Consider the following 57671-nt stretch of genomic DNA (forward strand, 5'->3'; position numbering starts at 1 on the left):
TACATCATTGCCAATCATAACCGAAAAACACACAGCAAGGAGTTTACAGCCATAATGTGTGTGTCATCGGTTAAGACGCTTATTGATTATTACAGCATCTTTTACCAAAAGAAACAGGATGGTGAGCATAACCTGAAACTGGCAACAATCTTTTCGTACCAAGCCAATGAAGATGATAAAGATGCCACTGGGTTTATGGATGATGATGAATTTTTGGGTGGTGATGAATATAGCCAAAACTTGGCAGCAGAAGGTAAAGGAAATTATTCTACAGCAAACAATAATCAGCACTCACGTGATGTACTGGAAGAATTTATAGGGCACTACAACAAGGAGTTCAATATGAACTTTACGACCAAGGACAGCAAGTCGTTTCACAACTATTACAAAGACATTTCCAAGCGTGTAAAACACAAGCAAATTGATGTTCTATTGGTGGTGAACATGTTTCTAACTGGATTCGATAGTAAGGCACTTAACACCCTGTACGTGGATAAAAACCTGAAATATCATGGTTTAATTCAAGCATACTCACGCACAAATCGAATTTTAAATGAATTAAAATCACAGGGCAATATTGTTTGTTTCAGAAACCTGAAAGATGCAACAGACCAAGCAATAACTTTATTTTCCAATAAGGAAGCGATTGAAGAAATAATCATGAAACCTTATGAGGAATATGTTGCTAAATTTAATTTAGCCTTCATTGAACTTTTAAAAATAGCACCCACCGTTAATAGCGTAAACGATTTGAAAACCGAAGATGATGAAGCAGAATTCATTAAGGCTTTTCGGGAACTTATGCGAATTAGCAACGTGCTAAAAACCTTCACTGAATTTAAGTATGATGACCTTTCAATGACAGAACAGTCGTTTGAAGACTATAAAAGCAAATATCTCGACCTATACGATAAAACAAAAGGGGCAGGTGCAAAAGAAAAGGTATCAATACTGAATGATATTGACTTTGAACTGGAACTGATTCATCGTGACGAAATAAATGTAGCTTATATTTTAAAGCTGCTTGCCAAGTTGAAGGATGCCACACCTGAAGAACACGACAAACGTAAAAAAGCATTGATTGAACTGGTTTCTGGTAACACTCAATTACGAAGCAAACGTGAACTGATTGAGAAGTTCATACACGAAAACCTACCTGAAATTGAGGATTCGGATGATATACCAGAAGAATTCAACAAGTTCTGGGACGAAGAACGGATAAATGCGATTAAAGCACTTAGTACAGAAGAAAATCTGGATTTAGAAAAGGTTGAAAAAGTAATTGGTGATTACCTATTTACTGAAAAACTACCGCTACGTGATGAAATTATTGGTACGATGAAGACCAGACCCAGATTGAATGAACGTGGCAAAAGTGCTGAACGGGTAACCGATAAAATCCTGAATTTCGTTGAAACATTTATTAGTGGGATTACTGGAAAGTATGTTGAGGTGGAATGAAAATCCATATACGATAATTAAATGATGAAAGTTAATGATAGAAGGTAGTCAAATGAAAACTGATAATAATGTTGTGATAAATAGAGAAACTTATTGGAAAGAGGCTTTGTTTACCAGAGGGAAATTCGGTTATAATAAAAATTGGACGTTCAATATCAATCAAACATCAACTATCTCTGATAAATTTACTTCTAAAACATCAGCAATCTTCTTTAATGTTAGAATGGTAGGGTTGGTTCTTCCACTTTCAATTCTGCGTAGTGACGAGTCATCAATGTCAAGTTCAATAGCAAGGTCTATCTGTCTAAGTCCTTTTTTCTCTCTTAATCGTACAATATTTTTACCTATTTTTTTTAAAAAGTCTTCTTTTTCCATTCGGATTGTATTGTAAATACACAAAATCCGAAATCCTGCTAAATTCTTCAGAGCATATATGTCCTGTCACGATTTGTTTATGTATCTTTATCACTCTTTAGTATTGATGAAGGATATGATAAATAAATTCATTCTATTTATATGAACGAAATAGACCAAATAAAAAAACTTAAAGCACTCTTGGACGAAGGTGCAATCAATGAAGATGAATTTAATGCACTAAAAAAGAAATTGTTACCAGACGAAGCAGATTCTATAGACGCCACAGATACTGTGAATCATACCGTTAAATTGGAATCTAAAGATAAGGTAGAAAATAGTGAAAATACATCTTCAAGTTCAACTGAAACATTAAAAAAAGAAAGTGCATCAACAGAATTAAAATCGGGAAAAAAAAAGAAAATATATTTTAAAGCGTTTAAGGATTATAACAAAATTTTAATTGCTCCACCTGAAATAAATTCAATAGACATTAACAATATTCCCGATGATGAAATAGATTCAATCAAATCTTTTATCCGTTTAAAACAAATTTGCGCTCCTGAAGAATTTACTAAAGATGAAATTAAAATTGGGAACAAACTCTTTTCAATAAAGGAAATAAATAAAATAAATTCCGAAAGAAGAGGGATGAACCACTTAAAAGAGTTATTACTTGCCATGTTTATGGCATGTACTTCTATTGGTTTTTTGTACATCAGTCCATGTTTCATATTTTTTGCAGCAGGATTAGCTTTTTTAATTTCTCTTGTGACTGCAATTAAAATTTTATTTAAAGACGATGCTACTAAATTGGATAAAATATTTTGTTTTATTGTTCTGGGTTTATGTTTAACTGCCATGATGGTCTATTTTACAGGAATAGATAGAACAATGGGATAAAAATTACATATTTTCTTTTTGCAATACCCATTTGTAAGTAAGTTAATTCCAAATCATGGAATATAAATATAAAACATCGAAAATTAAATAATGTGACGATTAACAGTATAGAGGGGAAAAGTGTAGAGTTAATAAATATGTACAATACAATTAATAAAATTTTATTGTTATGGTTACTACTTGTATTAGTCTATCCAATTTATGCCGTTCAATCGAAAACAGTATATAAGTGCAAATATTATGAGATGTATGGGAAAGAATGTATTTCGTGTGGGTTGACAAGGGGATTTAGTGCCTGTTTTAAAGGAAACTTTAGTAAAGCACAGTCCTTGAATTCTTTAACTACTTTTCTTTTTTTTACGGTAATTGGTCAAATCATTTTTCGATTCATTATTGCATTCAAGAAAACAAATAAGGCATTGATATATATTGATATTGCAATAACCTTAACTGTTGTTTTTACGACTATTATTTTGATTACTTGAAAATCATAAAATGGTTAGCCTTTGAATTATAATATTAAAATGAAAATTATGAGAAGAAATTATACAAAAGTTATTTCAACTGTATTAGTTACTGTCATCTTTTTGGTGATTGGGGGTAGTGTTATTTCCTGTTCCAATAGTAAAATTACACCTGAAAGTTTAGCACAGGAATGTTGTGATTGTTATCAAGAAATGAAATCAATCCAGAATGAAACAAAAAGGTATCGAAAACTTGATGAATATTCAACTCTTGTAAAAACTAATTTAATGAAACTCCAAGAACTTGGCGTTAAAAATGATTGGAATAAAGAACAGGTGGAGGATGCAAGAAAGCGTTTTGACGATATATTAAAAAAGTGTTCAAATTAATTTTTGAAAAATGCAGGATACTAATTACCCTGCACTTTTTTATTTGCCCTAAACTATATCATGTTTATAATTCTTACTGATTCTGAAGATTGTGAAATAGAATATTCATTTGCCATGTTGTCGTTTCATCATAAATTAAATCAATCACTGGACTTTTTTGGCTTATGCTATAACAAACGGTTTTTGATTTTCCTTTGCGTTGGATATTATAACCTTTCTCGGACATTAGTTTTCCAATGCTGACTGTGTTAATTCTCCTGCTGAAATTTTGATATTTATTGATAAGGGTATTAACTAAATCCAAACTTGTAATGTGATACACATCATCCTTATTATTAGGCAATTCAACCATTTCAGACAATATCAAATCAATATCTGAATGCTGGATGTAGTCTTCGTAAATAAGTCTGAACTCTGCTTTATTATGCATCTGGAACGAATATTCAAAACCATTTATTAATAAGTGATATGCTTCTATAAACATATCAATCAAGTCAACCTGAGCCAGCTTATCATGATGGATTTTTTCGAGTTCAACTGGTATTATTCTACGGTTTTGTTCCTCTCTAACTACAAACAAATTGTTGCCTGAACCTGCAAAAGAACATCTTCTGTGTACGGTTGATATACGTCTATCGTATTTTCTTCGCATGGTCATGTTGCTATCACTCATCATTGATTTAAATGATTTGTCAGATTCATACGTCCTACCATCCATTTCGTCATCGATAATTAAAAGAGATTGTGACATCAGTACCTTGAAATCATCATCATAACTAAGTGCATGTTCTTTTCGATAAGAATGTAACTCTTTGGGTAAAGTATAATTGCGAAGCAATGTAGTCTTACCAATACCTTGCTCTGTTGAAATAAACATTAAAAAGTATTCATTAGAAAATTCATAACCAAGTGCCTGAGCAATAATGCCCACATACCATTTTTTGATGTACTTCAATAATATGGTTTTATCAATATTTTTATTTTTTAGCACCATTGAATCCATCCACTTTTCAAATGTACCTTCAGGTTTTCTGTTTTTATATTTTTCAATAAAATCAACCAGAGGATTGGTAATTTGGATGTACTTTGATTTGATAACTTCTTCGAACCTTGTTCGTGGTATTTCCTTGTCGAAATGCTTTTTCAAGTCGATAAAAAGGGTGTTGTATTCCAATTCTTCAATGATATTTCCATTAAGTGTTAAGTCTTGAATTAATATATCATTTCGAACACCCTGAGCATTCAAATAGTTAGCAATATCATCAGCACTAATCTTATTGCTTTTTTGTTTATCAGCAACAGTATAACCATACTCAGGCAATAACCTCAATGAAGTTCTATAATCGTTTTTGCCTTCCAGCAATTGCAAAACCTGAAAGTTATTGTAAGGTTTTTCTGGTTTGAATGAAGTTGAGGTTGAAAAGCAAAAAAAGACTTTACTTTCTTTAAAATAATATCCTGAATGCTCTGCCAGTGAACCTTTACGCAGTAAATATATTTTTTCATCATCTTCTTTAACCACTTCCCATTCATGTTTTTCTAATACAGGAATGATATTAAACTCTTTATTAAAATCGTTGATTGCTGGTTCACTGTAACTGAACTGTTTTTCAGTTTTTGCAGTATTTATGGGAAAGTATCTGGTGAGGCTACGTGCAGATTCCAATAAAAAAACACGTTCATCTTTTGTTATAATTGGAATTTCGCCTTCAAGGTTAATAAGGTCAAGGTGACCATTGGCAATCTTGTTATTTTTCAGGCTGGTGCAGAAATATCCACCTTCACCTCTGGTTTCAATTATTACTTCACCTGTAACATCTAATGCTAACTTTTGATTTGCCTCGATTACCGCATCGGGGCATCTATATATCAGATGAAATCCGTTATTTGGTGTGGTTTGAATCAATAGTCTTTTTAATAATTCATCTGGAATAAGGTCAGAGTATTCAGTCATTATAGTTCTTTTTGAATCATTCTTTATATCCACATCAATGATTTCCAGATTTCCACTTATTTTACCTGTGATAATTCCTATCGTACCTTCATTCTTGAAATGTGAATACCAATAATCTATTGGTGTTATTTCCTTTTGAAATTGTATCCAAGGTTTAAATGGTATCTTTTGCGAACTAACTGGTATGATTGAAAGGTTTAATTGTTTTGCATCAAGATTTTTGTTTGCTCTCTCATTCGTTTTCATTTTGGGTTAAACTTTTTAAATCGCTGTTATTTTTATCGAGAAGATTTTGCTTCAATAGCCTTCTTATATAGGTTGCTACCTTCAAGAATTCATCTTCTGCTTTTTGTTGAATGAGGTCATAGAAATCCTTTTTCAACGTCAGTGTAAGTTTTACAACTTCTTGTTCTTTAGATTTTTTCATGCTTTTAAATTTTATAATCTTTATTATTTTTTTTGCACCATTGAGGTACAGTCAATAATAAATACGTGAGAAAAAAGCAAAAGCAAGGCAAAAGCCATTTTTACACGAAAAAAACTTTCAATACACTAATCTTTTTATCCTTTTTTTGGTAGTAGGGTGGACAAGGTACAAGATGAAATACCCTTTTTGATAGAAATTAGAGACAGTGACAGTAGGATTTTAGTACACTGAATTTTCACTGTCACTGTTTCGTATATGTTTCAAAATATACCTTTTAACTTGTACCCTGTCCACCTTAAAAAAAAGATAAAGATTATTGAAAAGTAGAAAGGTTTGTAAAGGGACTAATCCATACCGTCAAAAAACTGTGACAAGGTTAATCCAGTAGCATCAATACAATTTAATAGCGTTATTAGATTTGGAGTATTTGAATAATTTTGATTTTCAAGATTATAAATACTATTCACATGTACATTGGCTAATTCACTGAATTCTTTTTGTGTTAATGCTTCGTTTAATCGCCAGTTCTTTATAAAAAGAGTTATTTCTGCAATTCTTGAAAGTTGGTGCTCTGGAATATTTTTCTTGGACATTACTTATTTGTGTTTTTTATAAATACGTAAATCACAAAAATATGTGGTTATTGATGTATCAAAACTTGTTTTAAGAGTACTTTATGTAGGTTTTATTATACTTTTATTGTACCGATTTTTATGGAATTCAATCGAAAAAGTGGTGGTGTAAACGCTGATTTATGCATTTTTTGGGAGTATAAGGTCTAAATAGTCCCTGCACGCATATCATCGACTCTAAATTAATAAATTTTATAGGAAATATAAATTAGTGAAGTTAGATAATTACTTAATCCCTGTAAAGAATTCTTCAGGTGTAATGCCAAGTGCATTTAAGACTTCAAGAAATGAACTCATTTTAAAATCTTCACCATTTTCAATACGAGCAAGAGTATAGTAATTGATATGATGCACTTTCGCAAAGTTTATATAGTTTTTCCCATCAACAGCCATTGAACGTTTTTCTTTAACCTTTTCGCCAATCTCCTTCAACTTTGAATCTACGACCTCTTTGGGTAATTTTGGAATTCTTTTCTTTTCGAACATCTCAATAAAATTTTAACAAATATAAAAAACATAATGAAATATGTATTACATAACGCATTATGTACTATCTTTGAATTATGACTGTGCAGGAAAAACGCATTATTATGAATATTCACTTTTAACCAATAGTGAATATTATTCATCAAAAGTCAACAATGATAAGGGTTGTAGGAGATTTACAAAACAAGAGATAAAAATAAACATTCACTTTTAGTTGAAAACAAATAAAACTGAAACAAAATGAGCAAAAAATTTAGTACAACCACAGCAGACCACCTTGAGTGGAATCAATCGATGAACCTGATAAGAAATTTATACGATGATGGTAATTATAAAATATCGTTATTAATTGCTATCGGTTCATTTTGGGGTTTAAGAATTTCAGACATACTAAAATTAAGATGGGAACAAGTTTACAATCTGGATGAAATAATCATAGTTGAACAAAAAACAGGAAAAACCAGAGAGATTAAAATAAACCAGCAATTAAAACAACACATCACCAATTGTTATGAGAAAATTAAACCCAGAACCAATGATGAATTTATTTTCACCAGTCAGAAAGGTTCGGTTTATAGCATTCAGCGAATTAATGTAATCCTAAAAGAAATTAAGGCAAAGTATAATCTTAAAATTAAAAACTTTTCCAGTCATAGTTTGCGAAAGTGTTTTGGTAGGGAAATTTTCAATCGTTCTGGCTCTAATGCAGAATTGGCTTTAGTTAAACTATCCCATTTGTTCAACCATTCCAATCCATCAATAACACGAAGGTATCTTGGTATCGCCAAAGAAGAACTGATGCAGACTTATGATGTTTTAAGTTTTTAGAGTAACTTTCAATAAAAAAGATATGAAAATTTACAATCTTGCTTGCGATAATTTCAAGATGTACAATCCAACAACAGGTGAAGTGATAGTCGATGAAGAATGTAATGATAATGCCAAGTCATTAATCGCCTATTGGTTGGATGATTTTGCCCACTTCAATAACGAAACGTTGATGAAAGCATGGGAAGCCTACGAAGAAAAAACCAATAAAGGCAAAATCGATAATTATTTCAACTGGAAACGCTTAATTAAATTTATAGAACAATACGATTCACCTGACTGGATTTCGTATCATATTAATGTTGGTGGATACGATAGTTATACCATTTTATTTGTAGTCCATAAGGAAGTTGAGGTTGAAGAAACTGTTGAAAATAAAATGGACAATGCAGATTAATACCACGGTTAATCTTAGCCTTTGAATTATTACCTATCAGCATTATTTCCCATTACCACCCATGCAATAATCATATACTTCCATTTGGTCAGCCACTTTATCCATAACCATTTTCATACTTGATTCATCCAGCAAAATCCATGGACATTCGTTTTTGGTGTCATTAAAATCTATCTGGATTTTCAAAGATTGTTTTGAATGAATATCTACGAGAAAAATATTTAAAAAAACGTTATCGTGATAGCAGTCAATAAACTTAACCACCAAATAGGACATTCCATCAGGGTTGAATCCAGATATAAGTAGGTAGGTTTTATCTGGAATTAACGTCTGGTCACGTATAAGAATACATGGATGATTCACGTAAAATGTTCCATCATCGCTTGCGATATATTGATTGTTTAAGCCTAATATTGCTGAATCATAATTGTATTTATCTTGTAGTTTCATTGTTTAAATGTTTTATACATAAATACTATTGTCCATTGAAACAGACCCCCAGTATCCGACCCTCCCCCATAACACCCACACCGTCAGATATATACAGGAGCGGTGCACCAAGAGAAGGAAATATAAACTTTAAAAAAATGAGGTTTTACGAATTATAAAAAACTATAAATTTTTATAATCTCAGGGTTATTAGTATTCAACCAATTCTCGGAACACGTAAAAATGATATAAAAAATCTGAGGCTATATAGAAAAGTGTTTTTATTCAGATGGCTAAAAAAATCCAAAAATAAAAATGCGTTTTCGGGAAAGTTAGTCTTAAAAATTTTGGGTAGAAAAAATTAGGAAATAATTTTTTGTAATCATTAACTTGAAAAGAAAGGTCATCAGAAGTAAGGTTCAAAATGTATTTATCATACCTGTCTAATCGGCATTCCATATTTTTTAAATAGTCCCCAAATAGCCTGATTACGTTGATATTATATTTATATTTATAGTCAATAAATAATACCATTGACCATCTTTAAATATCAACTCCACATTATGACTGTATAATAAGATATGTTTAGGGAATAATTTACTTGCAAAGTGTGATGGTTAATCGCTACATTTAATTTGTGACCAAACAAGAAGTATGAGTACGAAAAAGATACATAGCGAAGATGGAAAAAGTGCCTACAGAATATTTTCTGATGACAAGGTTGAGAAAGTAAATCCAATTGAATATTACAAATCCTACGAAATAAAGAAAAGAGCGACTGTTTTCAGGGATTTGCTAAAATCAACCCACCCATCTCTTGCCTCTACTTTAAATAATTCCTTTTTCGAAAAGCGAGCAGAAGATAGTTTGATTGGCTTTTTCGAACAGAAGGAGCAGACAGATATCCACAATAACTTTTTAACCCTGTTACAAACATCTCGAAAGAAAGAACAAGAAAAATTATTAAAAGGAATGTCTTTAAATCCCGACCAATTGTATTCGTTAATCATAAAATCGCATAAAGACCATAATTATTTGTATAGCAGGTATCTGTTTGAAAATTTGCCCAAAGGAACTAAAGAAGAAGACCTTCCAGAAGTCATTTTAATAGAATATGATAATACAGTCAAAAAGATTGGCTCTACAGGTTTATCGGATGGAGAACTAAAAAATCTTATTGAACACAGAAAAGTAATCGTATCTCATTTTTTTGAAAAAGATGATGTTTGGCATTGTTTCTTCTTGACATATAATAGCATCGCTGGAAAAGAAAATCATAATCAAGGTCAACCACATTTCCACTATATTTCAAGTGCTTTTGGAATTCAGAAAGATGATTTTATTGAAAGTATGCGTACAGGGAAATATAAATCAACATCAATTCATATAGATTTATTGGATTATGGAAACCAACCTAAAGAAAAAACAGAGTAAAAAATGCCAAATTATTTACTACAATATAAATTTGATTCAAAGAGTTTTGACAGGTCAATAATTGCGAAATTTAAGAGTTACAATGAGACAATAAAATATTGAACATTGATGCCATGATTAGATTTAAAAAAGAAAACGCCAAACTCATTTTAATATACGAGAGAGAACCTTATACAGAGATTGATTGGCTTATTGAGAAATTTGATGACAATGAATCTCATACTTTCCGAAACACTTTTACTTTTAGCAAATCACATTTATTAAGCAAAATAAAGGGAAAAAAAACTTTAGAAAGCATTTTTGACTTAGATAATGCTGTCGAATTTTTATTAGCCAAATTAGTTGATAATTATTACAAATTAGACTCCAACGTATTTGGAATAAAAAACAATATTTATCTGCACAAGGATATTAAAATAAAAACAGACTTATTTATTGCTGTAACCAATATTTCCATTCTTAGCAGAATCGATACATTAATAAATGAAGATTTATGGATTGGTGGTGACTATGAACATTCAATGCCAGAATCTGAATATCGAAAACTACTACAGGCATTTCCAAACTCGTATGAAATAAAGAAATATTCAGAAGCAAGGTTAGCGACAGTCCTTCGGAACTATTTCGACTCAACAATTGATGCTGAATCAAAGTATAATAAATATATGGCTAAAAAAGTCAGTGCTAAAGGCGCTGATTTATCGGCTATCTTTAAAGAAAATGAACTTAACAAGTTTATCGCAATTCAACAAAAGTTGCAGGAAATGCTTGACGATGAAATCACATATTCAGAACCCCAATGGCAAAAAGAAATCCTTGATATGATTTTGTTGATATTTCCAAAATATATTCATGTTTTTGAGGAAGTGAAGATTCGAGATTCTTACAACGATACATACCGAAAATTGGATTATCTTTTATTGGATTCATCTGGCAATGTAGATATAGTTGAAATAAAAAAGCCATTTGATAATTGCATAGTAACAAAATCAAAATACCGAGATAATTATATTCCTTTGAGAGAACTGTCTGGCACAGTAATGCAAATTGAGAAATATATCTATTATTTAAATAAATGGGGAATTGGTGGAGAGAAAAAACTGACAGAGAAATACAAAAATAAATTACCTACAGATTTCAAGATACAAATCACCAATCCAAACGGAATTATCATCATGGGTAGAGAGAAAGGACTGTCCAAGCCTCAAAGATTAGATTTTGAGGTCATTAAACGTAAATATAAGAATGTTGTTGATATAATTACTTATGACGATTTATTGAAAAGACTATCCTTTACAATTCAGCAATTAAAGATTGAAATTGCAGCTACTCCTAATTAACTTTACAAATACGAAAATCCTTGTTCTTCAAAAAATTTGGGTAGAAAAATCTAAGAATCTAATTTTGAAATCACCAACTTAAATTGAAAAACACGGTCTTCAGTAGCAATGTGTAAAAAGTATAAGCCAGACCTTATGCCAATCGTTGATAATTTGTAATTACCAGTAATATTAAAACTAATTATCTTTTCACCGCTTAAATTATATACTGTTCCCTTGGCTGGGTTATTATTAAACAATTCAATATTCAAATAATCTTTGGCTGGATTTGGATAAATCTTAATTTGTGGTTCGTTAATTACATGCGTTGAGGTTACAGTCCAAATTTCATTCACATATTCAGGATGGTCTATGAATGGATTCCTGTTCCCTTGAAAGGAATAAACAACATTATTCCTATGAATTTCAAAACTATCCACTGGGTCTTCAATATTCCACGCCAATAATGTTGAAAGTTTTCCCATATAACCTTTTCCATCTTCATTTAAATCAAATGTGTTTACTTGGTCAACCAGTTCAAGGTCTGGTTCACCATTCTCTCCTTCATACCTAATAGCCATATAAAACAGCATTCTTGCTACATCTCCTTTGACTGCATCTCTGGGTTGCCAACTATCTGCATCTGAATAACATTCTGTTGCACCATCTCCATCAATATAGAGTGAACCACCATTATCGAAGTCCTTATTATTTCTCGCACTATTAACAGTAATATCAGCAGGTCTGAGATGATGTGCATCTGTTCCTGCACCCATTGTTGTACCAAAATCACCATGAGATTTTGCCCATACATGCTCTCTTGACCAACCATTACCATTATTATATTCTTGTGCTGCGTTAATTGACCAACCAGTATAAAAAAGAATTACATTCTCTGGGTTAGCTGTATCTCTGTCTGTTTCTTTTAATATATCCCATACGTCTGTTGATGAAGATGTGTATGGGTATTCTGTGTGGTTTTTGATAATATCATATAATGCTGTTTTCAATTGTTCGCCAGATAGTCCGTTTGCTGAATCGTAATACCCAGATGGAATCTGTGCTGAAACCAGTTTTGTAATAAAAAATAAGAAAAGGAATGACAGATATTTAAATTGCATATTTTTACTTATAATTCAAGTGATTCATACTACTTAATATATAAATCCAACTTTTTTTCATCTTTCATCGGCTCAATCTTTTCAACAATAATACTGTCTCGAAAGTACCAAAGTTCGAAAAACACATCTTCCAGTATATATAGCTTGATATTATAGTTGTCAAACTCCATATATGGATTTAACAAGCTTTGCAGCCTGACTTTTTTTACTTAAAAACTTGCTTTTGCCTTAGAATAGTGTTAAAAATGACTTTATTTAAAATTCAATTCCAAATAAAGTCCCAGAAACATCATTATCATGCAATTTCAATACAATTTCACTATCACTGAACTCTTGAATTTGATTTGAAATATCTAATGGTAAATCTGATTTTATTGCCGAAAGAATATATTGAATTTTATATTTCTTAGTAATATCATGAATGAGTTCTAATAGTCTGGTTTTTATGCCATTATCTTGCTGAGATAAAACGTCATCATGATATACAAATCTGAAATATGATTCTTTATTGTATGCACACAAAATAGCTAAATCAAAGGTAACACATAATAGTTTCATATAGGTATTACCTTCGTCTTTTGCAGTGTCTATATTCTTATTATTTTTTGATTTTACTTTTGGAGGTATAAAATCTACGTTATTCTTTGAATTAATATTCCATGAAAGAACAGCATTTTCATTCATAACATGTTTGTAAAACTTGGAGAACAATGCTCTTATTTCATTGTATTTTTGATTTTTATCAGTTGTTTGATGAATTTTTTTAAGTTCACTAATTGTTGATTTAATATCGTTTTGAAGTTTCTCTATTTCATTTTCTTTTTTGATTATCAAATCAATTACATTAATTTTTTCTTGGAATTTTAAAAGTTGACCTTCCACCTTAACCAAATCCTTTTGGCATTTTTTAAATTTTGTGAAAGTATCACTATCTGTGAGATGATTTAAAAGTCCAACTCGTTCAAGATGTAAGTCTTCTAAATTCGAATTTATTTCTTGGAGTTCATTTTCTTTTTCCTTTATTGTTGATTTTAAGAGTTTATTTCTTTCTGTAGTTAACTTCTTATTAAAAGAAATTAAATCTTCATAGTCAGAGGTTAATTGTTCTGAAAAATAAATTGATGTTTCATTAAATACTTTCTTAACCTTATTGATATCGAAAGAAAAATTGTTTTTTATCGAAGATTTAAGTTTTTCAAGTTCGTAATTTAATCTGTAAGATTCAGAATTTAGGTTTGAGATTTTATTTTCTATTTCATCTACACCTTTTTTGATTAAAGATTTATCTTGTCCATAAAAATTAAATCTATCGATTTGTTCTTCAACCTCTTTAAATTCATTCTCTACGATAGCTCGTTCTGCTATTATTTCATCCCTATCTTCAACTTTAACCGAATAATCATTTTTATAGGAGCTAATCAATGAACTTATTTCTTCAATTTTAGAATCATTTTCATATTTTAATCGAAGCAATTCACCTTTAAATCCAAGCAAATCAAACATAAATGGTTTCCAATCAATATCTTTCCCTGCTGAAAACTTATTAAGTCTATAAACATCTTTAAAATCATCCTGTGTGCGAAGTGAATAGTTGATTGATTTTCGATAATTGTATGTTTTGTTGTGGAAGAAATCGAATGCAAGATAATCTGAGAGTATATCACGAGCCTTATCAATCGAGACATTTTCGTAGTCCCATTTTAAAGGAGGACGGTAATCTGTAGTTGTTTGATTTTGCAATGCAAATGAGATTTTTGTATTGGTTTCAATATTTCTCCTTATTGTCAAAAATTCATTCGAGTTTAAATATAATTCTAAATAGAATACATAATTAATGAAGATGGATTTATCATTTTCTTTAATCTTTAGAAAAAAATGATTTTTGTTTATCTTCTTTAAAAGCATAAAATCTATAACCTCTGTAAGTTTCGTTTTTCCTAAATCATGAGAATTTTTCTTTTCTTCTAAGTTAGATTTAACATCAGCGTATATCACATTTAACTCATTTGTTTTAAATGTGATATCTTTAAAGTTCGTATTATTACAATATAACTTACTTAGTTGCATGGTATTTAAAAGAATCTGTTAATTCTTCATATTTAAGTTTACCTAATAGATAAAGAAAATTCAAAGCATACGGATAATTCTCTTTAGCTTCAACTCCCAATTCATCTACTACTTTTTTCAGTAATTCATCATAGTCAATATCATAGAAAGCATTTAATTGTTTTAAAATAAATGCACTAATATTTATGACTGATATGTCAGGATTGATATGTCTATCTGGTTTTATCATTTTTTGCCAATCAAGCATTCATAATACATATAGTGCAAAAACGTTGTTACGTGCCTTTTACTTCCTTTTAGAGTAGTTGAACCATCACAAATCAATTTATAAATAAATAGGAATATTTCTTCAAACAAATCAAAATTATCCCTTTTTAAAAAAATAATTTGATTTAGTTCATGTGCTGTGTCAAAATAATAATCTTTCAAATCTTCATTAACTGGATTACTAAGAAATTGCCCTATTTTATCGAAATCCATTAAAGATTCACCAACAATGTGTTCATGAAAGTATTCTTCACTAAGTCTATTTTTACTGTTTTTTTCCTTTTTATCAATAAAAGTAAAATCTTGTTTTAGCTTATTAACTTCATTTTTGATATCGTCTTTGATTTCGGGTAGTTGCTCCCTAAAAGCTAAAATAATCTCTTTGATTTCTTCATCAGAAAAATCAAATGAAATGTGATTTAAATCCAGCCTGTATAGTTTAACGATATCTTTATTTGAATTTAAAAATTGATTGTTGATTACTTCTTTTCCGATAATTACGCAATTTTTGATTCCAGTCTCGGTAATAATTTTATTAAGTAATCTTTCACCTTTAATACCACTATATTTTCGATTTGTAAACAATAAATAGTTATCAATCTCACCATTTGCTTTTAATTTTTTGATTTTGAGGATTTCATCTTCAACGATTTTTTCAAACTCATTATCAGAACAAGAAGCAACTGGATTCTCGGTATGTTTGGCTTGAATTATAAATTTTCCCGACCAGCTATCTTTTGTAGAAGGATAATTTTGGGCAGTCCCAACAAATTTTCCATCCCGACCTCCATCTTTACCTTTTGAAAATTCAATAACACCTGTTCCCAGAACATTCTGACAGATAGTGTTTACCATCTTCTCAAATTCGTTGTCATTGATATTTTCTAATCTATAATCCATAAGACAAAACTAATATTTTAAGTCTTTATTTCTCAATATTCTATTAGATACTTCGGTCTCACTGTCTAAAAGATTTTTATTGCTTAACAACTTCAATCATTTCTGTTTTTACCAAACGATTATTCGAAACTTCATAACTATAAATGGGAAATCCTCTAACCGTGTAAAAGTTATATGTATTAAAAAGTGTTGTGATAGTTACTTTTATTAGTCTCTTATAATGTTTTAAAGGGATGATAGTTTTTAAAGGTGCAAAATCATCTATATTAATATTCTTGACAAGAATAGATTTAATCAATGACTTGGTATAATAACTATACAGTTCTTTGTCAACGAGTAAATGGCTATCAGTCGCTTCTATATTAAATTTTTTAAGATTGTCCTTCAGTGTTTTATAAATTTCTTCATCCTTGGATTTTGATGTTATTTCGGTTTCTTGGATAAGTAATTTATTTAGCTGTATTTGACATTTATCAATTGCTGTTTCTATAATTTGTTTCCTTTGTTTATATTCATCAATTGGTAAGTCGAGTTCAATTGCTTTTGTATTAAGGTTATAAAGTCTTTTATTTAATGCTTTAATCTCATTTCGTTCAATTGAAATACTTTGACGTAATTCAGTAACTGCTTGTTTTTTATCTGCACCTGACGCTATTATAATATTATCAAGTTGTGTAGTATTACTAAATTTTAATAAGTCTGATATGATTGCGTTATATGTCAATGAATTCATCAGATTAATATTTATTGCACTGTTGTTACATGATTGTTTTAACTGCCCTGTTACGACTTTTCTATTGCTCATGCACTTATAGGCAAAATCTCGTTTATTCTTTCTGGCATGTTGATAGTAAGGTAGACCACACTTCCCGCATTTAATTAGCCCAGACAGATAATTAATATATATTGCTTTATCCTTATTTAGATTTGAGTTGTTTTTAAAAATTTGTTGAACCTTCAAATATTCAGATTGTGTAACAATTGGTGGTATATCAACAGTTCCAAAGTTGTATTGGCGTTTACCGAAATACATGGTATTGTGCAATATGTCACGAATTTGAACGTCTGACCATTTTCTATTTTTTTTTGTTGGAATATTTTCAGCGTTTAGTGTTTTTGCAATGTAAGGAGAAGATTTGCCATCAATGAATAATTTATAAATCTTCTTTACTACTTGTGCTTCATCATCATGAATTACAAGCATTTTGTTTCTATTGGTATAACCATAGGGTGCTAATGAAAAAGAACCACCATCTTTTAAATGATTATTTAATCCTCTTTTACTTCTGGCTATTATCATGTTTCGTTCATATTGGGCGACACTTCCCATTATGCCAAGAATCATCGTTGCGGTTTGATTTTCACTTTTATCGTCATTAAGTGTATTTAAATTTTCCTTTTTTGCATAAATATTAATTCCTTTTGCAGTGAAGTGTTCAATGATTTTAAGTGTTTCTAAAAGTCCCCTTCTGGATAATCGGCTAACTTCCCAAACTAAAATATTTTCAACTTTGTTTTCATCACAAAATTGAACCAATTCTTCAAAAGCATTTCTATCAGCCGTTTTTGTTGTACCAGATATTTTTTCATCAAAAACATCCAGAATCTCATACTCCATATAATCAGCATGTCTTTTTAGGTCGGCTATTGCAGATTCATTCGATTGATGTTCAGAGCTAACACGACTGTAAATTACACAGCTTTTGGGTTTCTTCATAAGTGTGTGGCTTATTATTATCTTTATACATGTAAAGATACAAGAATGTCCTCATATAAAAAAAGTATTTCTGAGGAGATGGTATGATGTGGGTTTAATTTTACTCGCCGTAATGCGCCCCTGAAAATATCGATTCGGAAGCACCTGTTTTTCGGACAACTTTATATTGGAATCCCAGCAGAATTTTGGTAAATAGCAAAGCTGACCTTTCTTTTTTTATCTGCGACGATAATGCGAGGTACAAAATTCTTGTGGAAGGAGTTACCAAAAAGGAAAGATTTGTTTGGGTAGCGGCATGTTTGAAGTAAGTGTTGATTTTGAAGAGCGAGGCGATAGCTTTTCGTCGTCCTCTAAATAAAATTGTAGCTTGTCTGAGTACCATTTCACTACTTTAGCTATCGTCACTACTAACGAAGGACTGGGAAGGTATTTCGTTTACGTAATTATTTACTATTGAATCTTTGTATTGCTCGAAAATTTTTTTCTGGTAATCATTTAGCATAGGATAATGATATTTATAATAATAGAAATATCTTCCCTTTATAAAAATGGCGTCTTTTGCTGGAGAATACCGATTTTCAGAATGTTTGAAAGAATACAACAGTCTTTTGCTTTCGTTATATGCGAATACATAAGTTGTATCTCCAATATTTATTTTTTCTTGGTAGTCATTAAAAAGAACCTCTCCTTTTTTCAAAACAGAATTATCCTTTATCATACACGCAAAAAACAATAGTTTATTTGAATCAACAGAAAGAAGTGTGTAGTCTCTAAATGTTTTAAAATTAGCGATGTTAGCCACTTTTAAACTATCTAAATGATATTGAGGATATTTTCTTTCGAATTCTGTAAAAATCTTTCTCTTATTACTACAGTATGACGTTGTCAGAGCTATAAAAGTGATAAATATTGTTTTAATCCAATATGATTTTTTCATAGTTTTTATTACTGTAATCAGATATTCTGACCTGACTTCATTATTTTCTCTGCATACTTATTTATGTCAATTCTGCCAACTGCGACTGTTCCCTGTCCACTTTCTTATCCTCCCCAGTTCTCCCGGTCCAAACTGCGATAGTGAATGGCTTCCGAAAGATGATGTGCCTGAACATTTTCTTCACTTTCCAGGTCGGCGATGGTGCGGGCTACCTTTAAAATGCGGTCGTAGGCGCGGGCAGAAAGTCCCAGCCGGTCCATCGCATTTTTGATGAGTTCGTTGCCGGCTTCATCCAACAATACAAATTTTCGTATCAGTTTTGAATTCATTTGGGCGTTGGCGTAAACCCCTTTATGTTCAGCAAAACGTTCTTCCTGAATCTTTCTTGCCTGAAGTACTCTTTCGCGCACCTGTTCACTTGTTTCTGAAGATTCCATTTCCGACAGTTTTTTGAATGGAACCGGAACCACTTCAAGGTGGATATCAATTCTGTCGAGTAGTGGGCCTGAAATTTTATTTAGATATTTTTGAACGACCCCTGGTGCACAAACACAATCCTTTGAAGGGTGGTTATAATATCCGCACGGGCACGGATTCATAGAAGCAACCAGCATAAAACTTGCCGGATATTCCACAGAGAATTTTGCCCGTGAAATGGTAATGTTCCGATCTTCCAGCGGCTGGCGCATCACTTCGAGAACAGTACGTTTAAATTCAGGCAATTCATCCAAAAATAAAACCCCGTTGTGCGAAAGTGAAATTTCTCCGGGCTGTGGATAATTGCCGCCACCGACTAAAGCAACATCACTGATGGTGTGATGCGGACTGCGAAAAGGCCGCTGTGTCATCAGTGAGGTCTCTTTATCAATTTTTCCTACAACTGAGTGGATTTTGGTAGTTTCCAGTGCTTCTTTCAAAGTAAAGGGTGGTAAAATGGTTGGAATTCGTTTTGCCAGCATGGTTTTTCCCGAACCCGGAGGGCCAACTAAAATTATATTGTGGCTTCCTGCCGCAGCTATTTCAAGTGCGCGTTTTACATTCTCCTGGCCTTTTACATCCGAAAAATCGAGCGGATTGTTGTTTACACGCGCATAAAATTCGGCCCGTGTATCTACAATGGTTTGTTCCAAGTTTCCTTCATCGTTTAGAAAGTCTATTACTTCTTTGATGTTTTCAGCGCCAAAAACTTTAAGTTTATCTACTACCGCTGCCTCGCGAGCATTTTGTTTTGGGAGGACAAAACCTTCAAACCCCTCGGCTCTCGCGTTTATTGCGATAGGTAAAACGCCTTTTACAGGTTGCAGGGTTCCGTCAAGTGAAAGTTCGCCCATTAATACATAGCTGCTGAGTTTGTTGGCATTTATTTGTTGTGATGCCGCTAAGATGCCGGCAGCAAGTGGTAAATCGTAAGCTGAACCTTCTTTACGGATATCGGCCGGCGCCATGTTAATAATAATTTTGTAACGCGGCCATTTGTACCCGTTTAGCCGCAGAGCCGACTCAATACGTTGCTGGCTTTCTTTTACAGCATTGTCGGGTAAGCCAACCAGCATAAATTTTATACCTTTTGTTACATCAACTTCAATGGTAATGGTTGTGGCGTCGATTCCAAAAACTGCGCTTCCGAAAGTTTTTACTAACATAGAAACCGGGGATTTTTTGTTTCTTTTAAAAATAGAGAAATTAATTGAAAAGAAAAAGGACGTTATTGGATTGGGATTTTCCTTTTTTGTTGGCTCAACAACAGGATAAACTCTACAAATTAGCGTTCAATTGTCGGGTAAATTGTTAATACAATCTTTTTCTTTTTACCAAATAAGAAAATAAAACTTCCTGGAAATCTTTGTTGATGTCAGCTTCGGCCAAATCAATTTGATATTGGCCACATTTTACTTTTAAGTCTTCGAAATATGTTTTTACAGTAGAAACGTAATGATTTTTTACTTCCCACGGATTCAATTTTATGGTGTGTCCGCTTTCTAAATCCACAAATTTATGCGGACGGTTATTGAAATCAAATTCTCTTTCCAATGTATGATCGGTAACATGAAAAAGAATCACCTCGTGTTTGTTGTAACGCAAATGTTGAAGGGCTGAAAAAAGTTCGTCGGTTTTTTGATTGTCGAGCATGTCGGAGAAAATAATGACCAGTGACCGTTTATGAATATTTTCAGCAATTTGATGCAACACATCCGTTGTATTGGTATTTTTCCGAAGATTTGCGTTTTCGGGTTTTACCAGATTTGACAGTTTTCCATACATTAACTCTGCATTTACAGAAGAAATACGGGGAGTAGTATGAAATTCAATTTCGTCAGAAAAAAGCGTTAATCCCACTGCGTCGCGTTGTTTTCGCATCAGATAAATTAGTGCAGCTGCGGTGTAGACTGAAAAGGCCAGTTTATTTTGCAGGTGTTTCTTTCCTTTTGAATAAGGGAAAAGCATAGATGACGAGGTGTCGATAACGAGTTGACAACGCAGGTTGGTTTCTTCTTCGTACTGTTTTACAAAAAGCTTGTCGGTACGTGCAAACAATTTCCAGTCGATGTGTTTGGTCGATTCTCCCTGGTTGTATAAGCGGTGTTCTGCAAATTCTACCGAGAATCCATGAAACGGACTGCGGTGCAAGCCGGTAATAAAACCTTCAACTACTTCGTGCGCAATTAACGGCAGATTGTCGAACTGATGAAATTGTTCTATGTCGAAAATGTTTTTCAAAATAACATAAAAGAAAACTGTCATTTCGATGAAGAACAAAAAGAAATCTGTTTTATTATAAGCCGATCTCTTCCCTGATATCCGGGACTCCTCATTCGAAATGACAGCGAATCAAAATAAATATTTTACAATAGTGCGTCCAATTTTTGAGTAAATACCTGTTTTGGAGCGGCACCTACTTGTTTGTCAGCAACTTCTCCCCCTTTAACAAAAAGTACAGTCGGAATATTTCTGATACCGTATTTCATAGCAACGCCCGGATTGGAATCAACATCAACTTTTCCAATCACTGCCTTACCTTCATATTCACCAGACATTTCTTCAACAATGGGGGCAATCATTCTGCATGGACCGCACCAAACCGCCCAAAAGTCAATCATAACTGGTTTGTCAGATTTTACTACCAAATCTTCAAAATTGGCATCGGTAATTTCTATGGCCATAATTCTACTATTTTAATGGTTATTATTTTTAATTGAGTTTACAAAATTAACTAATTAATTCTATATCCAATGTCCGGTATTTTTTCAAAAAACTTTAGGAAATTGTCGCTAAAATTAATTTTAGTATTTCTTGAAAACAGTTCTATTTGCATATTGTTTTCAGTGTCGTAAACATTAAATCTTAACAATGCTTTTCCTTTATTGTTTTTTGCAAGAATTTCAATTTCACCCACTGTTCGTTCATTCAAATGATGTAATGGCATGTTAATGGTTACGCTTTTAATGTAATTTTTACGCACTTCGGAAAGTAATTCAATCTGCGATACTTTGAATTCGTAGTATTCGCTTCCAAATCTTTGTTTTACAGTACCTTTTACCATGATGAATAATCCGGATTTACAATAATTATGGAAGTTTACATAGTCTTGTCCGAAGAAAAACATCTCATAAGAATCTGTATAATCTGATAAGGTTAATGTACTGTAAGGATTTCCGTTTTTCGATGTTCCTTCCCTTGCAGCAGTTACCATACCACCAAAGATTAGGTCTCGGTTTTTGTATTTCTCAATATCGTTATTTAAATCTTTTAGGGCGACTTCGCGTGAGCAAAAATTCTCAAGTTCAAGCTTGTAATCGTCGAGGGGGTGGGAGCTTAGATAAATCCCGATGAGGTTTTTTTCTTTTTCCAGAAAAACAAGTTTTGGCCATTCATTTACCTGCGGAATATCGGGTTTCTTAATTACAGAAGCACTTCCCATTCCGCCAAATAAACTTTGCTGCATGCTTTGGTTTTCGCTTTGAATTCTGTTCCCGTATTTGATAAGTTTTTCGATAAAAGTGGTAGGATCATTTTCATCTTCTCCTGCAAAAAAGCTACTTCTTTTTATCCCGTCTAAATTATCAAATGCCCCGGCTGTTGCAAGCCCTTCAAGATTCTTTTTATTTACGGTTTGCAGATTTACATTTTCAACAAAATCGTAAATGGTTTTAAATTCACCATTTTTTTCACGCGCGGTGATTATGTCTTTGGCAGCACCTGCTCCAACACCTTTAATGGCGCCCATTCCAAAACGAATATCTCCATCTTTATTGGCGGTGAATTTTATAAAACTTTCGTTCACATCCGGCCCTAAAACATGCAATTTCATGCGGTTGCACTCGGTCATTAATTTGGTGATGTCCGCAATATTGTTGAGGTTCCGGCTCAAGTTGGCAGCCATAAATTCAGCCGGAAAATGTGCTTTCAAATAGCCGGTTTGGTAAGCAATATAAGCATAACAAACTGAATGTGATTTGTTGAATGCGTAGGAAGCAAAAGCCTCCCAGTCTTTCCATATTTTTTCGATTACATCATCGGGTTTTTTCCCCTTCAACTTACATTCATCCACAAACTGAAAGTTGGCTTTACAACCTTCCTGAAACTTTACCTTCAGTTTATCCATTACCGCTTTCTGCTTTTTCCCCATGGCTTTACGCAGGGTGTCAGAGTCACCTCTGGTAAATCCGGCAAGCAAACGAGAGAGTAACATCACCTGTTCCTGGAATACTGTAATACCGTAAGTATCACTCAGGTATTTTTCCATCATTGGCAAGTCGTAGTCGACTTTTTGCCGGCCGTGTTTCCTGGCAATATAACTCGGAATGTATTCCATTGGACCCGGGCGATACAATGCGTTCATCGCAACAAGATCCTCAAAACGGTTGGGTTTCAAATCGCGAAGATGTTTTTTCATTCCGTCCGATTCAAACTGGAAGATAGCAGTAGTTTCACCGTGGCTAAAAAGTTCGAAGGTTTTTTCATCATCCCACGGAATATTTTCAATATCAACCTCAATCCCTTTTGAAAGTTTAATATTTTCAAGGGCTTCCTTAATAATGGAAAGAGTTTTTAATCCAAGGAAATCCATTTTTAACAGCCCGATGCTTTCTACGTACCTCCCGTCGTATTGAGTTGTAGGGAGTGTTTCCTCATCTTTTGTGGGCATTAACGGGATATGGTCGGTTAGCGGGTCGCGGCTGATTAGGATTCCGCAGGCATGAACACCGGTTTGGCGAACCGAGCCTTCAAGTGTTTCAGCAAATTTAATGGTTTTTGCGACCAAAGGATTTGTCGAATTTCTTTCCTGTTTTAGGTCGTTGCTTTCTTTGAAAGCTTTTTCAAAGGTCATTTTCGGAGCCTCTGGAACAAGTTTTGCCAATCGATCTGCTTCGGGGAGAGGTAATTTCAAAACTCTGGCGACATCGCGGATAGCCAGTTTTGTGGCCATCGTTCCAAAGGTACATATATGTGCTACTTTATCGTGTCCGTACTTTTTAGTAACGTATTCCAAAACCAACTGGCGTCCGTCATCATCGAAATCGATATCCACATCAGGAAGTGAAATACGGTCGGGATTCAGAAAACGCTCAAAGAGAAGGTCATATTTTATCGGGTCGATATTGGTAATCCCGGTTGAATAGGAAACGGCAGCACCTGCGGCGGAACCACGTCCTGGCCCTACCAATACTCCCATTTCACGAGCTGCATTTATAAAGTCTTGTGTAATTAGGAAATATCCGGGGTAACCCATTTGTTTAATGGTGTTTAACTCAAACTCCAAACGGGTTGTTACGTGTTCAGGTAAAGGATCGCCGTATCTTTCTTTTGCACCTTCAAACGTAAGATAGCGTAGATACGCCGATTCCAGCTTAACTCTGATTACTTTTTCGTAGCCCCCCAGCCTGTTAAATGCGTTCTCTCCAAACTCTTCAATTAGTTTTTCTTCCGGGTATTCTTTTATTAATTCATCTTCCGTACCAAATTCTTCGGGAATAGGAAAAATGGGCATGATAGGAGCCGAATCCAATTCAAACTCTTCTATTTTCCCAACAATATCAGCAGTATTGGCCAGTGCCTCGGGGATGTCGCCAAAGAGCTCATTCATTTCTTCCTGAGTTTTGAACCATTCCTGCTTCGTGTAGCGCATCCTGTTTGGGTCGTCAACATCTTTTCCGGTATTTAAGCAAATCAGCAAATCGTGCGCATCGGCGTCTTCAGCATTGGTGAAATGTACATCGTTTGTAGCAATTACCTTAACGCCATATTTTTTTGCCAACGGAAGGATGAGTTTGTTTACTTCTACCTGTCTGTCGTATACATCTTCCCGTTGCTGAGGCATCTCTGCCGGGTGGCGTTGCAGTTCTAGATAGTAGTCTTCACCGAAAATATTTTTAAACCACTGGATTGAATTTTCTGCATCAGCAATGTGATTGTTCATTAACAGGTTTGGAATCTCACCTCCCAAACACGAAGAAGAAATAATTAGTCCTTCGCTGTATTTTTCAAGCAATTGTTTATCTATTCGTGGCTTGTAGTAAAATCCATCGGTATTTGCTATCGAAATTAATTTAATAAGGTTTCTGTATCCGGTTTTATTTTTAGCCAGAAGAATGAGATGATGTCCCGAGCGGTCAATTTTGTCGTTTTTGTCGGCTATCGTCCTGGAAGCCACGTATGTTTCACATCCTAAAATCGGTTTTATTCCCTGTTTTTTGCAATTTAAATGAAACTCCTTGACTCCAAACATTGTTCCGTGGTCGGTAAGTGCCAATGCAGTCATTCCATCGGATTTTGCTTTGCTTACCAGATCGTTAACACTGGCGGCGCCGTCTAATATTGAATATTGTGAGTGTACATGCAGATGTGTAAATGGAATCATTTTTCAACCTCTTTTCTATTAATCCTTCAATTCCTTTTTGAACCCATAAAGTTAAAGTTTTTGGGAAGTGTATTTGAGAGATGTTGATAAAAATTAGAAAATAAAAAAGCCCGAATTTCTTCAGGCTTATAATTCAATATTTTGTGCGATTTGTTTTCGGATGTCTTCAAACTCCCCGGGTGAGAATTTGAGTTTTTTTGAAAAATTCAGGATGTCGGCTTCGTTTTGCATAGGGGCCAAATGAATATGTGCATGTGGAACTTCGAGCCCTAAAACCAGTACTCCTACTTTTTCACATGGAATGGTTTTTTTTAAACCAACAGCTACTTTTTTGGCAAACAATTGCAGTCCTGCGTATAATTCGTCATCAAGATCAAAAAGATAGTCAACTTCTTTTTTTGGAATAACAAGTGTGTGCCCTTTTGCCACCGGAGAGATATCCAGAAATGCATAGAAGTTTTCATCTTCCGCTACTTTGTAGGAAGGAATTTCACCGTTTATTATTTTGGTAAAAATACTTGCCATTTTAAATCGAAATTTCTACAATCTCAAACGGGATAATGCCGGAGGGAACTTTTATCTCAACTACATCGCCTACTTTTTTCCCCAGCAAACCTTTGGCAATAGGAGTACTAATAGAGATTTTTCCTTCTTTTAAGTTTGATTCACTATCAGGAACAAGTGTATACTGCATTGTAGCGTTATTCTTTTTGTTCTTGATTTTTACTTTGTTCAATATCTGAACCTGGGAAGTGTCAATTTTTGATTCATCAAGAATTCTGGCATTGGCTATTTTTGCCTGAATCTGTGAAATTTTTGCTTCCAGCATTCCCTGAGCATCTTTTGCTGCATCATATTCAGCATTTTCGGAGATATCTCCTTTTTCAATAGCTTCTCCTATTTGTTTTGAAATTGCAGGGCGTTCAACATTTATTAAATGCTCCAGCTCTTTTTTGAGTTTATTGAGTCCTGCTTGTGTTAAATATGTTACCTGGGACATTATTAAATCCTCCTTTTCTTTCTTGTTACCACATAAAAAAAACAGAAAGAATCCCGGATTTCCAGAACTCTTCCTTTTGCAAAATTAAATTTTTTATTCTAATTAAAAATCTTCTGGCCTAAAAATTATTAAGAATGAATGTATTAAGTGTATTTTCTGTTTAATATCTCGCTGTAAATAACGGCTTTCCTTAGTGAAAAAGTGTTCGAAATGTTTTCTTTTTTTTCTTCTTCCAGGTTCTGTTTGATTTCATTTTTAATGGATGAAGTCTTTTTAAAAACCGAGTCCTTACCCTCGTTTTCCGCATTAAAAGTATATTGTCGTTTCTTAACAGGCTTTTCTTCAATTGTTGCCGGTTCATATTCCGGTTCCTTTGGTTCCGGTTTAGTGGTCTGAACACCAAAATCTTCCAAAACGTCCCAGAAGTTATCTGAAGAATTTTGTTCTTCTGTTCCGGGGTCGGTCTGTTGCTGTTTCTTCTTTTTAATTTGGCCAATCGCACCAACAACAGCTACAATTAGCGTTAATATTATAACAATTAAATCATCCATAAACTCAAAATTAATATAATAAATGGTTTACTTTGAAGTTTTAAGTAAAATTAAATAAAATGAAGCAGTTGTTTCGGAAAAGAGCTAAATATTTAGTTGTTGTCATTGTAATGGTATTGCTTTCAATTTCGTGCGATAAGGAGGATGAAGGAATCATTCCGAATGTTCTGGTTCCGTTTGCGATTAATTTGAATATTTATAATGATTTAACAGTTCCCGGGAACTCGGTTTTTTTTGCCAATGCAGGTTTTGGAGGAGTAATTGTGTACTGTGAACTTCCGGGGACCTATTATGCTTTTGATGCAACCTGTTCCTATGAAGTGAGCAGTACGTGCAGGCTCAGGAATGAGGGTGTTTTAGGAACCTGTGAATGTTGCGGCTCCCAGTTTATCCTCATCGGAGGAGGATATCCTTCAGATGGGCCAGCTAGTCGTCCGCTGAGGTCTTACCATGTTTCTTTTCTCGACAATTCAACGCTTCGGGTTTATTAAAAAAATGGGTTTCGGAGAAAATCCAAAACCCATCTATCTTTTTTTGATGAATTAAATTTAATATCTGTAATGTTCCGGCTTATAAGGACCATCTTTTGAAACTCCCAAATATTTTGCCTGTTCTTCTGAAAGATTTGTCAGTTTTACTCCCAATTGTTCAAGGTGTAGCCGGGCTACTTCTTCATCCAGTTTTTTGGACAAGCGGTACACATCAATTTCGTAATCGTTTTGCCATAAATCAATCTGAGCAAGTGATTGATTGGTGAATGAATTACTCATTACGAATGAAGGATGGCCTGTTGCACAACCTAAATTTACCAATCTTCCTTCAGCAAGCAGAAAAATACTATGTCCGTCTTCGTAGGTAAATTTATCTACCTGTGGTTTGATATTCATTTTTTGAACTCCAGGCCATTTTTCAAGTTTGGCTACCTGAATTTCATTATCAAAGTGACCGATATTACAAACAATAGCCTGATCTTTCATTTTTGACATGTGGTCTGCTGTAATCACATCTTTGTTTCCGGTTGTGGTTACAAAAATGTTTCCTTCGTCAAGTGCATCTTCCATTGTTTTTACTTCAAAACCTTCCATTGCTGCCTGCAGTGCACAAATCGGGTCAATTTCGGTAACAACTACTCTTGCTCCATAGCCTCGCATAGATTTTGCACAACCTTTGCCAACGTCACCGTACCCGGCAACAACAACAACTTTCCCGGCTATCATAACGTCTGTTGCTCTTTTAATACCGTCGGCCAGTGATTCGCGGCAACCATATAAATTGTCAAATTTTGATTTGGTAACCGAGTCGTTTACATTAATTGCGGGGAAAAGCAATTTGCCTTCTTCTTTCATTTGGTACAACCGATGAACACCTGTAGTTGTTTCCTCTGAAACTCCTTTTAAGTCTTTAGCGGTATCAGCCCATCTTGATGGATTTTTATCAAGAATTTTTTTCAATGCTTTGTTTAATTCTGTTTCATCCTCTCCGTCAACGGGAATATCTAAAATTGAAGCATCTTTTTCTGCCTCATAACCCCTGTGAATCATTAAAGTAGCATCGCCACCGTCATCTACTATCAGGTTTGGGCCAAGACCGTTTCCAAAATCCAAAGCCTGATCCGTACACCACCAATACTCTTCCAAGGTTTCCCCTTTCCATGCAAAAACCGGTATTCCGGCTTCAGCAATTGCAGCAGCAGCATGATCCTGTGTTGAAAAAATATTACAACTGGCCCATCTTACTTCTGCTCCCAGTTCCGCTAAAGTTTCAATTAAAACAGCCGTTTGAATGGTCATGTGAAGGCTGCCCATGATACGGGCTCCCTTAAGTGGTTTTGAAGGCCCGAATTTTTTACGAATCGACATTAAGCCGGGCATCTCTTTTTCAGCAATCTCAATCTCTTTTCTACCAAATTCAGCCAAACCGATGTCGGCTACTTTATAGTTGAGTTTCTCTTTTACGGTTGTTACAGTCATTTTTCGAAATTTTTTTAGTTAAAAGAATATTTGGAAATTAATTTCGTACAAAACTAAATATATTCAACATTCTACAAGAAGGAAAGTTTAAAAAAGGTTTTGTGAATGTTTTAGTTTCCCATGTCGGAAATGAATTTGACTCGCATTAACCGTATATCTTCTTCAGAATACTCATCTTCTCCCAACTCTTCTACAGCGGCTTCAATTGTATCATTTTCTGCTTCTCTGAAATATTCGAACATTTCTTCCTGCCGGTCTTCATCAATAACATCGTCAATATAATAGTCAATATTCAAACGCGTTCCTGAATTAACAATAGCTTCAACTTCGGTTATAACATCATTTACTTCTACTCCTTTTGAATTGGCGATATCGTCAAACGAAATTTTTCGGTCAATACTCTGAATAATAAAAACTTTCATTTTCGACTTGTTTGCCACAGTTCTTACTATCAGATCTTCCGGGCGTTCAATTTCGTTTTCCTCTACATATTGTTTTATTAGTGCAACAAATTCTTTTCCGTACCGCTTTGCTTTGCCCTGGCCAACTCCCTGGATTTTTTGCAGTTCGTCGAGTGAAACCGGATACTGAATTGACATATCGGCCAACGAGGGGTCCTGGAATATTACAAAGGGGGGGAGATTATTCTTTTTGGCAATTTTTTTTCTGAGATCCTTCAACATTGAATATAACTGTGGGTCTCCGCTCGTGGCTCCAGAAGGCGCACCTCCTGCATTTGTAGAATCATCTTCTTCCTCGTATTCATGATTCTTAACCAGCATAAAACTGGTTGGGTTTTTTAAAAACTCATGACCTTTTTCTGTTACTTTTAATAACCCATAATTTTCAATGTCTTTATTAATTATTCCGGCAATCATCGATTGTCTGAAAACTGCGTTCCAAAATCTTTCATCGTGATCTTTCCCGGAACCAAAGGTTTCCAATGTATAATGTTTAAAAGATTTTATTGCCGCTGTTTTATTTCCAATTAATATGTTGGCTATGTGTTCTCCTTTGTATTTTTCATTTACTTCAAGAATGACTTTTAAAGCTCTTGCAACTTCATCACCAGCTTCAACTTTTTCTTTTGGATTCAGACAGTTGTCACAGTTTCCGCAATTTTCGTTTTCATATTTTTCTCCAAAATAATTCAGTAGAATAATTCTGCGGCAAATGGCAGATTCAGCATATGAAACCGTATCAAGCAAAAGTTGTTTCCCTATTTCCTGTTCAGCCACCGGTTTCCCATGCATAAATTTTTCAAGTTTCTGAATGTCCTTGTAACTGTAAAAAGTTATACATTTCCCTTCCCCTCCGTCGCGACCTGAACGACCAGTTTCCTGGTAATACCCTTCAAGACTCTTGGGAATATCGTAATGAATGACAAAACGAACATCCGGTTTGTCGATTCCCATTCCAAAAGCGATTGTTGCAACAATAACATCAACTTCTTCCATCAAAAACTTGTCCTGGTTTCCCGAGCGTGTAGCAGCATCCATTCCTGCATGATAAGCCAAAGCTTTAATTCCGTTTACTTGCAGTGTTTCAGCAAGCTCTTCAACTCTCTTTCGGCTCAGGCAATAAATAATCCCCGATTTTCCTTCGTTTTGTTTTATAAATTTTATGATTTGAGTTTCGGGTTTTATTTTTGGCCGGACTTCGTAATAAAGGTTTTCACGGTTAAATGATGCTTTAAACACCTTCGCACCCAAAATGCCAAGATTTTTTTGGATATCGTGTTGAACTTTTGCCGTGGCTGTTGCAGTTAACGCAACAATGGGTGATTTGCCGATTTCTTCGACAATTGGTTTAATTCTTCGATATTCTGGTCTGAAATCATGTCCCCACTCTGAAATGCAGTGTGCCTCATCAATAGCGTAAAAAGAAATCTTTACTTTTTTTAAAAATTCTATATTTTCTTCTTTGGTTAAAGATTCCGGGGCGACATATAAAAGTTTTGTTTTACCATCCAGTACATCATTTTTAACCTCCTGGATTGCTCCTTTAGATAATGAAGAATTTAAAAAGTGGGCTATGTTATCTTCCGACTGCATCCCCCGTATGGAATCCACCTGATTCTTCATTAACGCTATTAATGGTGAAATTACAATTGCCGTTCCCTCTAATAAAAGAGCTGGTAATTGATATATCAGTGATTTTCCTCCCCCTGTTGGCATTAAAACAAATGTATTATTGCCGGCAAGAACACTTTTAATTGCTTCTTCCTGTTGGCCTTTGAATCTGTCAAAGCCAAAATAGTGTTGTAATTTTTCTGTTAATGAACTCTCCCTATTCATTTGTTTCTAATTTCCCTAAACCTGTAGTTCTCTTTTCGTAAATTCTAAATTATTAAAAGTAAGAAAAATGGCAATAAGATTTAATAATTTTTATGAATTAATCACTATTCGTTAAAATAAAAATCAGGTTCGGAAATTACTAATATTAAGAAGTGTTTATATTTGTGGAGTTTTTGATAAAATGAACTGAAATGAGCGAAAGCGAAAACAGGGAAGAACAATCCACGAAAAAAAATAGAAAAAGTAAGAAAATCACGGAACAGGCGGAAATGTCGTTTCTTGATCATTTGGAAGAATTGCGCTGGCATATTATCCGTTCGGCTTTGGCGATAGTAGTCTTTGCAGTTGCAGCTTTTATATTAAAAGACTTTATTTTTAATACTGTAATTTTGAACCCGCGTACCCCAGACTTTTGGACAAACCGGATGCTTGCGAGGTTAGGCGATTTGGTTGGGTCAGAGGCTTTAAAAATTAATCAGAAGCCGCTTGAAATTATTAGTATCCAAATTGCGGGTCAGTTTATGACTCATATTTGGGTCTCGATAATTGCCGGAATGATATTATCTTCGCCGGTTATTTTTTATGAGTTTTGGCGTTTTATAAAGCCGGCTCTTTATGCCAACGAAAAGAAATATGCCAGCGGAGCTGTATTTTTTACTACAGTATTGTTTCTGTTAGGGGTGTTGTTTGGTTACTTTTTAATTGTACCGCTTTCCATTCATTTTTTAGGATCGTACAATGTGAGTGGCGATGTCGCAAACCAGATTAATCTAAAATCATATATTGGATCTGTCACATCTATCTCTTTGGCGGCAGGTGTCGTTTTCCTGATTCCTATCTTCTCGTTCTTTTTGAGCAAAGTGGGGATTTTAACACCTCAGTTTATGAAAACATATCGCCGGCATGCATACGTAATAATGCTTTTGTTATCCGCGATTATTACTCCCCCCGATATCTTTAGCCAGGTGATGGTGTGTTTTCCATTGGTCTTTCTTTATGAAATCGGGATTATTATTTCACGTCGTGTAGTTAAAAAACGTGAAAAAGAGTTGGATGAAATCTAATTCCGACTGAAAATTACGTTATTTGTTTGAATGATACTTCGAGCCGAAAATATTGTAAAAAAGTACAGGAAGCGTACCGTTGTAAAAGGAGTTAGCTTTGAGGTGAATCAAGGCGAAATTGTTGGTTTGCTTGGCCCGAATGGAGCAGGGAAAACCACTTCGTTTTATATGATTGTCGGATTAATACAACCTTTTTCAGGGAAAATTTTTATTGACAACGAAGATATTACGAAACTGCCTGTTTACAAAAGAGCTAAAAAGGGAATCGGTTATCTTGCACAGGAAGCCTCAGTATTCAGAAAATTGAGTATCGAGGATAATTTAAAGGCTGTTCTGGAAATGACCAATTACACCAAGGAATACCAGAAAGAAAAGTTAGAAACCCTGATTTCGGAGTTTGGTTTGCAGCACATCCGAAAAAGTAAAGGGGTGCAACTTTCAGGGGGTGAACGGCGCAGAACTGAGATTGCCCGGGCATTGGCAATCGACCCCAAGTTTATTCTCCTTGATGAACCTTTTGCTGGTGTTGACCCGATTGCCGTTGAAGATATACAGGAAATTGTTACAAAACTAAAGGAACGAAATATTGGCGTTTTGATCACCGACCACAATGTGCACGAAACGCTGTCAATAACTGATCGTTCTTATCTGCTTTTTGAAGGCTCGATATTAAAAGCTGGAACTGCTGAAGACCTTGCTAACGATGAAGATGTACGTCGGGTTTATCTTGGTCAGAATTTTGAGCTTCGTTAATTTCTTAAGATTTCTGCATTTTTCTTTTATTTTGATTTGCAGATTCAAAAAACATCATTTTCTTTGCATCGCTGTTTTAAAAAATACTTTTTAACGAAAAAAGCATTCAAAAAGCACAAAAAAATTCTTTGAAAATTTGGTGGATTACAAAAATGAAGTATTTTTGCAGTCCCAAAATTAAGGGAATATAAGGAAGGCCCGTTCGTCTAGGGGTTAGGACGCCAGGTTTTCATCCTGGTAGCAGGGGTTCGAATCCCCTACGGGCTACTAAAATTTAAAGGCATTAGAATAAAATGGCACATCACAAGTCGGCTTTAAAAAGAATAAGACAAGACGAAAAGAAGAGGGTACACAATAAGTACTATGCAAAAACAACGCGTAATGCTATAAAAGATCTTCGCAATGTTACTGATAAGGCGGAAGCCGAAAAAATGTATCCGAAAGTAGCTTCAATGATTGATAAACTGGCAAAAAAGAATATCATTCATAACAATAAAGCTGCAAATCTGAAATCAAAATTAGCTGTTCAGTTAAATCAGCTATAAAAGATATTGTTTAAAGGAAAAGCCTTCTATCGTTTGATAGAGGGCTTTTTTTTGTCTGTTTTTTCCTTCTCCTTTTTTTTCTTCTTTCAATTTGTTTATTTTTAAACAAATAACTCCAGACCTCATGAATACCTGTAAGAAACTAAACATTAAGGAGTGGGCAGTGGAGGATCGCCCGCGTGAAAAGATGTTATCAAAAGGAGCACGTGCATTAAGCGATGCTGAATTAATTGCTATTTTGATTGGTTCGGGCAACCTCAATGAAACTGCAGTTGAACTTTCAAGACGAATATTAAGCTCCGTGGGGAATAATCTTTCAGATCTTGGACGAAAAGGCATTGATTATTTGAAAACTTTTAATGGAATAGGAGAAGCAAAAGCCGTGACAATAGTTGCTGCACTCGAACTGGGAAACCGGCGAAAGGATGCTGAGGTTTTCCTTAAAAAGAAAATTACAGGAAGTAAAGATGCGGCAGAATACTTTCAACCTATACTTGGCGACCTAAATCATGAAGAGTTTTGGATTTTATTACTTGACAGGGGAAACAAAATCATTGATAGTTTTATGGTAAGCCAGGGAGGGATATCGGGAACTGTAATCGATGTGCGGTTGATTTTGAAATCAGCTATCGAAAAATTGGCAAGCGCAATCATTCTTTGTCATAACCATCCATCGGGAACAATGCAAGCATCGGAGGCTGATTTGAAAATTACCCAAAAGATAAAAGATGCTGCAAAACTTATGGATATTTTGGTGCTAGATCATTTAATAGTCGGGCAAAACAGTTATCTTAGTTTGGCCGACGAAGGTATTCTGTAAAACCAAAAATACTGCCATGATACTATTTTATTCTGAAGAAATTAATCCGAGGATAAATTACATCACCCGGTTAATATTTACACAAATTCTTGGGAATGAAGTTATTTTTACTTCAAATTCGTCCAGTTTTCAAAAAAGTGATAAGCCTAAAATCAATTATTCTTACGAGAAATTTGACGATGAATTTTATATAAAACCCCATCGCTTATTGTATTGCAAAGCGATGATTAATCCTGATTTTAAGTCAGTGTGGTACGAAGGGGAGAAGTATTTTTTTGAAAGCTCAAAAGATTCAGATTTGCCTTTTGATCCTTTGGCTGCCTCATTTTATCTTGTAACGCGGCATGAAGAATACCTCGAAGAAGAACGGGGAAAATATAATCGATATCCGGCTGAAAGAAGTGTTCTTTCAAAATATGAACTGTTAAAAAAACCGGTAGTAAATATCTGGGCCTGGCTTCTGGCCAAAAAGCTGAGCGAAAAGTATCCCGAACTTGTATTTAAGAAAACAAAGTTTCAGTTTTATTCTACCATTGATATTGATAATGCGTGGGCCTTTTTGCATAAAGGACTCTGGAGAAGTGCCGGAGCAATTGCCAAATCTGTCCTCAAAGGAAAAGTTAGTGAGGCAAAAAAACGTTTTAGTGTTTGGTCTGGAGGCTCGCCTGATCCATATGATACATATGGATATTTGGATTCTGTATTTAAAGGAAATGAAGACAAAATACGATTTTTCTTTCTTTTAGGAGATTATGCCCGTCATGACAAGAATTTGCCTTACAGAAACAAACATCTTCGTAACCTGGTTAAACAAACCAATAAAAAATACACAGTGGGAATTCATCCTTCATTTTCATCGAGCAAGAAAAAAGGGAAAAAGAAACTCACTAAAGAAATTCAGCGGCTGGAACAGATAACAGGCGAAAAAGTAGAAAAAAGCCGGCAACATTTTTTACGTCTGAAAATGCCCGGCACTTACAAGCGACTTTTAAAAAATGGTATTTTGGAAGACTATACCATGGGTTACTCTTCACATTCAGGGTTTCGGGCAGGAATTTGTACACCTTATTTTTTTTATGACTTAAAAAAAGAAAGGGAAACAAAATTACGTATCGTGCCGTTTCAGGTTATGGATGTTACTTTGCGCGATTACATGCAATTAAATTCGGAAAAGGCAAAACAGGAAATTTTGGATTTGATGCGGGAAGTAAAAAATGTAGGAGGAACTTTTGTGAGTATCTGGCACAACGAAACGGTAAACGATTTGGAAGGCTGGAAAGGTTATCGCGAAGTTTTTGAAGAAATGAACAGAACAGGTTTTAAATGGGCGCATGAAGAACGAGCCACTTAGATACATAAAACATCAGGATATCGATTCCAAAAAATGGGACTCTTGTATTGCTAATTCTCAAAACCGCCAGGTGTATGCAACATCCTGGCATCTCGATCATGCTACCGAAATCTGGGACGCTCTCGTAATGGGCGATTATAAATTTGTAATGCCACTGCCCATAAAATCAAAATGGGGAATTAAATATGTATTTCAACCATTATTTTGTCAGCAACTTGGGATATATCCTACGCCTCCGGAAGAAATTGCTAAACAATTTTATTTGGTGTTAACCCAAATTTTTAGGTATGTTGATACACAAATAAATTCGCAAAATACTCCAATTCAGCACCAAAATGACATTGAGTTCACTTCGCGGCGAAATTATATTTTGCCAATGAATATGAGCTATGCGGGTCTGTTTTCAGCCTATTCAACCAATACCAAACGAAATTTAAAAAAAGCAGAAAAAAATAGTTTAAACTTTGTTTCTGGAATTAGCCTTGAGGATTACCTGGAATTTAAGTCAGAAAATCTGCAGGTAACACTTTCGAAGAAGGAGTTGGAGCGATTAAAAAGTATTATCGCTTTTGGCCAGTACAAAGGAACAGGTAAAATTTACGGGGTTTATACTTCGGGGAACGAATTGTGTGCGGCCGTTTATTTTTGCAGATATGAAAACCGGGTAACATACATGAATGCAGCTTCAGATAAAAGAGGCAAAGAATTGGGAGCGATGGCTTTTTTGATTGATAAATTTATTCAGCAAAATGCGGGGAAAAACCTGGTTCTGGATTTTGAAGGTTCCATGATTCCCGGAGTCGCTCGTTTTTATAAAGGATTTGGTGCCTACCCTGAAACCTATTTTCAACTTAAATATAATCGTTTACCTTTGCCCTTGAGGTGGTTAAAACGAATATAAATGAATAAATTTCCACGGTTTGTCAGTCAACAAGTGAGTCGTCTTTTTCCGGTAAATTCACTTTTTAAAATAACCACTCCTGCTTTTCTTCCTTTTTATCATGTGGTTAGTGACCGGAAACTTCCCCACATTCAGAATTATCCTTATCGTAACACAACGCAATTTGAAAGGGAACTCGATTTTTATTTGAATCATTTTAAACCCGTTTCGTTGGAGTATTTGCTTGAGAACAGAGGTTTAAGAGAAAATATTTTCCATTTAAGTTTTGACGACGGACTAAAAGAATGTGCAGAAGTTATTGCGCCAATTCTGCAGAAGAAAGGAATTCCGGCAACTTTTTTTGTAAATACGGCTTTTGTCGACAACAAAATGCTTTTTCATAAATACAAAGCCAGCCTGGTTTTGAATCAACTGAAAAAGAAACCAAATCAGGAAGCTGAGAAGTTGCTAAATGAGGCAGGTTTTTCGGTTGATAATATTTTGAGTATTTCAATTTTGCAGGCTTCGGTTTTGGATAAGGTTGCCGAAATCATTTCTGTTCATTTTGACGATTTTTTGAAAATAGAAAGCCCGTATTTAACACGCAGCCAGATTTTTGGCTTAAAGAAAGATGGTTTTTCAATTGGCGCGCACAGTTGTAACCACCCGGAGTTTTGGAAGATTTCAGAAGATGAACAACTGGAGCAGGTACAAACAAGTATGGCGTGGATAAACGAAAATTTACAACCTGAAGTTAAGGCTTTTGCATTTCCTTTTACCGACGATGGTGTGCCTGCAGCACTTCTGGACAAAATAGAGCAAGAAAATATTTGCGATATTACATTTGGGACTGCCGGTTTAAAATACGATACTTTTCATTTTCATTTTCAACGATATCCGGTGGAAACAGGAGGAGATTTTATTCAAAATATTAAAGCAGAGTGGGTGTATTTTTTTCTGCGAAAATGGATGGGCAAAGCAAGGGTAAAACATTGATGCTTGAGATAAAAAAAATACGACTGTTTGAGCTGGACGATTTTGTAAAAAGCGAAATATTTCAGGAATTTAGTGTTGTTCCGATTACTTCTTTCCGGGCAAAATCGTATTTACGAAATCCATTGGCAGAATCCGATGACGTGGTTTTATATCTCGGGTTGGTTAAAAATCAGCTTGTAGCTTTTCGCAGTTTATTTGCCGATGTTGCTTTTGTCAATAATAGTCCGATTCGTTTTGCCTGGTGCAGCGGAAGTTGGGTAAGCCCTGATCATAGAAGAAAGGGATTCTCGCAACAACTTTTAGCTGAAGCTTATTCCGACTGGCAAGGCATGTTGATGCTTACCAATTATTCGCCTGAGACAGAAAGATTATTTATAAAAACAGGCTGGTTTCGTCCTGTTCATCGTTTTGATGGAGTCCGGTGTTATTTGTTCCCAAAAACCGGAAAGCTGCTTACGGTTTCAAATAGAAATAAATTTACCGGGTTGTTTTTTTTGTCTGTTGATTTTTTGATAAGGTTTTTTTCTTCTCTTAAAACACGTTTCTATAAGCCAAGAATCAATTCCAGTTTTCGGTTTGAAGAACTTCAGTTTCCAGATGTTGAGTGTTTTGAAAGGATTCGGGAGAGTAAAGGCACATATCTGTTTAACAGGGGAGAAGAACATTTGAAATGGATTTTTGAATATCCGTGGATTTCTGACAGTGACAAAGGATTCCGGGAAATATATCCTTTCTCATCGTTTTCAACGGAATTTTATTATCGAACGGTAAAGATTTTTCACTTAAATAGATTTGTTGGATTTTTTATTTTTTCGGTACGGGAAGGTCATCTGAAAACACTTTACTTCCAAATTAGTAAGGAATTAGAGGGAGAAATCGCCAGCTATTTAAAAAAATATTGCGTTGATAATAAGATTGAGATGGCAACCATTTATAATTCAGAGCTCGCAGGGGTTTTATTTAAGCAAAAATTCCCATTTTTGCGCGTGAAAAAAATGGGACAAAAAATTTACAGCACATTTGCAGTTTCCGGTGACCTTCAACTTCAGGATGGTGACGGAGATGTGTTCTTTACTTAATTTTTAAAAAATGGAAATAAAAGTTTTAGGCAACAATCATTCGGTTTTAGATCAATACCTGGCTGAAATCAGGGATGAATCAATTCAAAAAGATCCACTTCGTTTTCGTGAGAATTTGTATCGTATAGGAGAAATCTTTGCTTACGAAATAAGCAAAACATTTGATTTTGAGGTATCGCAGGTTACTACTCCTTTGGGAGTTGCAGATGTTCCTAAAATTCAAAAACAGCCGGTGCTGGCAACTATTCTTCGGGCCGGGCTGGCAATGCACAACGGATTGCTTCGTATTCTCGACCGTGCAGAAAATTGTTTTATTTCTGCATTCCGAAAATATACTGCTGATGGAAAATTTGAGATAGAGTTTGAATACATGGCTTCACCTTCACTGGATGATAAGGTTGTTATTCTTTCTGACCCTATGCTGGCCTCGGGCAAATCGATGGAAATTGGTTATGAAGCACTTTTTAGTAAAGGCAAGCCTTCGCATGTCCATCTGGTTGCCATAATTGCAAGTAAGCAGGGGGTTGAGTATGTGAAAAAGAATATTAAAGCTGAAAATGTTACGCTTTGGCTGGGTGCCGTTGACAATGAAATGACTGCAAAATCGTATATCGTACCCGGGCTTGGCGACGCGGGCGATTTGGCTTACGGTGAAAAGATTGACTCAAAATGAAACAAAAAACCCGGAATTCTCCGGGTTTCTCGTGTTGTTAATTATTAAGGTATTTAGAAATAAACTTCTACATTTACGCTGTCTCTGTCGAAACCTTTGTCTTTCAGAATTTCCATTGCATCAAAAATCATGTCGCTGTTACCACACAGGTAGAAAGCGGTATTTTTGTCAAATTCAGCTTGTTTAATGTAATCCGTAACACGTCCGTTAAAGTCACCGTCTTTGTCGCGCGAGGTACATAAAAAATAGCTGTCTTCGTCATAGTGATCTTTTTCGTAAGCTTCTTCCATGTGTCGAACCCCATGAATTAACTGGTAATCGAGGTTTGGGTAGCTTTTTACCATACTGTGAAACGGAGCAATTCCGGTTCCGCTTGCAATAAACACATGTTTATGTGTAATTTGTTTTTTTGTATCCAATCCAAATTTTCCAAATGGCCCGTGTACTTCTACCATGTCACCTTTTTTCAGATGTTTTAACTTAGGCGAAAAATATCCGCCTTCCACTTCCTTAACCAAAATTTCCAGGTTTTGACCTTCTTCAGCACTGTAAATAGAATATTCACGACTTTGGTAGTCGCCTTCTATCGAAAGTGAAATATGTTGGCCGGCAATAAATTTAAACCTGCTTTTAGGCAGTGTTACAACAAATGTGTTTTCTGTTAAATTTCTAATTTCGAGTACCTTGTAATAGTTTGTGTTAATCTCTACGTCCGGTTTCATTTGTATTGTCATGGTATCTAATTTCTACTATTTTTTGTGCAAATATAATTCTAAAAAATAATTAAAGACATTTTTGTGTCTTTTTTGACCGATGTTTATAGAGTGTTAACCGATTTTTAACAGAATTGTTCGATTTGTATTTATATTTTCACGTTTCGTTTGAAACAATTATTTCGAACACAAGTCACTATCAAAGCCAAATAAAAAACAAAGACATGAAAACATTGATTAGTTATTCAACATCGCACGGCTGCACAGAAAATACAGCCAGGGAATTAAAAGAGCATTTAGGAGGAGAGGTTCAACTTGCCAACTTAAAAGATAATCCCAATCCTGAGTTGGAAAAATTTGATCGCATAATTATAGGAGGTTCGATCCACGCTGGGCAAATTCAAAAGAGGGTTAAGGATTTTTGCGCAAAAAATATGGACGAATTGAAAGCCAAAGAGTTGGGGCTTTTTATCTGTTGTATGGAAGAGGGTGAAAATGCGCAAAAACAGCTGCGTAACGCGTTCCCGGAAGAACTTCATGAGGTGGCAAAATCAACTGCAATTTTTGGGGGTGAGTTTGATTTTGAAAAAATGAACTTCTTTGAAAAAATGGTTGTTAAAAAGGTTGCCAAAGTAAAAGCAAGTACTTCGAAAATAGATCATCAGGCAATTCAGAAATTTTCAAAACGAATGGATAAAATATTTAATCCCTTCTTGTTTTTAGTTTAGAAATTGAGATAAAAATCTTTCGTTAGGTTTTTATATGTTGTTGAGAAATTTTTTCCGCCTTTTTCAAAAATGGTTAAATTGTCTTTCTTTATTTCAGCATAACTTTTACCGAATTCCATTAGAAAACGGTTCACCTCCTTATCCGGAGTTGGTTTAACTTCGGTAAGTCGGATTAAATGTAAGCCCTTTTTGTTTGCTTTCTCAATCAGTTTTTTTGCCTGGATGACGGGGAGAATCATAGCCAGTTTCCCCATGTCTTTTAATCGTTTATCCGAACCACTTAAAAGTTCATCAAAAGAAAGAAGGTCGTTGTGTTTGGCAATGGCGAGCTTGTTATCTTTTGATTTTTTATCGTTGGTGAAAAAAGGCGGATTGGATATGATGAGGTCAAAATTAAAGTCTGCTGTTTTTGCAAAATCCTGGAATGAAGTATGTTTTATCTGAATCCGCTGAGGCCACGGCGAATTTTTGCAGTTTTGTCTGGCTTCTTCAGCAGCGTTTTTTTCAATTTCAATTCCGGTAATTTGAGCTGAAGTTCGTTGTGCCATCATTAGAGCAATAACGCCTGTTCCGGTTCCAATGTCCAAAATTTCTTGTCTGTTATGGACATCTGCCCAGGCTCCGAGCAAAACACCGTCGGTTCCGATTTTCATTGCTGCTTTTTCCTGAAGAACCAAAAATTGCTTAAACTGAAAATAGTTATTCCTGCCCATATTCAGAAATTTTCAAATGCTCCCAGTCCAAAAAGAGCAAAATCATATTTTATCGGGTCAGTGACATCAAATTTACAAAGTGTTTGTGTAACTTCTTCCACCGCTTTCCAGTCGTTTGATTTCCTTTTTAAGATGCCCAACTTGCGTGCAACATTCCCGGTATGAACGTCAAGCGGCAGCATTAATTCTTTTGTTGGGATTCCTTTCCATAACCCAAAGTCTACACCACAATTATCTTTTCTTACCATCCATCGCAAATACATGTTCAGGCGTTTACCTGAAGCTCCCTTGTCAACATTTGATATGTGTTTGCGGGTGCGTTCACCAGCTAGCTCAAAAAAGACAGAATAAAAATAAGCAAGTGCTGATTTTACTTTTTTTTCCTTTTGAAATCCTTTTTCAAAAACCGATTGGAGCCCGTTATGATTTTTATAAATGTTCTGTAACGAACGGTTAAAATAGATACAATCTGTCCCGTTAAACGTTCTGTGTACAAATTTTCTCAGAATTTTTTGGTCCTCTGCCGATGAGTTTAAAATAAAATCATGTGGTTGAAATTCCATCAGTGACATTAATTTCATCGCATTTTTTATGATTGCAGGACGACTACCCCATGCAATGGTTGCAGTTAAAAAGGCGGCGATCTCAATGTCTTCTTTTTCTGAAAAAATTTTGGGAACCTGAATGGGATCGGTTTCAATAAAAAAAGGCTGATTGTATTTGTTTGCTTTTTCGTCCAGAAAATCTTTCAAATCGTCCAAATGCATCACAAAACTCATTCTATCACACCATCTTTAATATGAATTATTTTGTCTGAACGTTTCGCAAAGTTATCATCGTGGGTGACAATAATAAAAGTTTGTCCAAAATCATCGCGGAGTTTAAAAAGCAGATCATGCAATTCATCGCGATTTGTTGAGTCGAGATTTCCGGAGGGCTCGTCAGCCAATACTGCTGAAGGATTATTTACAAGTGCACGGGCCATTGCGACTCGTTGCTTTTCTCCACCTGAAAGCTCTGATGGTTTGTGTTCCATTCTTTCTGAAAGACCCAGGTAATTGAGTAATTCTTTTGCTCGTTTTTCTGCTTTTGCTTTTGAAATTTTTGCTATAAAAGCCGGAATACAAACATTTTCCAATGCAGTAAACTCCGGTAGCAGATGATGAAACTGAAATACAAAACCTATTTCTTTATTTCGAAAGCCGGCAAGTTCTTTTTCTGAAAAAGCAGATACTTTTTTATCATTGTAATAAATCTCTCCGCTATCAGGATTGCTTAGAGTCCCTAAAATTTGAAGTAAAGTAGTTTTTCCTGCACCACTTGCACCAACAACAGAATATATTTTGCTCTCGGGAATCTCAAGATTAATTCCTTTTAAAACGTTGAGGTTTCCAAACGATTTTTTTATGTCGACTGCTTTTATCAACTTCCGGAGTTTATTTTAAAACTTTAAATATAGAGGATTATTATTTCCCTTACCACATAAATAGCATATAAGAGGACTAAAAATATTCCTGAGATTTTCCCAACTCTCCATTTGCTAAAAAGTAAAAGAAAGAACAACAATATTACTGAAGAAAAGAGTATAATTGTGGAATACAGCAGATTTCCATCGCCGGCACTGACTTTGCCACCATGAATAAACATGTAAATGGCAAAAGGTAATCCCAGGCCAACCAAAATATCAAAAATATTTGATCCAATGGCATTACTTACTGCCATGTCGCCACGTCCTTGTTTGGCAACAATCATCGATGAAAACAGGTCGGGAATGGATGTTCCGATGGCCAAAACTGTTAAGGCAATGATTCCCTCGGGGATATTGAATTGATGAGAAATAACAACAGCCAATTCAACCAAAACCCAACTTAGTCCGGCAATAATTATTATTGATTGCAGAAATACCAGATAATAGTATTTTTTTTCGGGAAAAAGTTTGCCTAAAAACTGATCAAAAACATCAATAATCCCCCTCTTTTTCTTTTCTTCTGTTTTTGTCTCATCAAAAGGAAGGTCGGTGTATGGGAGGAATCTTTTCCAGTAGATAGCTGCGATTACATATATTACGTATACAGCGAGTAGAATTCCGGCCTCAGCTAATGAAAATGAACCATCCCAAATAAACAGCAGGAGTAATGAAACTGAAATCGTATAAAAAATCAGATCGCGGATTACCGGCTGCCAGGTTAGTTTTGCTTTTCGAACTATTGCCGATGCACCAACAATGACAAGTAAATTAAAAATGGCACTACCCACAATGCTTCCCACACCAATTGCTTCGTGCTCACCGGGTTTAAATATCGCAAACAACGCTACGAATAGTTCCGGAGCACTCGAGCCTACAGCCATAAGTGTAGCTCCTGCGGTATCGCTTGAGAGTCTGAGATCTTTTGAAATCCGATCTAATGAATGAATAAAAAACTGATCAACTATCCGGGCAAGTAGAATAAAACAAACCAACAACCCCAGGATATAAGCAATGATCATAATTTTCTATTTTGAAAAAGAGGCTGAAAAGAGGCTAATCTTCAAACCGTTCTTTGACGTTATCATTAATTTCTTTTGTGTCTTTTTCAACATCTGAAACGGCAGAGTCGATATCTTTTTTCAGATCAGATGTTTGTTCATCAAAATCTTTTTTTAACTCCTGTGTCTTTTTATCAACCGTTCTTTTAACATCATTAATATCTTTTTTTATATCTGATGTGTGTTCGTCAAATTCGCGTTTTATTTCGTTGGTGGCCTTTTTAAATTCCCGCATACCCTTACCAAGTGTCTTTGCTATATCAGGGATAGCTTTTGAGCCAAAAAAAAGCAAGGCCAGCAACATTACCAGAACAATTTCCCCACCACTTATGAATAACATATAATTAGCCATCATTATTATTTTAACGCACAAATATACAAATTGGAGTTATCAATATTACCAGTTTCTAAAAAAAATAATAGCCCTGCAAGTTGCAAGGCTATCACTTAAAAATGAATAAATACTTTTATTTTTTACGTTTTGCAGCAACTTTTGCAACACGCTTCTGAGTATCAAACGCAATGGGAGTTGCGATAAAAATTGATGAGTAAGTACCAACTACCACACCAACAAGCAATGCAAATGTAAAGCCTCTGATTGTTTCACCACCAAAGAGAAAAATGGCAAGTAATACTACAAATGTTGACAGCGATGTACTAAATGTACGACGTAGCGTACTATTGAGTGCGCTGTCAGTATTTTCTTCTCTTTTTCTTTTCGGATGTAAATGTAAATATTCCCTGATGCGGTCGAATACAACTACCGTATCGTTTATAGAATAACCCAGCACCGTAAGAATCGCAGCTATAAATGCCTGGTCAATTTCAAGTGAGAATGGCAGGACACCATACGCCAGCGAGAAAATACCAAGTACGATCAATGAGTCGTGAGCTAATGCAGCAACTGCACCCAAACCATACTGCCAGTTGTTAAATCGAATAAGGATGTAAATAAATATAATGATCAATGAAAAAACGATGGCAATGGCAGACTCTTTTCGGATATCATCTGAGATGGTAGGCCCGACTTTTTGTGAACTCATTTGATACTCATTAGTGAATTGTTCTAATGTTACATTTTTATCTATAAAGCCACCGTTTTGAAGTCCTACCATTAACATTTCTTCAACTTCGTTGTCAATGTTTTCGCTGTTGTCTTCAATTTTATATTCAGTTGTAATTCGAACCTGGTTGTTTTCTCCGTAGATTTTTACTTCCGGAGCTTCCCCGTAAACATCAGCCAAAGCCTGTTGTACATCTGCCACCTGAACATCTTGGTCGAAGCGGACTACATATGTACGGCCGCCTTTAAAATCGATTCCGTAGTTTAATCCGCGAACTGCCAGTGAGCCAATAGACAGAATGATTAAAGCTCCTGAAATAATATAAAATGTTCTTCTTTTTTCAAGGAATTTTATCGCTGTACTCCGAAGCCAGTTGTCGGTAAGAGTGGATGTAAACAGAATTTTTTTGTTTCTTCCCAGTCGCCATTCGAAAATCAGGCGGGTGATAAAAATTGCTGAAAACAGAGAAGTAAGAATACCAATAATAAGGGTTGTTGCAAAACCTTTTATCGGGCCGCTGCCAAACAAGTACAGTACAATACCTGTTAAAAGTGTGGTAACCTGTCCGTCGATAATTGCTGAGTAAGCATTCTTATACCCGTCGGAAATGGCGAGTTTTATTCCTTTTCCTGAGCGAATTTCTTCTTGTACCCTTTCGTAAATAAGCACGTTGGCATCAACCGACATACCAATGGTAAGTACAATACCTGCGATACCGGGCAGCGTTAGTACGGCTCCCAATGAAGCCAGAATACCGATGATAAAGAACATGTTTGCTATCAACGCAATGTTGGCAACAAGTCCTGCATTTTTACTGTAAAAGAATAACATGTAAACCAGCACAAGAATAAATGCAATCATAAAAGAAAAGAAACCACTGTTTATCGCTTCCTGTCCGAGAGACGGTCCGACAATTTCTTCCTGAATGATTCTTGCCGGAGCAGGCATTTTTCCTGATTTCAGAATGTTTGCAAGGTCTTTTGCTTCTTCGATACTTTCCAAACCGGTAATGCTCGATCTTCCACCCGAAATTTCGTTTATTACATTTGGTGCTGAACGTACATAATCATCAAGAACGATTGCGATGGATTTACCAATGTTTTCTTTGGTCATTCTTTGCCAGGTTTTTGAACCTTCGGCATTCATGCTCATTGCAACCTCAGGGTTTGAGCCCATTTGGTCATAGTCCTGACGTGCATCAGTAATTACCTCTCCTGTTAACGGAGCACGTCCATCTCTGGTGGTTACTTTTAAAGCAGCCAAACGATAAAAATTTCCAGCTTCATCAACCGAATTCGCTGCCCAGCGGAAAAACATATTTCTTGGAAATATGTTTTTAATTTGCTGCATTTGCAAATATTCGTTAATCTTTGAAGTATCTCTCGCTTGCGCCATTCCAACCCACGGTCCCTGAAGCAGCTGTCCTGCCTGATCGGTACTGGGATTTAGCAATGCAAAAAGAGGATATTCTTTTTTGAAATCTGCGAGGTTGTCCATTGCAGCTGTAGTATCACTCTCGGCACCGGCTTCAAGCTCTGAAAGAAGTGAACTTTCTTCGGCAGAAGTTGTGTCTGTTTCTGTTGTAACGGCATCTTCATCAGAAACTTCATCTGTATCGGTTTCATCACCAAGTCCCATTTCTTTGATTCTTTCATTTGCCTGTAAAAGGTAAGGATAAGCTTCCTGGTTATCATAGGTTTCCCAAAATTCCAGTGTAGCCGTTCCCTGTAGCAGGTTACGCACCCTGTTTTGATCTTTTACACCAGGCAACTCTACCAAAATCCGGCCCTTTGTCTGCAATTGCTGAATATTTGGCTGTGCAACTCCAAAACGGTCGATACGCGTGCGCAGAATATTAAACGCGTTGTCTATAGCAGCAGATGTTTCCTGGTGTATTACTTCTAGAACTTCTGCATTGGTTGAGTTGAAGTTTATACGATCTCTTAGCTCAAGCGTATTAAAGATGGATGCCAATTTTGCGTTCGGATCAATTTCTTCAAAAGCCTGTCCAAAAAGATCAACAAAATCGGTCTGGCTATTTTCCTGAAGTTCTTCGGCGTGTGCTATTGCTGCATTAAATGTTGAATCGCTGCTGTAATTTGACATGGCACGAATCAAATCTTTAACCTCAACCTCCAGCGTTACGTTCATCCCACCTTTGAGATCAAGACCCAGGTTCATTTCCAGTTCCTTAACATCTTTGTAGGTAAATTTTTTCAGTCCCAAAAAGTTGTATACAACTTCTCCTGAAATTGAGTCGAGATAGAAGTATTCCTTATCAGGATCTCCCTGTGCGTATTCTATGGCTGCTTTTTCAACTTGTTTGGCTTTCCAGGTAAACGTTAACTGGTACAAACAAACCGCGGCCAACAGAATTGCAAATGTTAAAATTGCACCTTTGTTTTGCATTTGATTTTAGATTTTAATGTTTAAAATTTTACTATTGTCTTTTTAATAAATTACAATTTTATTCTCGGAACGAGATTTTTGGATCAGATGGATCCTTTCCAAAATAAATATTTGGAAATTAAGCTATAAGCGGAATATCATCATCGGGGAATGTGAAATGATAACTTCGAAAAAGAAGAAAACAGCAAGTTAAAATCAAAGGCTTATTTTGAATTCCGGCCTCCTTTTTCATCATCTGGTAGCTTCTTAACTGATGATATTTTTGAAGTAATTTGTTATGCGAATGCTGAAGAATTCTCTGATCTGGAATTCTCTGGTCGAACGATTTTACCGTTGTTGAACTGCTTTGCGAAAATAAATAAATGGTTCCGTGTTCGCTTGCAGCATGTCCTGAGCCTTCCGCAATATTATTCAACTCAACGGGATTTTTTTCAAAATAATTATCAAGAAAAATGGCAAGTCCTGTTAAAGCCGCAAAGATCAACAGCTTTGCTGCCATTTTTTTTGATATTTTTATTTTGATTACCACTGCATTTTTTTAAGCGGAGCAAATATACCGAAATAGTTCAGGTTTGCAAAAACGAAGTAATTAAATTTGAGGTGTTTCCAATATTAATGAAGCTTATGCAACACATTTTTGTTTACGGCTCACTTCTTTTTCCTGAATTGGTAAGAAAACTTACTGGCAAAAGATTTAATTCAGTTCCTGCAACGGTAAAAGGATTTAGAAGACTTGCCGTGAAAGGTTGTGATTATCCGGCTATTGTTCCCTGTAACGATTGTGCGGTTCAGGGACTTCTGCTGCTCGATGTTGATAAAGAGTCAGTTCACGTTTTAACTCTTTATGAAGGAGAGGAGTATTCAAAAAAGGAGGTCGATGTGTTTGCGGGAGAATTAAAGTACAAAGCAATTGCTTTTGTTTGGGAAAGTGATCTTTGCTACCTCGAAGATTCCGACTGGGATCAAAATGCTTTCCGGCAGCAGTCTCTTCAGAATTATGTTGTCAATATTGCTCCAAATATTGAACGAGATTCTGGAAATTCAGATGTTTAGCTGGAGGACTCGTCGTTTGTAATCGATAACAGCTTTATATTTTACCAGAAAATCGCCTCCGATTAATCCACTAATTTCGAGGTTTGTTGCCCTGCAATACAGCTGATTGATATGAGAGAGATCGATCAAAGCAACTTTTAATTCTTCGACCTTAAATTTTCCCAGGTGAAAAGATTTTAGTGTACCTATTGTTGTTATCAATGGTTTTTCGCCAATGCCGGCCGAGTGAATTTCCTCTGATATATCATCTGTGAAATTGTAGTATTCTTTTAATGTTTTGTCAAAAACGGTTTTTGAAGCTCCGGTATCAATTGCCCAGTAACCGGTAGTATCGTCTTTAAATCTCCCGTTGGCGATGATGTGGAAATTACCTTCTTCCAGTTCAATCACCTGCAGTGGAATTTTTATCTTCATGTGGTGAAAATATACAAAAAACGGCTGACTCAGAGAATCAGCCGTTTATATTTTGAGAAGAATCCTATTTACAAAATATTCATTCCGTCGAGAACGTCCATTACGCCTTTTACTGCGTTTGAAGAACTAACAAGTAACTCTTTTTCGCTTTCGTTCAAAGCAACTTCAATAATTTCTTCAACCCCGTTTTTACCGAGCTTAACCGGTGCACCAACAAACATATCGTTTAAGCCGTATTCACCTTCCAATTTCACACAACAAGGGAAAATGCGTTTTTGGTCCATAACGATGGCTTCTACCATTTGTGCAGCTGCTGATCCCGGAGCATACCATGCCGATGTTCCCATAAGATTTACCAATTCGCCACCGCCTTTTTTTGTTCTTTCAACGATAGCATTCAATTTTTCTTCGTCAATCAACTCAGTAACAGGGATACCTGAAACAGTCGTATAACGAGGAAGCGGAACCATTGTGTCACCGTGTCCACCCATTAAAAGTGCCTGGATATCTCTTGGAGATACGTCCAAGGCTTCGGCAAGAAAAGCACGGTAACGTGCAGTGTCTAAAATTCCGGCCATTCCCATTACTTCTGTTTTTGGCTTTTTGGCTGTAACATAAGCAGCATAAGTCATTACGTCCAACGGATTGGAAACAATAATGATTTTTGCCTTTGGTGAATATTTCACAACATTTTCAGTCACGCTTTTGACAATTCCTGCATTGATAGAAATCAAATCGTCGCGGCTCATTCCGGGTTTTCTCGGAACGCCGGATGTAATTACCACAACTTCTGAATCAGCGGTTTTTGAATAATCACTTGTAGATCCAACTAATCTGGAATCATAATAATTAATGGGAGCAGTTTGCCACAAATCCAAAGCTTTTCCTTCAGACACACCTTCTTTGATGTCGAGCAAAACAACTTCCTGAACAATATTTTTTTCGGCAACAATTTGTGCACAGGTTGCACCAACATTACCAGCTCCTACTACTGTTACTTTCATTTTGATAATGAGTTTTTTATGATTAAAACAAGACTATAATATAAACAATTTTTTTCAAAATATTTTTGAGAAGTGCAAAGATAATTGATTTTACGAATGTTTGAAACTATTATTCAAAGCGAATCCCGGTTTAACATTTTAGTAAAATCCCGGTTATTTACCTGTTTTTTGTACAGTTAGTTTAGCCAGTAGGTAATTTTTAAAACCAATGCCCGGTTTCGGGAATTCCAGCTACCTGGGATATAATTGTCGGTATAAACGATGTAAATATCAGAAACAGGTTGGTATCGCCACTGCAAACGCGAATTGATATTCATATTGTCAATCTGTTCGTTGTATTGCACAAATGTCGACCAGTATAGTTTTTCTGTAAACGTTACATCAATCTTTGGACCTACGAGCCAGAGCTTTGCATGCTCAAAGGGTTGCGGCAAATTTATATCGGTGTAATTAAAATTTAAGGACAGGTTTATGTAAGGTTGATATCTGTATCCAAATCGTCCGGAAATGTATTGGATATCCCCGTTGTAGAAAGTTCCTTTAGCCGCTTCTGCCGCCCAGTTAAACATGGTTTTTCGTGTAGAAGTATAACTTACTTTAGCATGTCCGAAGTTATACTCTGTTCCTGCAGGCAGATAATCTGCGGAGATATGCGTAGGATCAAAATCTCTTTGGAGTTTGATAAAAACGCTGTTGTATCCTATTTTAATGTTGGATCGATCCTGAAATTCAAATTGGTATGTGGCAGCATTTTCCTGGTCTATCCGGTTAAAATCCTGGTCGAAATAGAAATTTGTTTCCAGTGTAAGTCCGTGGCTCACAATTCGTTTGTTGGGAACAAACAAATATGTTATTTCGGGGCTGATGTGGTGATAGCCTGTGCGCGTAATATATCCCGTTTCAGCATTGAAATTTTCACCTACTGAGCGTTGGCCAATTATTGCCTGAATATTTTTTGTACTATAACTTAACAAGGCTCCCTGAGAATATTGATCTCCCGGATTGTCCGGTTGGAGAGACCGATGGTAATAGAACTTTCCTGACCAAATATTATTGGCACTTGCCAGGTTATAATCTACACCCACTACACGGTTAAACATTGATGTGTCAACAGGTTGATCGATGTATTCTTTATTTACAAAAATAACGCCGATATTTGAGCGTGCAAAGACTTTCTTTTGTATCGACGCTACTGTAAAATTTCTTGCCAGAAAATTACTTGTTTTCTGAGTGGTCATATTCATAAAACCAATTCGCCAGTCATTTCCAATCTTTCCGCTAAGTCTTGCACCGGCCAAAACAGGAGCATCCAGACCAATTCGTCTTGAGAAGAAAGGTGTTGCAGTTTTCGAGCCGAAGTCGGCAAAAAGGTCGCTGTTTTCCAGAAAGAATTGTCGTTTTTCTGGGAAATACAACTCAAACCTGTCAATATTGGTTACTTGTTCATCAACTTCAACTTGTGCAAAATCGGGATTGTAGGTTAAGTCAAGATTCATTGATGTTGAGAGACCGACTTTTGCATCAAAACCAAAATCTTTTTTCCAGACATTTCCTGTGCCGGCTTCGTAATCGTTTGAAAAGCTTCCAAACAGATAGGGAATTAAAGAGAACATGATTTTTGATTTTGGAAGTGGATCGGCAAATTTTAATACTCCAGCGTAAGCAAGACTCGAAGTGGGGAATTGTCGGGGAACCGGTGCCCATGCCGATTTTTCGTTGGTTTTCAAATCGAGACGGCTAAAATTGGCATTCCATACCTTTGTTCCCGAGGGATAACGAATGGACTTAAACGGGATTCTCATTTCACCAATCCATTTGTTTTCGTAGTGTTTTACTTTCGATTCCCATTTACAATCCCAGTTGAGGTTGCTGCCGGCACCTCCATGCATCACACCGTCCCATTTAGCTCCTGATGCCGAAAGGCCAAATGTGAATCCGGTTGTCTGGTCGAGAAATGTATCAAAAAAACCAAGGAAATTATCGTTGTTGTAAAAAGTAAAATCGCGCCGGAACGATTCCATAATACGTTTTCCCGGAATGGTATCGTAAAAAGTAAAAGCAAGATAAAATGCTTTATCGTCATATGTCATTATCACTTCTGATGGTTGAATGGCCAGTCCGGTATCGATGGGTAAAACGGCGTGAAAATCGTTTGCTTTTTCGGCTGTTAACCAGGCTGGCTCGTCAATTACTCCATCAATATTAATTGCTGATTGCGCTTTTTTTATATTTAATACAAAATCTTTATTGAATGTATTTAAAGTAGTATCTTTTTTTGACTGAGCGAAAAGATGAGTAAAACATGCCAGCAGCAAAACCGGCAACCACAGTTTTTTCATTGTTAGTTTTTATTTTAGCTGGTTAAAGAAAGCAAATATATTCAATTTGTCAGATAAACAAACAAAGAATGCAATGATTTGAAGAACAGGCTGATATTTTTGATATTAATGAAACATTATCCTAATTTTCAGGTTGAACCAGCTGGTATTTCTCATCATATAATTTTAATTGCCGGGCTTTCCATTGAGCTCCTTCCAGAAATACAGGGTGGGGTTGTACCACATCCCAGTCACCCAGCTTTTTTAACATCGATTTTGTTTGTTCCAGATGGTCTAAAGCTACATCGTTTTGCTCTGAAATATCTTTTGATAAATCAAAGAGCATGGGTAACCTGTCGGGCAGCCGTATCAGTTTCCAGTTTCCTTCGCGGATAGCAGCACTAATTGTAAAACGCCAATTAAACGAATTGTGAGGTTTTGTATTCATTTCGCCGGTTAAAAACGGAATTAGGTTCACTCCTTCCAATTTTATATCGCTTGTCACTCTACCTCCGGCCAGTTCAAAAAATGTGCGGGCGATATCGATTGAAATTACCGGATCGTTGAAGGTTTTACCAGCCGGAAGTTTTTCTTTCCATTTCATAATAAACGGCACATGAATTCCACCTTCAAGTAAAATTCCTTTTTGTCCGTTAAAAGGTGCGTTAACAGACGCGTTTTGGTCGCAAGGACCGCCATTATCACTTAGAAAAACGATTAATGTACTTTCTTCCAGTCCCTCCTTTTCAAGGGTTTTTATAATTCTGCCGACGTTTACATCAAGCCGGTGAACCATAGCACAATAAGTTCGGCGTTTTTTATCTTTTATGTGTTTGAATAACTCAAGATCTTCTTTGGTTGCCTGCATTGGCGCATGCGGGGCATTAAACGACGCAAACAAAAAAAATGGTTCGTTTTTATGACGTTTGATAAAATCGATACATTCGTCACCTTTGTCGTCGGTAATGTAGGTAATTGGCTGTGGTGTTTTATAGTTGCATTCAATGGGGCATTTATAACCATTGCCGTCGTTTTCGGCAACAAAGTAATCGTGGCCACCACCGGTGTAACCCCACATTTCATCAAAACCACGTTTTAAAGGATGAAAGTAAGGTTCCGCTCCCAAATGCCATTTCCCGATTAACCCGGTTACATAACCCTGTTTTTTTAATCTTGCGGCAATTGTTGTTTCGGTGAGTGGAAGACCGTTGTATTTTTCGTCAAATCCGGGTTGAACTTCTGCCAGATTATTGTCATGGCCAAAATGCACCTGGTTTCTGCCGGTTAATAATCCAGCTCTAGAAGGGCTGCAAACCGGTGCTGAAACATAACCGTTTGTAAAATTCACCCCATTCTCCGCCAATCTGTCGATGTTGGGAGTGTGAATTTGCTTGCTGCCATTCAGGCTCAAATCAGCAAAACCCAAATCGTCGGCAAGTATCAGAATAAAATTTGGCTTTTCTTTCACCTGAGCGATTGTATTCTCTGAAAAAGATAAGAAAGAAATCATGGACAGAAGTATAGAAATATGTTTCATAAAGAACAGTTTTTTGGGATTAATGTAAATATTTGTGTTTTGTACTTTCCTCTGTTGTAAGTGTAAGAATTTTGCTCAACTGAACAGGAATATCCGTCTCAAGCGCGTCAATTCCCAGTTTTAATAAATCTTCGTAATCTTTTTTGAGTGATTCTATATCTTTTACTTCTCCGTTTGAAATTAAAAGATCGAGATTGCGCGAGGTTCCCATGATACAAATTGCTCCACGTTTGTGGATCATGTCAATTACCTCTTTTTTTTCCGGTTGTTGATGCCCGACAAATGCAATAATATTACTCCACGGAATTTCAGTATTGTCAAATTCCAGGACTTTTTCCGGACTACCTATAAAAACCTGTATCATTATATTTTTATTCAGGTTATAACAGGTTTTGGCATCTTTGAAAGAGTATGCTGATATAATTGTATAAGCTTCGGCGTTATTTTTTTCGACTATCTCCAGCCGTTTTTCGATTGAAACATCTTTTTTATCCAAGAGTAAAATGGCTTTTCCCTTTGCCCATTGCAGGGCTTCATTTAGGGTTGGAATACCATAATCGGCAACATTGCCGTTGAGATCTTTTAGTTTTAGCCGGCTTAACTCGTCAAATGTAAAATCTGAAACTTTTCCTCTGCCGGTTGTAGTCCGTTCAAGGCTTGAATCATGCAATAATATAACAACGCTGTCTTTGGTATATCTCGGGTCAACTTCGAGAATGGAAGGCGTATGGTTTGCCGTATTCTCAAATGTTGCAATACAATTTTCAGGCATATTGTTTTCAGGGCCGCCTCTGTGGGCGCTAATCAAATGAAAGTTGTCTCCCTGGTAGCTCAAAAATTGTTGCAGCTCGTCAAATGTTTCCAGATGAATGTAGTTGTGCTTTGTATTTTGGGATTTTGCACCTGAATTCAAAAATATACTGAAAACACAAAGTATCAGAATGTGGATAAGTTTTAATCTGTTATTTGGTTTCTTTTGCATAAGAAAATCAACATTTTAGTTGCTCGCGAATTTGTATTCCGAATTTAACTCTTCGGGGACGGGTGCGTTTATCTCCTCCCGCCATTTTTTTAGCAGGTTTAACAATTCATCTCTTTTGGCAGGATTTGATTCCGCCAGATTATTTTTTTCACTGATATCATCTTCGAGATCATACAATTCAATGTCGTTGTTTTCAAAATACTGAATAAGTTTCCAGTTGCCCAAACGAATAGCAGATCCCGGGCGGGTGCGGAAGAGCGGATCCTGGGTTGTTGTATCGTTTTTGACATACGCTTCAAGATAAATTGGAAAATGCCAGAAGAGTGGTCGTTCTTCCGGCGTCTCGTTTTGGGTTAAAACAGGCAGGAGACTTTTCCCATCCAGGATTTTGTTTGTGGGTTTTTCAATCCCCGCAACGTCCAGGATTGTAGGATAAAAATCGAGGTTTGTTACCGGAGCATCGGATTTACTGCCCGGTTTTACTTTGCCAAACCAGCTCACAAATAGGGGTTCCCGGATTCCTCCTTCGTAGTAAGAACCTTTTCCTGAGCGCAACGGCCATTGTTTGGTAATTCCGTAGTGTCCTCCATTATCGGAAGTAAAAAGAATAAATGTATTTTTGAGTTTATCTGAATTTTTAAGTTCACCAATTAATCTCCCGATTTGAGCATCGATATTCTCAACCATTGTAGCATATTCCGCATTGTTTTGTCCGTTCCATTCCGCTTTGTTTTTATACTTGGGAAGTAATTCAGTAACAGGCTGAATCGGTGTGTGCACAGCATAAGATGCATAATACAGAAAGAAAGGTGTATCCGTGTTTTTTATGAATTTGAGGGTTTTATCCATTATTAAATCAGAAAGATAATAATCGTCCTTTGGTGCTTCCAGTGAAGGTACATTTTTATAGGGTGGATAGTAACTTCCCGGATTACCTGCATGGCTGCCACCAATATTTATATCAAACCCGAAGTTAATCGGATTGTCTGAAAGGTGCCATTTCCCGGCATGACAGGTTTTGTATCCGGCTTGTTGCAAAAGCCGGGGGAAGAGTAAATTGCCTTCCGGCATGTATTCGTTGTTAACGACCGGAATTAATTTTCGGTCGCTGCTTTTTCCTCTTTCCGAATTTGCAACGGTGTATATGCCGTGTCTTGGGGGCCACTGGCCGCTCATCATACAGGCGCGGCTGGGAGCACAGTTGGACGCTGAGGCATAGGCGTTTGTGAAAATCATTCCACTGGCTGCCAACGCGTCTATATTTGGGGTTTCATAGTATTCCGAGCCCATAAAACCTACATCACGCCAACCCATATCATCAATGTTTATTAAAATGATGTTGGGTTTTGGTTCAGACTTTTCCGGAGTTCTACTACAACTGAACAAAAAAAATGAAATCAGAAGGCTTGAGGTAAAATGAAATATTATTGTAAACGATCTCATTTTTATTGAAAACTTCTGATGGATATTGTTTTCACGGTGCGACTTAAAGTGGCGCACCGTGAATGGTATATCATTTTAGTTCCAGTTGTTGAATATTTTCAAAATCAGCTCCTCTGATTTGCTTAAATATTTCAACCATCTCTTGTAATTTCTCCGGGTTTTCTTTTGCCTGGTTTTTTTGCTCACCAATATCACTGGAAAGGTCGTACAATTGAAATTCGGATGAGTTACCCAACTCAATATTCACTGAATTGTTTTTTGCCGGGCCTTCATATGGCGGGATCATTACCCAGTTTCCTTTGCGTAGAGCTGTTCTGGAAGTAGCTTCCAAAACCAACTCTTCACGCCCTTTTTCAGATTTGCCCATAAACACATCAAGCAAATTTTTACTGTCTTCGGTTTTGTTATCGCTACCAACCAGTTCTGCCAGCGACGAAAAAATATCAATCTGGCTTACCATCGCGTCTGAAACGCCGGGTGTAACTTTACCATTCCAGTATACAACAAACGGAACTCTTGTTCCAGCTTCAAACAAACTGTATTTGCCTCCACGCAGAGGTCCCCATGGAGTATGATCTCCTAATTTCTCAACTGCATCATCATAATAACCGTCATTCAGAACCGGGCCGTTGTCGCTTGAAAAAATAATAAGTGTGTTATCCAGAATTCCTTCGCTCTGAAGTGTTTGGATAAATTCACCAATACACCAGTCGGCTTCCACAATTGCATCTCCTCGTGGCCCCATACCCGATAAACCAACAAATCTTTCGTTCGGAGTTCTTGGTACATGAGGTTGCTGAAGTGCGTAATAAAGAAAAAACGGACCATCTTTATGTTGCTGAACGTATTGTTTTGCTTTTTCAAGAAAAGTATCGGCCATATCTTCATCAATCCATTTCGCTTTTTCACCGCCTTTCATAAAACCGATTCTTGGAATTCCGTTTACTATGCTGTTGTTGTGACCATGATGCCATTTCATTTTGAGAAGTTCCGGGTTATCTTTACCTGTGGGTTCTCCTTCAAAGTTTTTTTGGTAGTTAACCTGAATTGGATCGTCTTGCTCCAGTCCAACCACATTACCATCTTTAATATATACCGTTGGAACCCTGTCTTGTGTGGCAGCCATTATATATGAGTAGTCAAAGCCAACCTGGTTGGGTCCGGGAGCAATGGTTTCGTTCCAATCTACATTCCCACTTCCTAAACCCAAATGCCATTTCCCCACAACTCCTGTGTAATAGCCTTTTTCTTTTAGCATTTTCGGAATTGTTAATTGTTCAGTGCCAATGAGAAGAGGAGCTGTTCCGGGAAGAATTTTTGCATTTTCATTTCTCCAGGGATATTGTCCGGTTAACAGTGCATACCTGCTGGGGCTGCAGGTTGCTGATGAGGCATAACCGGTGGTAAACCGCACTCCGCCGTTCGCCAGTTTATCCATGTTA

The 57671-nt window shown here is 35.8% G+C and carries 57 protein-coding genes and 1 tRNA gene (2 of these 58 cut by a window edge); 21 read left to right on the forward strand and 37 right to left on the reverse strand.

The window, feature by feature from the left end; translation table 11 throughout:
- Window positions 1–1461 carry the 3' portion of a type I restriction endonuclease subunit R gene (locus K5G00_RS16930; protein WP_238767369.1) on the forward strand. Its footprint begins 1440 nt before the window's first position, so 1461 of the gene's 2901 nt are visible here — the last part of the coding sequence; its start codon lies off the left edge, out of view; it ends in the stop codon at window positions 1459–1461.
- A 159-nt stretch (window positions 1462–1620) separates the two neighbouring features.
- On the opposite strand, the gene K5G00_RS16935 is transcribed toward K5G00_RS16930, so the two are convergent.
- On the reverse strand, window positions 1621–1836 hold the full coding sequence (locus K5G00_RS16935; RefSeq protein WP_238767370.1) for a helix-turn-helix domain-containing protein: 216 nt from the start codon (window positions 1834–1836) through the stop codon (window positions 1621–1623).
- A gap of 141 nt (window positions 1837–1977) precedes the next feature.
- Between K5G00_RS16935 and K5G00_RS16940 the strand changes: the two genes are divergently transcribed.
- The 3 genes from K5G00_RS16940 to K5G00_RS16945 all read left to right on the forward strand — a co-directional run bounded on the left by K5G00_RS16940 (window position 1978) and on the right by K5G00_RS16945 (window position 3572).
- Entirely contained in the window at window positions 1978–2718 is a 741-nt protein-coding gene (locus K5G00_RS16940; RefSeq protein ID WP_238767371.1) for an SHOCT domain-containing protein, read from the forward strand.
- A 137-nt stretch (window positions 2719–2855) separates the two neighbouring features.
- On the forward strand, window positions 2856–3203 hold the full coding sequence (locus K5G00_RS30225) for a DUF2752 domain-containing protein (protein WP_394800871.1): 348 nt from the start codon (window positions 2856–2858) through the stop codon (window positions 3201–3203).
- Window positions 3204–3251: 48 nt separating this feature from the next.
- On the forward strand, window positions 3252–3572 hold the full coding sequence (locus K5G00_RS16945) for a hypothetical protein (protein ID WP_238767372.1): 321 nt from the start codon (window positions 3252–3254) through the stop codon (window positions 3570–3572).
- Between the two features lie 73 nt (window positions 3573–3645).
- On the opposite strand, the gene K5G00_RS16950 is transcribed toward K5G00_RS16945, so the two are convergent.
- The 4 genes from K5G00_RS16950 to K5G00_RS16965 all read right to left on the reverse strand — a co-directional run bounded on the left by K5G00_RS16950 (window position 3646) and on the right by K5G00_RS16965 (window position 7071).
- On the reverse strand, window positions 3646–5772 hold the full coding sequence (locus tag K5G00_RS16950) for a VapE domain-containing protein (RefSeq protein ID WP_238767373.1): 2127 nt from the start codon (window positions 5770–5772) through the stop codon (window positions 3646–3648).
- A complete protein-coding gene (locus K5G00_RS16955) occupies window positions 5759–5953 on the reverse strand; it encodes a hypothetical protein (protein ID WP_238767374.1) in 195 nt (64 codons plus the stop codon). Before K5G00_RS16955 ends, K5G00_RS16950 begins: the two co-directional genes overlap by 14 nt.
- A 344-nt stretch (window positions 5954–6297) precedes the next feature.
- Window positions 6298–6546, reverse strand: coding sequence for a helix-turn-helix domain-containing protein (locus tag K5G00_RS16960; RefSeq protein ID WP_238767375.1), 249 nt, complete (start codon window positions 6544–6546; stop codon window positions 6298–6300).
- Between the two features lie 264 nt (window positions 6547–6810).
- Window positions 6811–7071: a hypothetical protein gene (locus tag K5G00_RS16965; RefSeq protein WP_238767376.1), complete on the reverse strand. Its 261-nt coding sequence runs from the start codon at window positions 7069–7071 to the stop codon at window positions 6811–6813.
- 240 nt (window positions 7072–7311) lie between these two features.
- Between K5G00_RS16965 and K5G00_RS16970 the strand changes: the two genes are divergently transcribed.
- Window positions 7312–7899: a tyrosine-type recombinase/integrase gene (locus K5G00_RS16970; protein ID WP_238767377.1), complete on the forward strand. Its 588-nt coding sequence runs from the start codon at window positions 7312–7314 to the stop codon at window positions 7897–7899.
- A gap of 22 nt (window positions 7900–7921) precedes the next feature.
- Complete coding sequence (locus tag K5G00_RS16975) at window positions 7922–8296, forward strand: hypothetical protein (RefSeq protein ID WP_238767378.1); 375 nt, start codon at window positions 7922–7924, stop codon at window positions 8294–8296.
- 42 nt (window positions 8297–8338) lie between these two features.
- Here K5G00_RS16975 and K5G00_RS16980 read toward each other — a convergent pair whose 3' ends face one another.
- Entirely contained in the window at window positions 8339–8746 is a 408-nt protein-coding gene (locus tag K5G00_RS16980; RefSeq protein WP_238767379.1) for a hypothetical protein, read from the reverse strand.
- A gap of 633 nt (window positions 8747–9379) precedes the next feature.
- Here K5G00_RS16980 and K5G00_RS16985 point away from each other — a divergent pair.
- Window positions 9380–10159 (forward strand): hypothetical protein, encoded by a 780-nt coding sequence (locus K5G00_RS16985; protein WP_238767380.1) that lies wholly within the window; start codon window positions 9380–9382, stop codon window positions 10157–10159.
- A 113-nt stretch (window positions 10160–10272) separates the two neighbouring features.
- Entirely contained in the window at window positions 10273–11499 is a 1227-nt protein-coding gene (locus K5G00_RS16990; RefSeq protein WP_238767381.1) for a Shedu immune nuclease family protein, read from the forward strand.
- Window positions 11500–11549: 50 nt separating this feature from the next.
- On the opposite strand, the gene K5G00_RS16995 is transcribed toward K5G00_RS16990, so the two are convergent.
- The 14 genes from K5G00_RS16995 to K5G00_RS17060 form a co-directional block, all read right to left on the reverse strand.
- Window positions 11550–12599: an endonuclease gene (locus K5G00_RS16995; protein ID WP_238767382.1), complete on the reverse strand. Its 1050-nt coding sequence runs from the start codon at window positions 12597–12599 to the stop codon at window positions 11550–11552.
- A 255-nt stretch (window positions 12600–12854) separates the two neighbouring features.
- Window positions 12855–14666, reverse strand: coding sequence for a DUF2326 domain-containing protein (locus tag K5G00_RS17000; RefSeq protein ID WP_238767383.1), 1812 nt, complete (start codon window positions 14664–14666; stop codon window positions 12855–12857).
- The gene (locus tag K5G00_RS17005; RefSeq protein WP_238767384.1) at window positions 14653–14895 is read right to left on the reverse strand and encodes an ABC-three component system middle component 8; all 243 of its coding nucleotides are present in this window, start codon (window positions 14893–14895) and stop codon (window positions 14653–14655) included. The genes K5G00_RS17000 and K5G00_RS17005 overlap by 14 nt, the downstream gene beginning before the upstream one ends.
- Complete coding sequence (locus tag K5G00_RS17010) at window positions 14892–15833, reverse strand: ABC-three component system protein (protein WP_238767385.1); 942 nt, start codon at window positions 15831–15833, stop codon at window positions 14892–14894. The genes K5G00_RS17005 and K5G00_RS17010 overlap by 4 nt, the downstream gene beginning before the upstream one ends.
- 76 nt (window positions 15834–15909) lie before the next feature.
- The gene (locus K5G00_RS17015; protein ID WP_238767386.1) at window positions 15910–17550 is read right to left on the reverse strand and encodes a recombinase family protein; all 1641 of its coding nucleotides are present in this window, start codon (window positions 17548–17550) and stop codon (window positions 15910–15912) included.
- Window positions 17551–17650: 100 nt separating this feature from the next.
- Window positions 17651–17932 (reverse strand): hypothetical protein, encoded by a 282-nt coding sequence (locus K5G00_RS17020; protein ID WP_238767387.1) that lies wholly within the window; start codon window positions 17930–17932, stop codon window positions 17651–17653.
- 9 nt (window positions 17933–17941) lie between these two features.
- Window positions 17942–18487, reverse strand: a complete 546-nt coding sequence (locus tag K5G00_RS17025) for a hypothetical protein (RefSeq protein ID WP_238767388.1) — start codon at window positions 18485–18487, stop codon at window positions 17942–17944.
- A gap of 104 nt (window positions 18488–18591) precedes the next feature.
- Window positions 18592–20250: a YifB family Mg chelatase-like AAA ATPase gene (locus K5G00_RS17030; protein ID WP_317235555.1), complete on the reverse strand. Its 1659-nt coding sequence runs from the start codon at window positions 20248–20250 to the stop codon at window positions 18592–18594.
- 25 nt (window positions 20251–20275) lie between these two features.
- Window positions 20276–21229, reverse strand: coding sequence for a DUF58 domain-containing protein (locus K5G00_RS17035; RefSeq protein WP_238767390.1), 954 nt, complete (start codon window positions 21227–21229; stop codon window positions 20276–20278).
- Between the two features lie 101 nt (window positions 21230–21330).
- Window positions 21331–21648 (reverse strand): thioredoxin, encoded by a 318-nt coding sequence (gene trxA, locus K5G00_RS17040; RefSeq protein WP_238767391.1) that lies wholly within the window; start codon window positions 21646–21648, stop codon window positions 21331–21333.
- A 50-nt stretch (window positions 21649–21698) separates the two neighbouring features.
- Window positions 21699–25346 (reverse strand): DNA polymerase III subunit alpha, encoded by a 3648-nt coding sequence (gene dnaE, locus K5G00_RS17045; protein WP_238767392.1) that lies wholly within the window; start codon window positions 25344–25346, stop codon window positions 21699–21701.
- 126 nt (window positions 25347–25472) lie between these two features.
- Complete coding sequence (locus tag K5G00_RS17050) at window positions 25473–25871, reverse strand: HIT family protein (protein WP_238767393.1); 399 nt, start codon at window positions 25869–25871, stop codon at window positions 25473–25475.
- 1 nt (window position 25872) lies between these two features.
- Window positions 25873–26346, reverse strand: a complete 474-nt coding sequence (gene greA, locus K5G00_RS17055; protein WP_158865432.1) for a transcription elongation factor GreA — start codon at window positions 26344–26346, stop codon at window positions 25873–25875.
- Between the two features lie 143 nt (window positions 26347–26489).
- Complete coding sequence (locus K5G00_RS17060) at window positions 26490–26897, reverse strand: hypothetical protein (protein WP_238767394.1); 408 nt, start codon at window positions 26895–26897, stop codon at window positions 26490–26492.
- Between the two features lie 59 nt (window positions 26898–26956).
- Here K5G00_RS17060 and K5G00_RS17065 point away from each other — a divergent pair, with 59 nt between their 5' ends.
- A complete protein-coding gene (locus tag K5G00_RS17065; protein ID WP_238767395.1) occupies window positions 26957–27388 on the forward strand; it encodes a Rieske (2Fe-2S) protein in 432 nt (143 codons plus the stop codon).
- Window positions 27389–27445: 57 nt separating this feature from the next.
- Here K5G00_RS17065 and ahcY read toward each other — a convergent pair whose 3' ends face one another.
- Both ahcY and recQ read right to left on the reverse strand, forming a co-directional pair.
- The gene (gene ahcY / locus K5G00_RS17070; protein WP_238767396.1) at window positions 27446–28867 is read right to left on the reverse strand and encodes an adenosylhomocysteinase; all 1422 of its coding nucleotides are present in this window, start codon (window positions 28865–28867) and stop codon (window positions 27446–27448) included.
- A 110-nt stretch (window positions 28868–28977) separates the two neighbouring features.
- A complete protein-coding gene (recQ, locus tag K5G00_RS17075; protein WP_238767397.1) occupies window positions 28978–31164 on the reverse strand; it encodes a DNA helicase RecQ in 2187 nt (728 codons plus the stop codon).
- A gap of 191 nt (window positions 31165–31355) precedes the next feature.
- Here recQ and tatC point away from each other — a divergent pair, with 191 nt between their 5' ends.
- The 10 genes from tatC to upp all read left to right on the forward strand — a co-directional run bounded on the left by tatC (window position 31356) and on the right by upp (window position 39325).
- On the forward strand, window positions 31356–32228 hold the full coding sequence (tatC, locus tag K5G00_RS17080; protein ID WP_238767398.1) for a twin-arginine translocase subunit TatC: 873 nt from the start codon (window positions 31356–31358) through the stop codon (window positions 32226–32228).
- 30 nt (window positions 32229–32258) lie between these two features.
- Window positions 32259–32981 (forward strand): LPS export ABC transporter ATP-binding protein, encoded by a 723-nt coding sequence (gene lptB / locus K5G00_RS17085; protein ID WP_158865420.1) that lies wholly within the window; start codon window positions 32259–32261, stop codon window positions 32979–32981.
- 195 nt (window positions 32982–33176) lie between these two features.
- A tRNA-Glu gene (locus tag K5G00_RS17090) sits at window positions 33177–33248 on the forward strand.
- 26 nt (window positions 33249–33274) lie between these two features.
- On the forward strand, window positions 33275–33526 hold the full coding sequence (gene rpsT / locus K5G00_RS17095) for a 30S ribosomal protein S20 (RefSeq protein WP_158865418.1): 252 nt from the start codon (window positions 33275–33277) through the stop codon (window positions 33524–33526).
- Between the two features lie 124 nt (window positions 33527–33650).
- A complete protein-coding gene (radC, locus tag K5G00_RS17100; protein ID WP_238767399.1) occupies window positions 33651–34346 on the forward strand; it encodes a RadC family protein in 696 nt (231 codons plus the stop codon).
- Between the two features lie 16 nt (window positions 34347–34362).
- Entirely contained in the window at window positions 34363–35697 is a 1335-nt protein-coding gene (locus K5G00_RS17105; RefSeq protein ID WP_238767400.1) for a polysaccharide deacetylase family protein, read from the forward strand.
- A complete protein-coding gene (locus K5G00_RS17110; RefSeq protein WP_238767401.1) occupies window positions 35678–36598 on the forward strand; it encodes a hypothetical protein in 921 nt (306 codons plus the stop codon). Before K5G00_RS17105 ends, K5G00_RS17110 begins: the two co-directional genes overlap by 20 nt.
- Entirely contained in the window at window positions 36599–37573 is a 975-nt protein-coding gene (locus K5G00_RS17115; RefSeq protein WP_238767402.1) for a polysaccharide deacetylase family protein, read from the forward strand.
- The gene (locus K5G00_RS17120) at window positions 37573–38652 is read left to right on the forward strand and encodes a GNAT family N-acetyltransferase (RefSeq protein WP_238767403.1); all 1080 of its coding nucleotides are present in this window, start codon (window positions 37573–37575) and stop codon (window positions 38650–38652) included. Before K5G00_RS17115 ends, K5G00_RS17120 begins: the two co-directional genes overlap by 1 nt.
- 10 nt (window positions 38653–38662) lie before the next feature.
- The gene (gene upp, locus K5G00_RS17125) at window positions 38663–39325 is read left to right on the forward strand and encodes a uracil phosphoribosyltransferase (protein WP_238767404.1); all 663 of its coding nucleotides are present in this window, start codon (window positions 38663–38665) and stop codon (window positions 39323–39325) included.
- 53 nt (window positions 39326–39378) lie between these two features.
- Here the strand turns inward: upp and K5G00_RS17130 are convergent, their stop codons facing one another.
- Complete coding sequence (locus K5G00_RS17130) at window positions 39379–40059, reverse strand: ferredoxin--NADP reductase (RefSeq protein ID WP_238767405.1); 681 nt, start codon at window positions 40057–40059, stop codon at window positions 39379–39381.
- Window positions 40060–40262: 203 nt separating this feature from the next.
- On the opposite strand from K5G00_RS17130, the gene K5G00_RS17135 reads away from it, so the two are divergent.
- Window positions 40263–40766 carry a flavodoxin domain-containing protein gene (locus K5G00_RS17135; RefSeq protein WP_238767406.1) on the forward strand — a complete coding sequence of 168 codons (504 nt, stop codon included), beginning with the start codon at window positions 40263–40265 and terminating at the stop codon, window positions 40764–40766.
- Here K5G00_RS17135 and K5G00_RS17140 read toward each other — a convergent pair.
- From K5G00_RS17140 to K5G00_RS17170, 7 genes are all read right to left on the reverse strand, one after another.
- Window positions 40763–41479: a tRNA1(Val) (adenine(37)-N6)-methyltransferase gene (locus K5G00_RS17140; RefSeq protein WP_238767407.1), complete on the reverse strand. Its 717-nt coding sequence runs from the start codon at window positions 41477–41479 to the stop codon at window positions 40763–40765. The two genes, K5G00_RS17135 and K5G00_RS17140, sit on opposite strands and share 4 nt — an antisense overlap.
- A gap of 2 nt (window positions 41480–41481) precedes the next feature.
- Window positions 41482–42258, reverse strand: a complete 777-nt coding sequence (locus K5G00_RS17145; protein ID WP_238767408.1) for a TIGR02757 family protein — start codon at window positions 42256–42258, stop codon at window positions 41482–41484.
- Entirely contained in the window at window positions 42255–42905 is a 651-nt protein-coding gene (locus K5G00_RS17150) for an ABC transporter ATP-binding protein (RefSeq protein WP_238767409.1), read from the reverse strand. Before K5G00_RS17150 ends, K5G00_RS17145 begins: the two co-directional genes overlap by 4 nt.
- Window positions 42906–42928: 23 nt before the next feature.
- Window positions 42929–43966, reverse strand: a complete 1038-nt coding sequence (locus K5G00_RS17155) for a calcium/sodium antiporter (protein WP_238767410.1) — start codon at window positions 43964–43966, stop codon at window positions 42929–42931.
- Between the two features lie 34 nt (window positions 43967–44000).
- Window positions 44001–44360, reverse strand: coding sequence for a twin-arginine translocase TatA/TatE family subunit (locus K5G00_RS17160; RefSeq protein WP_238767411.1), 360 nt, complete (start codon window positions 44358–44360; stop codon window positions 44001–44003).
- Between the two features lie 112 nt (window positions 44361–44472).
- Window positions 44473–47478, reverse strand: coding sequence for a protein translocase subunit SecDF (secDF, locus tag K5G00_RS17165; RefSeq protein WP_238767412.1), 3006 nt, complete (start codon window positions 47476–47478; stop codon window positions 44473–44475).
- A gap of 118 nt (window positions 47479–47596) precedes the next feature.
- Window positions 47597–47977 carry a hypothetical protein gene (locus K5G00_RS17170; RefSeq protein WP_238767413.1) on the reverse strand — a complete coding sequence of 127 codons (381 nt, stop codon included), beginning with the start codon at window positions 47975–47977 and terminating at the stop codon, window positions 47597–47599.
- A 125-nt stretch (window positions 47978–48102) separates the two neighbouring features.
- Here K5G00_RS17170 and K5G00_RS17175 point away from each other — a divergent pair, with 125 nt between their 5' ends.
- A complete protein-coding gene (locus K5G00_RS17175; protein WP_238767414.1) occupies window positions 48103–48531 on the forward strand; it encodes a gamma-glutamylcyclotransferase family protein in 429 nt (142 codons plus the stop codon).
- Here K5G00_RS17175 and K5G00_RS17180 read toward each other — a convergent pair.
- The 7 genes from K5G00_RS17180 to K5G00_RS17210 all read right to left on the reverse strand — a co-directional run.
- A complete protein-coding gene (locus K5G00_RS17180) occupies window positions 48520–48945 on the reverse strand; it encodes an aspartyl protease family protein (protein WP_238767415.1) in 426 nt (141 codons plus the stop codon). The two genes, K5G00_RS17175 and K5G00_RS17180, sit on opposite strands and share 12 nt — an antisense overlap.
- A 68-nt stretch (window positions 48946–49013) precedes the next feature.
- Window positions 49014–49949 carry a malate dehydrogenase gene (gene mdh / locus K5G00_RS17185; RefSeq protein WP_238767416.1) on the reverse strand — a complete coding sequence of 312 codons (936 nt, stop codon included), beginning with the start codon at window positions 49947–49949 and terminating at the stop codon, window positions 49014–49016.
- A 176-nt stretch (window positions 49950–50125) separates the two neighbouring features.
- Complete coding sequence (locus K5G00_RS17190; RefSeq protein ID WP_238767417.1) at window positions 50126–52288, reverse strand: DUF5916 domain-containing protein; 2163 nt, start codon at window positions 52286–52288, stop codon at window positions 50126–50128.
- 121 nt (window positions 52289–52409) lie between these two features.
- Window positions 52410–53804: a sulfatase gene (locus K5G00_RS17195; protein ID WP_238767418.1), complete on the reverse strand. Its 1395-nt coding sequence runs from the start codon at window positions 53802–53804 to the stop codon at window positions 52410–52412.
- A gap of 19 nt (window positions 53805–53823) precedes the next feature.
- Window positions 53824–54786, reverse strand: coding sequence for a glycerophosphodiester phosphodiesterase family protein (locus K5G00_RS17200; RefSeq protein WP_238767419.1), 963 nt, complete (start codon window positions 54784–54786; stop codon window positions 53824–53826).
- Between the two features lie 15 nt (window positions 54787–54801).
- The gene (locus K5G00_RS17205) at window positions 54802–56229 is read right to left on the reverse strand and encodes a sulfatase (RefSeq protein WP_238767420.1); all 1428 of its coding nucleotides are present in this window, start codon (window positions 56227–56229) and stop codon (window positions 54802–54804) included.
- A gap of 70 nt (window positions 56230–56299) precedes the next feature.
- On the reverse strand, window positions 56300–57671 hold the 3' portion of the coding sequence (locus K5G00_RS17210) for a sulfatase family protein (protein WP_238767421.1). It continues 197 nt past the right edge of the window; only the last 1372 of its 1569 coding nucleotides appear in the window; the start codon falls outside the window, past its right edge; it ends in the stop codon at window positions 56300–56302.

Origin of the sequence: Maribellus maritimus, assembly GCF_022267315.1 — a bacterium.
GTDB lineage: Bacteria > Bacteroidota > Bacteroidia > Bacteroidales > Prolixibacteraceae > Draconibacterium > Draconibacterium maritimum.

Bases quoted from the DNA above. Each gene is read 5' to 3' on its own strand.
- greA (WP_158865432.1), bottom strand. From the start codon at position 26,346: ATGTCCCAGGTAACATATTTAACACAAGCAGGACTCAATAAACTCAAA.
- K5G00_RS17180 (WP_238767415.1), bottom strand. From the start codon at position 48,945: ATGAAGATAAAAATTCCACTGCAGGTGATTGAACTGGAAGAAGGTAAT.
- K5G00_RS17050 (WP_238767393.1), bottom strand. From the start codon at position 25,871: ATGGCAAGTATTTTTACCAAAATAATAAACGGTGAAATTCCTTCCTAC.
- recQ (WP_238767397.1), bottom strand. From the start codon at position 31,164: ATGAATAGGGAGAGTTCATTAACAGAAAAATTACAACACTATTTTGGC.
- K5G00_RS17000 (WP_238767383.1), bottom strand. From the start codon at position 14,666: ATGCAACTAAGTAAGTTATATTGTAATAATACGAACTTTAAAGATATC.
- tatC (WP_238767398.1), top strand. From the start codon at position 31,356: ATGAGCGAAAGCGAAAACAGGGAAGAACAATCCACGAAAAAAAATAGA.
- K5G00_RS16980 (WP_238767379.1), bottom strand. From the start codon at position 8,746: ATGAAACTACAAGATAAATACAATTATGATTCAGCAATATTAGGCTTA.
- K5G00_RS17190 (WP_238767417.1), bottom strand. From the start codon at position 52,288: ATGAAAAAACTGTGGTTGCCGGTTTTGCTGCTGGCATGTTTTACTCAT.
- K5G00_RS17105 (WP_238767400.1), top strand. From the start codon at position 34,363: ATGATACTATTTTATTCTGAAGAAATTAATCCGAGGATAAATTACATC.
- K5G00_RS17200 (WP_238767419.1), bottom strand. From the start codon at position 54,786: ATGCAAAAGAAACCAAATAACAGATTAAAACTTATCCACATTCTGATA.
- K5G00_RS17175 (WP_238767414.1), top strand. From the start codon at position 48,103: ATGCAACACATTTTTGTTTACGGCTCACTTCTTTTTCCTGAATTGGTA.
- K5G00_RS16995 (WP_238767382.1), bottom strand. From the start codon at position 12,599: ATGCAATTTAAATATCTGTCATTCCTTTTCTTATTTTTTATTACAAAA.
- K5G00_RS16960 (WP_238767375.1), bottom strand. From the start codon at position 6,546: ATGTCCAAGAAAAATATTCCAGAGCACCAACTTTCAAGAATTGCAGAA.
- upp (WP_238767404.1), top strand. From the start codon at position 38,663: ATGGAAATAAAAGTTTTAGGCAACAATCATTCGGTTTTAGATCAATAC.
- K5G00_RS17155 (WP_238767410.1), bottom strand. From the start codon at position 43,966: ATGATCATTGCTTATATCCTGGGGTTGTTGGTTTGTTTTATTCTACTT.
- K5G00_RS17145 (WP_238767408.1), bottom strand. From the start codon at position 42,258: ATGAGTTTTGTGATGCATTTGGACGATTTGAAAGATTTTCTGGACGAA.
- radC (WP_238767399.1), top strand. From the start codon at position 33,651: ATGAATACCTGTAAGAAACTAAACATTAAGGAGTGGGCAGTGGAGGAT.
- K5G00_RS17020 (WP_238767387.1), bottom strand. From the start codon at position 17,932: ATGGTACTCAGACAAGCTACAATTTTATTTAGAGGACGACGAAAAGCT.
- K5G00_RS17065 (WP_238767395.1), top strand. From the start codon at position 26,957: ATGAAGCAGTTGTTTCGGAAAAGAGCTAAATATTTAGTTGTTGTCATT.
- K5G00_RS17170 (WP_238767413.1), bottom strand. From the start codon at position 47,977: ATGGCAGCAAAGCTGTTGATCTTTGCGGCTTTAACAGGACTTGCCATT.
- lptB (WP_158865420.1), top strand. From the start codon at position 32,259: ATGATACTTCGAGCCGAAAATATTGTAAAAAAGTACAGGAAGCGTACC.
- K5G00_RS16975 (WP_238767378.1), top strand. From the start codon at position 7,922: ATGAAAATTTACAATCTTGCTTGCGATAATTTCAAGATGTACAATCCA.
- K5G00_RS16965 (WP_238767376.1), bottom strand. From the start codon at position 7,071: ATGTTCGAAAAGAAAAGAATTCCAAAATTACCCAAAGAGGTCGTAGAT.
- K5G00_RS17135 (WP_238767406.1), top strand. From the start codon at position 40,263: ATGAAAACATTGATTAGTTATTCAACATCGCACGGCTGCACAGAAAAT.
- mdh (WP_238767416.1), bottom strand. From the start codon at position 49,949: ATGAAAGTAACAGTAGTAGGAGCTGGTAATGTTGGTGCAACCTGTGCA.
- K5G00_RS17035 (WP_238767390.1), bottom strand. From the start codon at position 21,229: ATGACAGTTTTCTTTTATGTTATTTTGAAAAACATTTTCGACATAGAA.
- secDF (WP_238767412.1), bottom strand. From the start codon at position 47,478: ATGCAAAACAAAGGTGCAATTTTAACATTTGCAATTCTGTTGGCCGCG.
- K5G00_RS17110 (WP_238767401.1), top strand. From the start codon at position 35,678: ATGAAGAACGAGCCACTTAGATACATAAAACATCAGGATATCGATTCC.
- rpsT (WP_158865418.1), top strand. From the start codon at position 33,275: ATGGCACATCACAAGTCGGCTTTAAAAAGAATAAGACAAGACGAAAAG.
- K5G00_RS17010 (WP_238767385.1), bottom strand. From the start codon at position 15,833: ATGGATTATAGATTAGAAAATATCAATGACAACGAATTTGAGAAGATG.
- K5G00_RS17130 (WP_238767405.1), bottom strand. From the start codon at position 40,059: ATGACAATACAAATGAAACCGGACGTAGAGATTAACACAAACTATTAC.
- K5G00_RS17160 (WP_238767411.1), bottom strand. From the start codon at position 44,360: ATGATGGCTAATTATATGTTATTCATAAGTGGTGGGGAAATTGTTCTG.
- K5G00_RS17115 (WP_238767402.1), top strand. From the start codon at position 36,599: ATGAATAAATTTCCACGGTTTGTCAGTCAACAAGTGAGTCGTCTTTTT.
- K5G00_RS16940 (WP_238767371.1), top strand. From the start codon at position 1,978: ATGAACGAAATAGACCAAATAAAAAAACTTAAAGCACTCTTGGACGAA.
- K5G00_RS17120 (WP_238767403.1), top strand. From the start codon at position 37,573: ATGCTTGAGATAAAAAAAATACGACTGTTTGAGCTGGACGATTTTGTA.
- K5G00_RS16935 (WP_238767370.1), bottom strand. From the start codon at position 1,836: ATGGAAAAAGAAGACTTTTTAAAAAAAATAGGTAAAAATATTGTACGA.
- K5G00_RS17025 (WP_238767388.1), bottom strand. From the start codon at position 18,487: ATGAAAAAATCATATTGGATTAAAACAATATTTATCACTTTTATAGCT.
- K5G00_RS16955 (WP_238767374.1), bottom strand. From the start codon at position 5,953: ATGAAAAAATCTAAAGAACAAGAAGTTGTAAAACTTACACTGACGTTG.
- K5G00_RS16970 (WP_238767377.1), top strand. From the start codon at position 7,312: ATGAGCAAAAAATTTAGTACAACCACAGCAGACCACCTTGAGTGGAAT.
- K5G00_RS17195 (WP_238767418.1), bottom strand. From the start codon at position 53,804: ATGAAACATATTTCTATACTTCTGTCCATGATTTCTTTCTTATCTTTT.
- ahcY (WP_238767396.1), bottom strand. From the start codon at position 28,867: ATGACTGTAACAACCGTAAAAGAGAAACTCAACTATAAAGTAGCCGAC.
- K5G00_RS16990 (WP_238767381.1), top strand. From the start codon at position 10,273: ATGATTAGATTTAAAAAAGAAAACGCCAAACTCATTTTAATATACGAG.
- K5G00_RS17060 (WP_238767394.1), bottom strand. From the start codon at position 26,897: ATGGATGATTTAATTGTTATAATATTAACGCTAATTGTAGCTGTTGTT.
- K5G00_RS16950 (WP_238767373.1), bottom strand. From the start codon at position 5,772: ATGAAAACGAATGAGAGAGCAAACAAAAATCTTGATGCAAAACAATTA.
- K5G00_RS17015 (WP_238767386.1), bottom strand. From the start codon at position 17,550: ATGAAGAAACCCAAAAGCTGTGTAATTTACAGTCGTGTTAGCTCTGAA.
- K5G00_RS17205 (WP_238767420.1), bottom strand. From the start codon at position 56,229: ATGAGATCGTTTACAATAATATTTCATTTTACCTCAAGCCTTCTGATT.
- trxA (WP_238767391.1), bottom strand. From the start codon at position 21,648: ATGGCCATAGAAATTACCGATGCCAATTTTGAAGATTTGGTAGTAAAA.
- dnaE (WP_238767392.1), bottom strand. From the start codon at position 25,346: ATGATTCCATTTACACATCTGCATGTACACTCACAATATTCAATATTA.
- K5G00_RS17140 (WP_238767407.1), bottom strand. From the start codon at position 41,479: ATGGGCAGGAATAACTATTTTCAGTTTAAGCAATTTTTGGTTCTTCAG.
- K5G00_RS17005 (WP_238767384.1), bottom strand. From the start codon at position 14,895: ATGATAAAACCAGATAGACATATCAATCCTGACATATCAGTCATAAAT.
- K5G00_RS16945 (WP_238767372.1), top strand. From the start codon at position 3,252: ATGAGAAGAAATTATACAAAAGTTATTTCAACTGTATTAGTTACTGTC.
- K5G00_RS16985 (WP_238767380.1), top strand. From the start codon at position 9,380: ATGAGTACGAAAAAGATACATAGCGAAGATGGAAAAAGTGCCTACAGA.
- K5G00_RS30225 (WP_394800871.1), top strand. From the start codon at position 2,856: ATGTACAATACAATTAATAAAATTTTATTGTTATGGTTACTACTTGTA.